This window comes from Sharpea azabuensis DSM 18934, assembly GCF_000702165.1.
In the GTDB taxonomy this organism is placed as follows: domain Bacteria; phylum Bacillota_I; class Bacilli_A; order Erysipelotrichales; family Coprobacillaceae; genus Sharpea; species Sharpea azabuensis.
This window is the reverse complement of sequence record NZ_JNKU01000025.1, coordinates 1-40,481: the sequence shown is the minus strand read 5'-3', so window position 1 is coordinate 40,481 and position 40,481 is coordinate 1. Positions and strand designations below refer to the sequence as shown.

Annotated in this window: 36 protein-coding genes and 1 tRNA gene; 5 read left to right on the top strand and 32 right to left on the bottom strand. The window is 38.3% G+C overall.

Annotated elements, in window-relative coordinates; all coding sequences use genetic code 11:
* Window positions 1-211, top strand: a 211-nt coding sequence (locus T529_RS13485) for a hypothetical protein (protein ID WP_033163620.1), incomplete at its 5' end; no start/stop codon positions are given.
* 169 nt (window positions 212-380) lie between these two features.
* Here T529_RS13485 and T529_RS0106475 read toward each other — a convergent pair.
* The 7 genes from T529_RS0106475 to sufC form a co-directional block, all read right to left on the bottom strand.
* A complete protein-coding gene (locus T529_RS0106475; RefSeq protein WP_033162804.1) occupies window positions 381-1,844 on the bottom strand; it encodes a methyltransferase domain-containing protein in 1,464 nt (487 codons plus the stop codon).
* A 74-nt stretch (window positions 1,845-1,918) separates the two neighbouring features.
* Window positions 1,919-2,458 carry a 5-formyltetrahydrofolate cyclo-ligase gene (locus tag T529_RS0106470; RefSeq protein WP_033162803.1) on the bottom strand — a complete coding sequence of 180 codons (540 nt, stop codon included), beginning with the start codon at window positions 2,456-2,458 and terminating at the stop codon, window positions 1,919-1,921.
* Window positions 2,451-3,863 (bottom strand): Fe-S cluster assembly protein SufB, encoded by a 1,413-nt coding sequence (sufB, locus tag T529_RS0106465; protein WP_033162802.1) that lies wholly within the window; start codon window positions 3,861-3,863, stop codon window positions 2,451-2,453. The genes T529_RS0106470 and sufB overlap by 8 nt, the downstream gene beginning before the upstream one ends.
* Complete coding sequence (gene sufU, locus T529_RS0106460) at window positions 3,856-4,305, bottom strand: Fe-S cluster assembly sulfur transfer protein SufU (protein WP_033162801.1); 450 nt, start codon at window positions 4,303-4,305, stop codon at window positions 3,856-3,858. Before sufU ends, sufB begins: the two co-directional genes overlap by 8 nt.
* Entirely contained in the window at window positions 4,289-5,521 is a 1,233-nt protein-coding gene (locus T529_RS0106455; protein WP_033162800.1) for an aminotransferase class V-fold PLP-dependent enzyme, read from the bottom strand. Before T529_RS0106455 ends, sufU begins: the two co-directional genes overlap by 17 nt.
* 1 nt (window position 5,522) lies before the next feature.
* Window positions 5,523-6,419, bottom strand: coding sequence for a SufB/SufD family protein (locus T529_RS0106450; RefSeq protein ID WP_033162799.1), 897 nt, complete (start codon window positions 6,417-6,419; stop codon window positions 5,523-5,525).
* A 2-nt stretch (window positions 6,420-6,421) separates the two neighbouring features.
* Complete coding sequence (gene sufC / locus T529_RS0106445) at window positions 6,422-7,210, bottom strand: Fe-S cluster assembly ATPase SufC (protein WP_033162798.1); 789 nt, start codon at window positions 7,208-7,210, stop codon at window positions 6,422-6,424.
* A gap of 156 nt (window positions 7,211-7,366) precedes the next feature.
* Here sufC and T529_RS0106440 point away from each other — a divergent pair, with 156 nt between their 5' ends.
* Together T529_RS0106440 and T529_RS0106435 are read left to right on the top strand one after the other, a co-directional pair.
* Complete coding sequence (locus T529_RS0106440; RefSeq protein ID WP_051646888.1) at window positions 7,367-8,335, top strand: peptidylprolyl isomerase; 969 nt, start codon at window positions 7,367-7,369, stop codon at window positions 8,333-8,335.
* 2 nt (window positions 8,336-8,337) lie between these two features.
* Entirely contained in the window at window positions 8,338-9,300 is a 963-nt protein-coding gene (locus T529_RS0106435) for a hypothetical protein (protein WP_051646887.1), read from the top strand.
* Between the two features lie 430 nt (window positions 9,301-9,730).
* Here T529_RS0106435 and T529_RS0106430 read toward each other — a convergent pair whose 3' ends face one another.
* The 10 genes from T529_RS0106430 to proB all read right to left on the bottom strand — a co-directional run bounded on the left by T529_RS0106430 (window position 9,731) and on the right by proB (window position 21,161).
* Entirely contained in the window at window positions 9,731-11,017 is a 1,287-nt protein-coding gene (locus tag T529_RS0106430) for an amidohydrolase family protein (protein WP_033162796.1), read from the bottom strand.
* Window positions 11,018-11,028: 11 nt separating this feature from the next.
* Window positions 11,029-12,456 carry an ROK family protein gene (locus T529_RS12560; RefSeq protein ID WP_051646886.1) on the bottom strand — a complete coding sequence of 476 codons (1,428 nt, stop codon included), beginning with the start codon at window positions 12,454-12,456 and terminating at the stop codon, window positions 11,029-11,031.
* A 4-nt stretch (window positions 12,457-12,460) separates the two neighbouring features.
* A complete protein-coding gene (locus T529_RS0106420; protein ID WP_033162795.1) occupies window positions 12,461-12,958 on the bottom strand; it encodes an HD domain-containing protein in 498 nt (165 codons plus the stop codon).
* Window positions 12,959-12,960: 2 nt separating this feature from the next.
* Window positions 12,961-13,524, bottom strand: a complete 564-nt coding sequence (locus T529_RS0106415; RefSeq protein ID WP_162172993.1) for an SOS response-associated peptidase — start codon at window positions 13,522-13,524, stop codon at window positions 12,961-12,963.
* Between the two features lie 14 nt (window positions 13,525-13,538).
* Window positions 13,539-14,024 carry a GNAT family N-acetyltransferase gene (locus T529_RS0106410; RefSeq protein WP_033162793.1) on the bottom strand — a complete coding sequence of 162 codons (486 nt, stop codon included), beginning with the start codon at window positions 14,022-14,024 and terminating at the stop codon, window positions 13,539-13,541.
* Window positions 14,025-14,071: 47 nt separating this feature from the next.
* Window positions 14,072-15,904, bottom strand: a complete 1,833-nt coding sequence (locus T529_RS0106405) for an ABC transporter ATP-binding protein (RefSeq protein WP_033162792.1) — start codon at window positions 15,902-15,904, stop codon at window positions 14,072-14,074.
* On the bottom strand, window positions 15,897-18,263 hold the full coding sequence (locus tag T529_RS0106400; protein ID WP_033162791.1) for an ABC transporter ATP-binding protein: 2,367 nt from the start codon (window positions 18,261-18,263) through the stop codon (window positions 15,897-15,899). Before T529_RS0106400 ends, T529_RS0106405 begins: the two co-directional genes overlap by 8 nt.
* Window positions 18,251-18,709, bottom strand: a complete 459-nt coding sequence (locus T529_RS0106395; RefSeq protein ID WP_033162790.1) for a MarR family winged helix-turn-helix transcriptional regulator — start codon at window positions 18,707-18,709, stop codon at window positions 18,251-18,253. Before T529_RS0106395 ends, T529_RS0106400 begins: the two co-directional genes overlap by 13 nt.
* A 91-nt stretch (window positions 18,710-18,800) precedes the next feature.
* On the bottom strand, window positions 18,801-20,039 hold the full coding sequence (locus T529_RS0106390; protein WP_033162789.1) for a glutamate-5-semialdehyde dehydrogenase: 1,239 nt from the start codon (window positions 20,037-20,039) through the stop codon (window positions 18,801-18,803).
* Window positions 20,040-21,161 carry a glutamate 5-kinase gene (gene proB / locus T529_RS0106385; RefSeq protein WP_033162788.1) on the bottom strand — a complete coding sequence of 374 codons (1,122 nt, stop codon included), beginning with the start codon at window positions 21,159-21,161 and terminating at the stop codon, window positions 20,040-20,042.
* A 220-nt stretch (window positions 21,162-21,381) separates the two neighbouring features.
* On the opposite strand from proB, the gene lon reads away from it, so the two are divergent.
* Entirely contained in the window at window positions 21,382-23,676 is a 2,295-nt protein-coding gene (gene lon, locus T529_RS0106380) for an endopeptidase La (RefSeq protein ID WP_033162787.1), read from the top strand.
* A 51-nt stretch (window positions 23,677-23,727) separates the two neighbouring features.
* Here the strand turns inward: lon and thrS are convergent, their stop codons facing one another.
* The 15 genes from thrS to T529_RS0106305 form a co-directional block, all read right to left on the bottom strand.
* Complete coding sequence (thrS, locus tag T529_RS0106375) at window positions 23,728-25,488, bottom strand: threonine--tRNA ligase (RefSeq protein WP_033162786.1); 1,761 nt, start codon at window positions 25,486-25,488, stop codon at window positions 23,728-23,730.
* A gap of 314 nt (window positions 25,489-25,802) precedes the next feature.
* Window positions 25,803-27,233, bottom strand: a complete 1,431-nt coding sequence (gene pyk, locus T529_RS0106370; RefSeq protein WP_033162785.1) for a pyruvate kinase — start codon at window positions 27,231-27,233, stop codon at window positions 25,803-25,805.
* A gap of 83 nt (window positions 27,234-27,316) precedes the next feature.
* Window positions 27,317-28,276, bottom strand: coding sequence for a 6-phosphofructokinase (pfkA, locus tag T529_RS0106365; protein WP_033162784.1), 960 nt, complete (start codon window positions 28,274-28,276; stop codon window positions 27,317-27,319).
* A gap of 199 nt (window positions 28,277-28,475) precedes the next feature.
* The gene (locus tag T529_RS0106360) at window positions 28,476-30,191 is read right to left on the bottom strand and encodes a Na/Pi cotransporter family protein (protein WP_033162783.1); all 1,716 of its coding nucleotides are present in this window, start codon (window positions 30,189-30,191) and stop codon (window positions 28,476-28,478) included.
* A 186-nt stretch (window positions 30,192-30,377) separates the two neighbouring features.
* On the bottom strand, window positions 30,378-31,160 hold the full coding sequence (locus T529_RS0106355; protein ID WP_033162782.1) for an alpha/beta hydrolase: 783 nt from the start codon (window positions 31,158-31,160) through the stop codon (window positions 30,378-30,380).
* 20 nt (window positions 31,161-31,180) lie between these two features.
* Window positions 31,181-32,278 (bottom strand): FAD:protein FMN transferase, encoded by a 1,098-nt coding sequence (locus T529_RS0106350; RefSeq protein ID WP_238560790.1) that lies wholly within the window; start codon window positions 32,276-32,278, stop codon window positions 31,181-31,183.
* A gap of 20 nt (window positions 32,279-32,298) precedes the next feature.
* Window positions 32,299-33,009, bottom strand: a complete 711-nt coding sequence (locus T529_RS0106345; RefSeq protein WP_033162780.1) for a lysophospholipid acyltransferase family protein — start codon at window positions 33,007-33,009, stop codon at window positions 32,299-32,301.
* A gap of 75 nt (window positions 33,010-33,084) precedes the next feature.
* Window positions 33,085-33,552 carry a dihydrofolate reductase gene (locus tag T529_RS0106340; RefSeq protein WP_033162779.1) on the bottom strand — a complete coding sequence of 156 codons (468 nt, stop codon included), beginning with the start codon at window positions 33,550-33,552 and terminating at the stop codon, window positions 33,085-33,087.
* Between the two features lie 8 nt (window positions 33,553-33,560).
* Window positions 33,561-34,409: a thymidylate synthase gene (gene thyA, locus T529_RS0106335; protein WP_033162778.1), complete on the bottom strand. Its 849-nt coding sequence runs from the start codon at window positions 34,407-34,409 to the stop codon at window positions 33,561-33,563.
* Window positions 34,406-34,906, bottom strand: coding sequence for a shikimate kinase (locus T529_RS0106330; RefSeq protein WP_033162777.1), 501 nt, complete (start codon window positions 34,904-34,906; stop codon window positions 34,406-34,408). The genes thyA and T529_RS0106330 overlap by 4 nt, the downstream gene beginning before the upstream one ends.
* Entirely contained in the window at window positions 34,903-36,027 is a 1,125-nt protein-coding gene (locus T529_RS0106325) for a chorismate mutase (RefSeq protein WP_033162776.1), read from the bottom strand. The genes T529_RS0106330 and T529_RS0106325 overlap by 4 nt, the downstream gene beginning before the upstream one ends.
* Entirely contained in the window at window positions 36,024-37,097 is a 1,074-nt protein-coding gene (gene aroC, locus T529_RS0106320) for a chorismate synthase (RefSeq protein ID WP_033162775.1), read from the bottom strand. The genes T529_RS0106325 and aroC overlap by 4 nt, the downstream gene beginning before the upstream one ends.
* Window positions 37,094-38,353 carry a 3-phosphoshikimate 1-carboxyvinyltransferase gene (aroA, locus tag T529_RS0106315; RefSeq protein WP_033162774.1) on the bottom strand — a complete coding sequence of 420 codons (1,260 nt, stop codon included), beginning with the start codon at window positions 38,351-38,353 and terminating at the stop codon, window positions 37,094-37,096. The genes aroC and aroA overlap by 4 nt, the downstream gene beginning before the upstream one ends.
* A 1-nt stretch (window position 38,354) precedes the next feature.
* Window positions 38,355-39,410, bottom strand: coding sequence for a 3-dehydroquinate synthase (gene aroB, locus T529_RS0106310; protein WP_033162773.1), 1,056 nt, complete (start codon window positions 39,408-39,410; stop codon window positions 38,355-38,357).
* An 80-nt stretch (window positions 39,411-39,490) separates the two neighbouring features.
* A complete protein-coding gene (locus T529_RS0106305) occupies window positions 39,491-39,808 on the bottom strand; it encodes a hypothetical protein (protein ID WP_143064965.1) in 318 nt (105 codons plus the stop codon).
* 181 nt (window positions 39,809-39,989) lie between these two features.
* On the opposite strand from T529_RS0106305, the gene T529_RS0106300 reads away from it, so the two are divergent.
* Window positions 39,990-40,076, top strand: a tRNA-Leu gene (locus tag T529_RS0106300).
* Window positions 40,077-40,481: the final 405 nt, after the last annotated feature.

Here is a 40,481-nt window from a genome sequence, read left to right as displayed (position 1 = left end):
ATTTGCGGATGGCAAGAGAAGACACGGGCTGGACTATACGCTATATACAGGATTCGAAAGAGTGTATGATAATCTTATGTTGATATTCACAGGAATGAATCTCAAGAAGTTATGCACATACCTTGGAAGGATGCAGGAGGCGCATTGCGCCCAAAATTCCTGCTTTGAGCATCAAAATGAGGAAACGTTAAAGGCGATGGGGATAGGATAGAAGGATCTAGGCCCAATTTTTTTATTATCTGGAGAAATATATTCAGAAAAAAGAGGATGAATCATAAAATATATCAATCTATAAAAAAAGACCGCCAACGATGTGGTTAATCGTCAACAGTCTGAGATCAGCAATGATCTGTTTTTCTTTTATTCAAAAAAGCCAGGTCCTAAGATCTGACTTGAATAATAAAGAAATAGAACTGATTCTTTCCACGTGGGACGTCATAGTGTTCAATAAGTGAAAGATAGCCTTTATTAACACGTAAATTCTTTTCTACAAGACCTATTTCACTTGTATAGATAAAGGCATAGCCATCTGGCTTAACAAGACGGTGGATACGTTTAAAGAATGTATCATAGAGCTTCTCTAATTCCTGCTTATTACGCATCTGTGCATAGGTTGGCATGTCGGTGATGATTTCATCAAACATTTCCCCATTGACAAAGCGCAATGCATCCTTATTGACATAATGGATATTGAGATTAGCCGCTTTTGTATTACGCTTAGCTGCTTCTAGTCCTTTGGAGTAAATATCCAGGCCTAGGGCAAAGCTTGTTGGACGCATGAGACATCTTTCAATCAAAGTAATCCCACTGCCTACAAAAGGATCTAGCACTTTGGCATGATCAGTCATATAGGGCTTGGCAAGTTCTAGCAAAGTCGCTGCTACATAAGGCTGCATGGAATTAGAAATGACTTCTTTACGATAATCAAAGCGTGGATTCTCCAGTGTTGACAGCTTTAAATAGGCAGAGACATAACCTTCTCTTAATTCCTTGAAAATAATCTCAATCTCATAGTTATTGACGACATTTAAGAGCTTATCTGGATAAAGATCATATAACCCTTTGACAACAGCCTGAATAAGCTTTGGGTCTTTTTCACGTAAATGATCTGATAAACGATAATAGAAAAGCTCATTACTATCAAATAAACGATCCAGCAAGTCAAGTAAATTACTCTGACGGAAACATTCAATTATGACATCTGCATCCTTTGGCATATTGGCACACTTATGAATAGGGATGATCATATCACGATAATTACGTAATGGTAATAAATCGTAGACGGAATTTGTACGGACAAGTACCCCCTGTCCAACTGGCTTATATTTTAAATGCAGGACATATTCAAAGAGTGTGAACTGATAATAGGGCAATGTTGTGAGAATGACATCAACATCCTTATGTAAGAGTCTGATCATCTTTTTCTTATGTGTTGTATATGAAAGAATGATTGGATTGAGGATTTTAAGCTGAGCCTGGATGTGCTTGCTGTCAGTGTGCTCATCGGCCAACAAATCTGCCTGTATCTCCTTGAGGTCATTAATGATGCTCTTAACATTCTGCTTGCTTAAGGCTTTCAGATAGCTATCTTTCACAAAGTCCTTGTCTTCTTCACGATAAGCATTCAACAATAAACTCTTAACAGCTGTTTTTCCATAGCACCCTAGAAGAAGTGCTGCATTCTTTCTGATCTTTGGATCCGCATCATGAAGTAATACTTTCAATTTACTGTAAAGTTCTTCAGAGACAAGCTGCTCATCATCACGCATATCATTCTTTAAAGCAATCAAGTTCTGACGTATATCTTTATTATTAATTATATTGTGAATTAATTCTTCCCTCATACTTTTCCCTCGCAACTTTCTCCTATTATACCATAATTGTATACAACTCACAATCACGAAAAAAACGAGAAGACCTAATAGATCTTCTCGTCAGTAATAATCATATCCAATGGAACATCAAGACTATGCGGCTCTGTATCCTTAACATGCTGGAAGCTAAAGGCAATTCCACATGTTGTGTGGGGATAGTTCTTTAGCGCACGATCATAGAAACCACGGCCATAACCAACACGATTTCTTTGATCATCAAACATCAAGAGTGGGACAACCACAAAATCAATATCATTGATATTTCTTGTAATGTTTGTAATAGGTTCATCAACCCCAAAATACCCCTTAGCCACATCATCAAAAGATTCAATCTTGTAGAAGACAAGATCATCACCAACACATTTTGGTACAAAAATCTCTTTCTTGCCAAAATACTTAGCCATCAAAGCTCTTGTATCCACTTCATGACGGTAGCTCATATAGAGCGCTATTGACTGTGCTTCTTGAAACGCCTTTAATGATTCAAGCTGCTTTTGAATCTGCAGGCAGTAATGCTGATAGCTTTCTTCATCAAGAGCTAGTCTCTTTTGAATCATGGACTTACGTAATTGTTTCTTATCCAATGGCTTTATCACTCATATCAAATTTAATCAGCTGATTCAATTCAACGGCATATTCCATTGGAAGTTCTCTTGAGAATGGTTCAATAAAGCCCATGACAATCATTTCTGTTGCTTGTGCTTTTGTCAGACCTCTACTCATTAAATAGAAGAGCTGATCTTCAGAGACTTTAGAGACTGTTGCTTCATGCTCAATTGTTGAATCGTTATTCAACATTTTGTTTGTAGGAATTGTATCGGATGTTGAAAGAGGATCAAGAATGAGCGTATCACATTCAATCTTGCTCTTTGCTCCTTTAGCTTTAGGTGCATGGGTTACCAAGTCCCTAAAATTGGCTTTACCGCCATTTTTAGAGATGGACTTAGAAATAATCTGACTGCTTGTATTTGGTGCTAAATGAATCATTTTAGCGCCAGAGTCAATAATCTGTGTTTTATCTGCAACAGCAATCGTAATAACGTTGCCCTTAGCTCCTTCACCTGCAAGAATGCAGCAAGGATACTTCATCGTAATACGGCTACCAATATTACCATCGACCCATTCCATAAAACCACCTACATCAACACGAGCACGCTGAGTCACTAGGTTCAAGACATTCTTTGACCAGTTCTGGATTGTTGTATAACGGCAATGGGCATGCTTGCCAACTACAATTTCAACAACCCCGGCATGTAAGCTATCTTTTGAGTAGCTTGGTGCTGTACAGCCTTCTACATAGGTAATATCGGCATAATCATCAACAATAATTAATGTTCTTTCAAACTGTGCCATGGCTGATGAATTAATACGGAAATATGCCTGTAATGGCTTTTCAAGGTGAACACCTTTAGGGACATAGATAAATGATCCACCTGACCATACTGCCCCATTTAGAGCTGAGAACTTGTTGTCATTGTATGGGATAACTGTATCAAAATACTTCTTGAAGATTTCTGGATACTCTCTTAGACCACTATCAATATCTAAGAAAATAACACCCTTCTCTTTAACTTCTTCAAGCATATTATGATAAACAACTTCTGATTCATATTGTGTTGAAACCCCTGAAAGATATTTTCTTTCGGCATCAGGAATACCTAGTCGATCAAATGTATCCTTGATTTCATCAGGTACCTCTTCCCAGTCATTCGTCTGATTATCAGCCGGACGCTTATAATAAGTGAAATCAGAGAAGTCAATATCACTTAAATCAACACCCCATGTAGGTAATGGTCTTGATTCAAATTCTTTTAATGATTTTAAACGATATTCCAGCATCCATTCTGGTTCTTTTTTAATTGCAGAGATTTCTCTTACAATATCTGCATTAAGTCCTTTAGGTGTTGTAAAGACAGCTTTATCAGGTTCAATGAAATCAGCTGAATTATCCACACCAGTAAGAGGAATATCATCAAAGTTCTTATCCATTCTTCTTCCCCTCACTTTCATCAATTAATCGTTCTAGCCCATTCCAGCCAATTGTTGCACATTTAATACGATTGGCTTGCTTATAAGTATTCTTAAAGACATAGGCTTCCTGTATTAAAGAAGGATCATAATCTTTTTCATAAATCATGTCCTTGTAGTTTTCAATAATTTTACGTGCTTCTTCCTTGCTTTTTCCTTTGACAAGTTCTGTCATGATGGAAGTTGAAGCTGTTGAGATAGCACATGCTTCACCATCAAAACGTACATCTTCAATCATATCACCATTGAATTTTGCTTCAATGTCGATATTATCGATACATGTAGATGAATTCATATTGGTTTTCATATAGGCATCATCATCAATAATGCCATGATTTCTTGGATTCTTGTAATGATCCATAATGATTTCTCGCATAACGAGTGGGTTATCTAAAGAATGCATCTAAGAAGTCATCTCCTTTCTTACATACTTCAATAAAGGCATCAATATCTTCTTTTGTCGTATAGACATAGAATGATGCACGAACAGTAGAATTCACACCAAGATAGTTATCAAGAATCTTTGCACAGTGTTCGCCAGCTCTTACGGCAATACCATAGGTATTAAAGAGAGAGGCAGCATCCTGTGAGAAGACGTCCTTGATATTCATAGCGATTGCCCCAGTCGCCTCTTTATTGTAGACATCGACATTGTCGAGCTCTTCAAGACGTTCAATCGCATACTTACGCATAGCTTCCTCATGAGCAACAACATTCTCCATGCCAAGATTCATGAGATATTTTGCAGCTGCGCCTAAGCCTACAGCACCTTCAATATTTGGTGTTCCTGCTTCAAAGCGATAAGGGATTTCCTTGAGGGTCACTTCACCCTCTTTATTGTAGCGGGCATTGCTTCCTCCCCCTGAACGAACAGGATGCATTTCTTCAAGTAAGGCACGTTTGCCATAAAGGACACCAATCCCTGTTGGCCCTAACATCTTATGACCGCTAAAAGCTAAGAAATCAATATCGTCCTTCTGTACATCTGTTACCATATGGGGAACGGATTGTGCCCCATCAGCCACAACAACAATGCCCTTTGTATGGGCATAATGCGCAATCTCACCAATAGGGACTTCAAAGCCAAGAACGTTGGTCATAATGGCTAGGGAAATGATTTTTGTATGTTCTGTTACTGTTGCTTTAACAGCATCCAAAGTGATATGCCCTGTTTCATCAATAGGAATATATTTGATGATAGCGCCTGTCTGTTTGGCAACATCAAACCATGGTAATGTGTTAGAGGCATGTTCAGCATATGAAAGCAGGATCTCGTCACCAGCTTTTAAATGCGTGAGACCATAGCCATAAGCAACCATGTTCAAGCCATCAGTTGAACCTGATGTAAAGATCAGTTCATCCTTTTCTTTCGCATTGATGAACTGACGTAATGTTTCTCTTGCCCCTTCAAAATGCATATCAACATCATGGGAAAGATCATAGTCCCCTCTTTCGGCATTAGCTGAATAGTTGGAGAGATAATCGACAACTGCATCAATGACGCATTGTGGCTTAAGTGTTGTTGCATTGCTGTCAAGATAAACGAGTGGAGCATTATGCATCTTGACATTGTTTTTAAGCATTGGGAAATCTTCTCTTACTTTATAAACATCATACATACTATGCACCAACCTTTCCTAAGACTTTTTCGAAACGTTCTTTAATCATAGGATTATCAACGACATCAATAACTGGCTTTAAATAACCATAAGTGATGAGCTGCATAGCCTGGCGTTTTGTAAGGCCTCTGCTCTGGAGATAGTAAAGATGGTTTTCATCCATACGTCCAACCCCAGCAGCATGGGATGCCTGGACATCATAGTCATCAATATAAAGATATGGATTTGCGCTAGCGCGAGACGCTTCATCAAAGACCATGATTTTGTTTGTCTGATGGCTTTCGCTCTTATGCATGCCCTTCTTAATTGTCCCAATACCATCAATCGTCATGCTGCCAGCATCCTTCGCAACACCATAGTTATCCATAATGCCATATGTGTATGGAGCATGATGTTCGATATTAACAGTATAATGCTTCTTTTCTTCAAGCTTACTTAAAGCTGCCATACGTAGCTTCATATTGGCATTTGTACCTGCTAAGATAAAATTATAATTGGCATCTAATGAGCCATCAGATAGCTCTGCGTAGCCTAAGTGGAAAGATGCATCACGGCCAACAACACCCTGATCATCAAAATGAATTGCTGCCTTATTGACAGAATCATTTTCATTAAAGATATTGATATGCGCATTCTCATCAACCTTGAATGTTCTTGAAAGCTTGACATTATCTGCCAGTGTTCTTGTCTCAACAAGATTAACTGTTGTATTTTTTGCAAAATGATAATGTAATTCACCATCATGATGCAATGAGATCACAACATGTAAGTCATACTTGCCTTCATCAAAGGACAATGTTGTGCCTTCTAAATGAACACCTTCTGGTAAGACAACATCCTTAACTTGATCATCTTCTAAGAACACATGATGAGAATAAATATAACTATTTTCTCCCATCACTACTTGCCTCCAAAGCCAAAGAGCTTTTCAATTAAATCACTGTTATCCTGTTTACCAACAAGCCATTCATAGCCTTCATTATTAATCTTTTCGACTAATTCATAGCCACCTTCAGCCTTAATTTCACCATCAACAAGAACATGAACATGACTAGGCTTAACAAGCTGATAAAGCTTTTCATAATGGGATACCATGACTAAGCCCATTTCATTCTCTTCTTTCATCTTGTTGACGGCATCAGCGACAATTCTTAACGCATCAACATCAAGCCCTGAATCAATTTCATCAAGCAAGGCAAAGCTTGGCTTCAACAATTCCATTTGAAGAATTTCATTACGCTTCTTCTCCCCACCTGAGAAACCTTCATTTAAATAACGATGTGCTAAATCCTCATTCATCTTAAGTTCGCTGATTGCCTGATCAAGATTGTTCATGAAATCAAACAAACGCACAGGTTCATCTCTTCTTGCGTTAATTGCAGCTTTCAGGAAATCACTATTTGTGACCCCAGGAATAGCTTCAGGATACTGCATGCCTAAGAAGATTCCTTTACGGCTTCTTTCATCAACACTCATAGCGAGCAAGTCTTCACCATCAAGTGTAATTGAACCCTGTGTAACCTTGTAACTAGGGTGACCCATGATTGTTGAGAGTAATGTTGATTTACCATTACCATTTGGACCCATTAATGCATGTGTTTCACCTGTTTTAAATTCTAAAGTTATACCTTTTAAAATCTCTTTGTCATCAACACTGACATGGAGATCATTAATTTTTAATACTGACATATTTCTACCACCTCGTTCACTCATTTTATAATAAAGATATGGCTAACTCAAATAATATAATAAGAAATCTTTCATGTGAAAGATTGTGATTTGCCTGCTTAGATTGAAAAAAAGGGAAATGTATGTATAATAAGATTGTTACTTAAGGAGGTTTGTATGAACGTAAAAAGACTAACATGTCTTACAATTACAGGCATGATGCTTTTGTCTGGCTGTAGTGCAGGCAAAACTGTCAATAACAAGAGTGTTGTGGCATCCTTAGATGGTGATAATGTCTATGCCGACAGTATTTATTCAAGCATATCTTCAACATCTTCAGGACGTACACAGCTTTTCAATTACACCCTAGATCAGCTTCTTCATAGCAAGTATCCAGCAACGAAAGCTATGGAAGAAAATGCTGACAACATGGTTGATTCTATTAAAGAAAGCTACAAATCACAATATAGTGAAAGTGAATATGAGAAGCAGCTAGAAAAGGACTTGAAATCTTCTGGATATTCAAGCATTGCTGATTATCGTAAGAAAGTTGTTTACTCTCTTCAGTATGCGGAAATGATGAAGAACTATGTCAAGAAACATTTCAATGCTGTCTTTGATGATTACTACAAGATGGCAACTCCACGTTATATTTCTATTATCAAGGTTTCTATGGCATCTGTAGATGCACCAACAAATACGGAAAGTGACAAGCTGCAGGAAGTAAAAGACTTATTGAAGAGTGGCAAGAACTTTGGTGATATTGCGAAAAGTTATTCTGATGACAACGATACAAAGAATGCTAAAGGCAGCCTAGGTATTGTTGATACAACAAGTTCTTTATCCGATACATATGGCAGTGATGTCGCAAGTACGGCTTTGACTTTAACAGCCGGACAGACAAGTGAAGCCATCAAGGGCACAAATGGTTATTATTTCCTTTACTGTTCTTCAACTGATAAGGAAAAGATCAAGAAGGAATTAAAGAATGTTGATGCAAATTCACCACTCATCACTTATGATAACTATATGGTTTATGAAGCCTTCAAGACATATAAGATCACTTATCAAGACAAAGCTACAAAAGAAGCCATCAAGAAAGTGATTGATGAAAATCTTAAAAACAGAGCTGAGGAAAGGAAATAATTATGGACGAAAATAAAGAATTTAGACAGGTCCATAAGGTTCCTGTTAAAAAGACAAAAAAACCAATTAATAAAAAAGCGATTGTTGGTCTTGTTTTAGCCATTGTATTAGCAGCTGGTTGTATTGGTGGTTACTACTATGTGAAAAATACAAAAGAAACTGATTATGTTTCTAAGGTAACGGATGGATCGAAAGATCTCATTACTGGCGATACGACCGTCAGCAAGCAAGGCTATTATGAGTATTTAATGGATGGTAGTGGCGCAAGTGAAATTGTCAGCCAGGCATTAACGAAGATTGCTGACAAAGAACTTACAACAAAAGCTGATAAGGCAAGTATTAAAACAGAGACGAAAGCACTTGAAGATCAATATAAGAATTATATGGGTTCTGTGAAGGACTATGCGAAATCTGTTGGCTACAGTTCTGAAGAAGCCTTCAGAAAAGCCACACTTACACCTAACGCAAAACAGAATGCCCTTGTGAAGAAGTATCTCACTTCTAAGTTCACAACAGCCATTGACAAATATAAAGTCAGCTATGTCAAGTATTTCACTTATGAAAAAGAATCTCAGGCATTAAAAGCTATTCAGTCAATCAAGAGTGAAGAGGACTATAAGAAACTTGCGGATGCATCAAGCACAAGTACTGATGTTGGTATTCTTTCTACAAAGTCATCAGCTGACAGCAATCTTGTCAAGAAAGCAAGTACTCTCTATAAGATGAAAAAAGATGGCGTCTATGGCAGTGCTGTAAAGCTTTCAACAGGTGCTTATGCTGTTGTTTATGTTTATAACACTGATCGTGCTGCCCATAAGGATGATATTGTTTCTGCTCTTTATAAGCTTGATAAAGTCAAAACAGATATCAATGCATACTACTTAAACAAGTATCATTTCACTGTTTATGACAACAAGATGAAAAAAGCAATTAAGGAAATCTCAAAATCATATATTAAAGATTAAGACCATGATCTGATATGATCCCCTAAAGGTAGACAGTACAAATACACAATATGTACTGCCCTGCTTTTAGGGGGTTTTATTATAGGAAGAAAAGCAAAATATACATTTGAACAGAAGCTGAAAGCTGTACTGGATTATCAGTCAGAAAAGAAATCAGCAACTGAGATCGCATCAGAATTAGATATGGCGAAAAATGGTGACAACAGAATACGTGAATGGTCGAATCTCTGTAAAGCTAACGGGCAAGAAGCTCTCAAGTCTAAAGAAAGAAATTCATCTTACTCAAAAGAATTCAAAGAATGGTCTATCGCTCACATTTTCTTCTCCTTTTTCTTGTTGTGGTTCTTATTCTATAGTTTTTCCTCATTCTCTTCAACTTTTCTCATTTCTTTAAAAAAGACTAACACGAGCAATGCGCTCATGCTAGTCACTAGAGTTTACAGAAAGGATCAAGCTGACGTTCGACCTCTGCATATTTCTTGATATAATCAGGTTTATAAAGCTTGCCACGCATGATGACATGCGTCACATTACTGAGTGTTGAAAGATCATCAAGTGGATTGATCTTTGTGACAATCATATCGGCATATTTACCAGCTGTTATAGAGCCTGTGATCTTGCCGACATTCAATAATTTCGCATTACCCAATGTTGCACTATAGAGGGCATAGCGTGGAGAAACACCACAGTACTTGACAAAGTAGATAAGCTCACGCCACATATCATAATGTGTCACATAGGGACAAGCGGTATCTGTTCCTAGAGCCACGGGGATATTGTTGGCGAGGGCTTTTTTGGCATTATCAATAATGCCATCAAAGACCAATTTGCCATTATATTGCTGGATTTCATTACAATGAGAAATCTTACGATCGAACAAGGCAAAAGGAAGTGCTGGTGAAATAGTTGTTGTAAGAAAGGCATGACGCTTTTTAAAAAGATCAATGATTTCTTCATCACACATAGCCCCATGTTCAATGGAATCCACACCATTCTCTAAGGCAACACGAACACCTTCACTTGATTCCACATGGGCAGCAACAATCAAGTTATTACGATGAGCCTCATCACAAGCCGCCTTAATGATTTCAGGGGGCATTTTCAAAGCTCCAGCGCCACCCTTTTCAGTCGCATCCATAACCCCACCAGTAATCATCAGCTTAATAAAATCTACATGCTGTTCAACAAGGTTATCAACAGCCTGGCGTGCTTCTTTTTCATTGCCAACAACACGTGCAACAGAGCCGGCCATATGACCACCTTCAACTGTAATCGCCTGATTGCTCGTAAGAATACGCGGTCCAACAAGTTCACCACGATTAATTTTATCTCTTATTTGCGTATCATAGTCCAATAGCCCACCGACAGTTCTGATTGTCGTTACACCACTCATTAATTCCGTTCGAGCATAGTTTTCACACATTTTCATGGACATATGTCGAAAAAGCTTATTGCGTGTTGCCATCTCAGCTGCCTTCGCACTATCTTTCTGTTTTCTTTTAGGTTTGCCACTTCCAGGAAGATGGACATGCATATTGATCAAGCCAGGCATAATGAATGCCCCTTGTAAATCAACTTCCTGATAACCAGCCCGTGATGTGCTTTCATCAGTGATGGATTCTATTTTATCATTGTTGGTGAGAATGACTTTATGGGAGATGACTTCCATATGTTCACTACCATCCAAGATATGACCATTTATAAAAGCATATTTCATGTTATCACTCCTTACATATTTCCTTTACAATCTCTAATACGATTGATACACATAATCATTTCCCCAAAAAGAATGAATTCTTTAAGATTTTCAATCTTTCTTACAGGCGGGATGTACTTCTTTGGAATATATTTTGCCATTTCTTCCACAAGTTCATCAACACTTGGTACATTGGAACAATAATAGGTCAATAATTGTGGTCCAATTGTCGCAATTAAGGCCACAAGATTCTTAGCCACAACTTCCTTAGCGCCTTCTTCATAGCGGGCAAGTATTGCTGGATCATCACTGTAGGTCAAAGGCAAATATTGTGTTTCACCAGCAATATTCATATAGCCCTTAATAACCCGGTCGTGGAAGATTGTACCTGCCCCACCCCGATTATGTCCTCTTGGCAGGAAATAGAAACTGACCGAGTCACAGTCATCCTGAAGCACATTAAGACCTGCTGCTACAGCATTGACATCATTATCAAGAGAAAAGCCAAGTTCTGGATGCTTGCTTTTAAGATAACCAGCCACATCCGTATAATCAAAGCCTTCATTTTCATTAGTCATAAAGCCATAATGAATAATACCTGGTGCCCCAATACCGACATAATGAATATCGGAATGTTCTAATAAGACATAGTCAATAATATCGTTGAGATCACGCAGATTGAGCTGATCATGGATTCTCTCACCATCCAATAGCACTTCAGCATTCTGATAGACACGATAATGGATATGGGTATGACGATAATTCTTTAATATACCAATCGCTAAAATCTTTTTGTCATAATTAAGGGATAATGTTGGTAATGCTTCTTCCTTTTTCTCTGGTTTCGCCTGGGTGAGAGTTTCTTTAATCAGGTCAATGGTAGCACCAACATCATATTTCGCAAAGATTGCTGAAGGCAAAGTCAGCACAGGAATACGATGGAAAATAGAGCGTACACGGGCAAGCTGATAGCCTATCTGTGGGGCAAGTAAAATCATGTCATAATTCATTCCAGCATCTGCTAATTCATTGTAAGCAACGGCTGAGAATTCATAATCAAGATTCAATGTTTGTACACCTTTATTGAGTTCCTGGGCAAAGAAGCTTGTCGTTAGACCTGAGGAACATGATAAGAGGACCTTGACAGTCTTATGATCATCCACATGATGCATGATATCCATAAACTCTTGATAAATACCAACTGCATGTTTAAGAGTCTGTAATTGAAAATGGAGATAGAATTCAATATTCTGGTTCTTCTTATTGGTAATTGAGAATTCTATGATGGAATTATCCTGGTGAAATACAACCTGGCCTTTAGCTCCAGCTGTATCAAAATCAAGGGCAGTATTTTCTCCAACCTTGCCTTCTGTCACACCAATATCGCCATGATCCTGCAATTGAATCCATTTTGCAAATATGGCTACATAGATTTCTCTTAAAAATTCATCCATGAACATGATCTTACCCCTCTAAGCCAAACATTTCATTGATGATTCTTATGCCTGAAGCCGTCTTAAAGAAATGATCGCGGGCATTCTTGATTTTCTCTTTGTCATCCCCATCTTCATAGGCATTGACAAGATAATCCGCTTCAACAAGAATCTGAAAATCAATGTCATCAACCGCACTTATGGTATGATGATGTCCAACAATAAAGCCAACACGCTGACATAATGCATCATCATAGCCAGCTGACTTTAAGAGCTTCATTGCAGGCTTGGGCCCAAATTCTTCCTGTCGTTTAGGCGTATTCTTTAAGCCCTGACTTTCTGCAACAATAATACCAATATCATGCACATAGCCAGCAAGGGTCACACGTTCTACAATCTCATTATCTAAACCTTCTTCAATGGCAATCATGTTGGCGAAGCTTGCGACTTTAAGAAAGTGCTGAATTCTTTTAGGATCACCATGATCAAAGGCAATCATTTTTCTTTTTACAATATTTTCCTTGTTCATATCTACACCTCAAATAATGATAACTGGCCATCCATAGCCTCATTTACTAAAGGTGGCTGTTTTTGTTTTAATAATGCTTTCGCTTTTTCTTCATCAAAAAGATAATCCTTCATAACCCCTGGTGCAAGTAAAAATGGCATGCGGTCATGAATAGCAATCATCGAATCATTGGCTGGCTTAGTGATAATGACATAATGTCCTGCTTGATCATAAAGACCACCCATCAGCATCATGCCATTTTTGGGATAATGAAAGCGAAATTGTTTTTTCTCCTGATTCCATTCATAGAAACTGCGGGCAAAGATGACACAACGTCGCTTATTGAAATCATCCTGAAAGAATGGCTTTGTCGTCACGCTTTCACTTCTCGCATTAAAGACAAGCTTTGAACCAATCGGCTTCCCCCATTGCATGACTTCATAGCCTTTTTGTGAAGCAATGATACCAAAATCACCAGGATGAACATCCCCAGGCTTTATTCTTGCATCATACATATCTTCAAGCAGTTTATCAATAATATTACGATCAATAAAATAACGTCCACACATATTTATACCTAGCTTCAAATTCTAAGTCAGCCTTAGATTTCTAAAAACATATCATTCCACTTTGCCCCACCATGACTACTTAAAGAGTCCTGTAATTTCTTATAGCCAAAGCTTTCATAAAAAGGCAATAAGCGATCTTTGCAGGTGAGAATGATACCCTCTTTTCCTTTCTTTCTTGCAAGATCAATATAGGCATGCATCAACATGCTTGCAATCCCCTGATGCTGGTATGTGGGCAATACATCAATCCCAAAGACAGTCATATAAATACCTTTGGGATCATGCAATGAAGCATCACTGTAGAAGCAATCAGGAAGATAGCGCTGACTTGTTTCATTGCCATTGATAAAACCAACGATTTGATCATCCTTTCTCGCGACAAGAAAATTCTCCCCAAAAACTTCATAACGCTTCACAAATTCTTCATATCCACATGCTTCTGTTTGAGGAAAACAAATGGCTTCGATATTTGCGATATCTTTTAGATCTTCTGCTTTTGCTTGTTCTATCTTTATCATAAACCTATTCTAGCAAAAAACATCCCATTAGAAAATGGGATGTCTCATTAAATTTGGGCGCCTTCAAACTGTGACTTGTAGAGTGAAGCATAGAACCCGCCTTCATCAAGCAGTGACTGATGATTACCAACTTCAACAATATCACCATCACGCATGACAATAATCGTATTGGCATCACGAATTGTTGAAAGACGATGGGCAATAACGAAAGATGTTCTTCCTTCCATTAAAGCATCCATACCCTGTTGAATCATCACTTCTGTACGTGTATCAACGGAAGATGTTGCTTCATCAAGAATAAGAATCTTTGGATCTTTTAAGAAAGCACGGGCAATTGTCAACAGCTGCTTCTGGCCAGCTGAGATATTGGAAGATTCTTCATTAATGACTGTATCAAGTCCTTCTGGCAAAGTATGAACGAAGTGGTCCACACGGGCATTCTTGATGGCTGTTTCGACTTCCTCGTTGGTTGCATCAAGTTTGCCATATTTCAAGTTTTCTTTTACGCTGCCATTGAAAAGCCAAGTGTCCTGCAAGACCATTCCAAACATCGAACGTAAATCACTACGTTTCATATCCTTGATATCTACGCCATCAATAAGAATAGAACCTTTATTTAATTCATAGAAACGCATCAATAACTTAATGATTGTTGTCTTACCAGCCCCAGTAGGACCAACAATGGCAATCTTTTGTCCAGCATGAACATGAAGATTGAAGTCATGAATAATGATCTTATCTGGGTTGTAGCCAAACTTGACATGGTCAAATGTAACAGCACCCTTCATATGATCAATTACATCACGGCTGACAGTAGCCTTTTCATCATCAATTTCTTTTGCTTCTAAGAATTCAAAGACACGTTCACTTGCTGCAGCAGTTGACTGCAACATATTGACAATCTGGGCCATCTGAGTAATTGGCTGATTGAACTGACGGACATACTGAATGAAGGCCTGAATATCACCAATCGTAATAATCTTGCCGCTCGCAAGATAGCCCCCTACAATACATACAGCGACATAGCCAATATTACCAATAAGGCTGGCAACCGGCATCATCAATGAGCCAAAGAACTGTGACTTCCAGGCTGATTCATAAAGCTTATCATTATATTGATCAAAGGTATCAATGGCTTTTTCTTCACCATTAAATGCTTTGACAACTTCATGACCACCATATACCTCTTCAATATGACCATCCACATCACCTAATGCATCCTGTTGCATCTTAAAGAATTTTTGTGAACGTTTCATAATAATGCTTGCTACCGTCAAAGTAATAGGAAGGACAACGACTGCAATGATTGTCATTTGCCAGCTAATCGAAAGCATCATCACAAGGATCCCAATGACTGATACTGTTGAAGTGATCATCTGGCTCATTGACTGATTAAGAGATTGGGCAATCATATCGACATCATTCGTTACTCTTGAGAGAATGTCCCCATTACTGTGGTGATCAAAATAAGAAAGAGGCAAACGGTTCATCTTTTCAGAAATATCTTTTCTAAAGTCATAAGCAACTTTCTGCGAGATACCACTCGTAATCCAGCCCTGAATATAGTTAAATAAGGCACTTACAAGATAGAGAGCTAAGAGGATAAGGAGGATATGGGTAATATAGCTAAAATCAATTCCCCCGACATTTCTGACCTTCGCCACGATCCCTTGGGAAAGCTTATCGGTTGCTTTGGCAAGAATTTTAGGACCGACAATGGAGAAGATTGTTGATCCAACAGCAAAGATCATGACAAAGATGAGTTTGAGATAGTAAGGTTTCAAATAACGAATAAGTTTCGCCATCGTTCCTTTAAAGTCTTTGGCTTTTTCACCATTACCCATAGAAGGACGACCAGGATGATTTCTTCTTTTATTCATTTTCTAATTCCTCCTTTGATAATTGTGAGTAGGCAATCTGCTGATAAACATCACATGTTTTCATCAGTTCATCATGTGTTCCCTTGCCTACCATACGGCCTTCATCAAGAACAATAATCTGATCGGCATGCATGATGGAAGCAATGCGCTGACCTACAAGCAAGACAGTATTATGTTCTTTCTGACACATTTCATTAAGTTCTTTTCTTAGTTTGGCATCGGTCTTAAAGTCAAGTGCGGAGAAGGAATCATCAAAGATGAGAATTTCTGGATTCTTAGCTAGTGCTCTCGCAATGGCAAGACGCTGACGCTGGCCACCAGACACATTTGTCCCTCCGGCCGCAATTTCATGATCTAAACCACCAGGAAGCTTATCGACAAATTCCTTAGACTGTGAGATTTCTAATGCACGCTCAAGATCTTCATCTGAAGCATTGGAAGCACCATATTGTAAAGTGCTGCGTACATCACCACTAAAGAGGTTCGCTTTTTGTGGCACGATACCAAGCTTACTTCTCAGCTCATGAATACTGGCATTACGCACATCAACACCATCAACATAGACATGGCCACTTGTTGTATCATAGAAACGTGGGACAAGATTAATCAGTGTTGACTTACCTGAACCCGTTGAACCAATAAAGGCTGTTGTCTGACCTGGCTTAGCTGTAAAGCTAATGTCACTTAAAACATTTTCTTCTGAACCAGGATAGGCAAAGCTGACATGATCAAATGTGACAACACCACGTTGATCATCAGGGAATGCTTCAGGATGAGCTGGTTCAACAATACTATTTTCTGTTTCTAAAACATCGGCAATACGCTTAGCAGAAATAGAGGCACGAGGAAGCATGATGGCAATCATTGCAATCATCAAGAAGCCCATGATGATCATCATGCCATATTGCAAGAAGGCCATCATCTGACCAATCTGGATATGTCCTAAGTCAATCTGCTTAGCACCGACATAGACAATCGCTAACGTTACGGCATTCATAATAAACATCATGATTGGCATCAGGCTAATCATCACTCTATTGACAAATAAATTGACTTTCGTTAAATCCGTATTAGAGACATCAAAGCGTCTTTCAGCTTCTTTCTCATTACCAAAGGCACGAATGACAAGAACGCCGGATAAGTTTTCACGCATTGCAAGATTAAGTTTATCAATCAATGACTGAATGATCTTGAATTTAGGCAGAACAATACTAAATGTCACACCTAATACCCCAAGAATGACAATGAGGACAAGACCAATAACACCGGTCATTGATTTCGATTGCTGGATGGCTCTGACAAAGGCACCTAGCCCTAATACTGGCGCAAAGCAGACCAGTCTGATAAACATCACAACAACCTGCTGGATCTGGGTAATATCATTTGTCGAACGGGTAATCAGGGAAGCTGTTGAGAACTGATCCATTTCATGTGTTGAGAAGCTTTCCACCTTCTTGAAAAGATCCAAGCGCAGATCTCTCGCAATAGCTGCACCTGTCTTTGAGGCAAAGAAAGCCGCCGCAATAGAAGCAACAGCACCAAGCAAGGCAATCACAAGCATTTTCACACCAGCTTGAAAAACATAGGCATTCTGAATATCATCCGTATTGGCGCCTAAGCGTTTATATTCACTCTTAACCGCATTTCCACCGGCAATATTCATGGTACTATTCCCCATTGTTTTCATTTGTTTGTCGATGCTGTCAAACATCTTATTACGGCTATCTTCAGGCATTGCACCAATGAAATAGAAGACATCGCCTTCCTTCACTTTTTCTTCCATCATTTGAAGCTGTGTTTTCATTGCTGCAAGCTTTGTTTCACTTGCCTGGCGGGTTGTTTCGGGAAGATTGTTTTTATTTGCCTGATAGCTGTTGTAGGCTTGTTCATATTTCTGTCTAAAAGAAGCTACACTTGCTGTTAACTGCCCCATCAGTTTCTTATAGCTTTCTGAATTCTTATCCATATCCTCTATTGATGAAACAATCAACATGCTTTTAAGCATGGCTTTATTAAGCTCATCATGATTAATATCATCTTTTAAGACATAGATATTCTTGGCTTTAGGGAAAGTCTTCTTGATATCTGAATCAAGTTTTTCTTCTTTTGTATAACGATAGCTCCTTTTTATGACTGTTTGTTCTTTCTCATTGGCAAACAAGAGAATATGGTGATAAGTATCCGTTGTAAGCACATCACTGACAGCGTCCTTAAAGCCACCAGCCTGAATACCATTAGAGACAATGTTACTCATGTAATCTGGAAGTGCTAATTCACTGGCTGCCTGGCCAAGGATCATGACAATGGCAATCAGGAATAAAGCCCAGTATTTCTTAAAATACTTTCTTAATCGGAACATGCGTTTTCTCCTTTCATTTTTTCTAAATTCTTATAAACACGTTGAAATAATGACATTAATAATGCAAAGTCCTGATCATCAAAACCTTCAAAGCACTGCTTTGATAACCGATCGACAATACTCTTAGCTTCATCTAAGGCTTTCTTGCCCGATGGCGTGATGAAAAGATCATATTTACGTTTATCATTTTGATCTTGAACACGTTCAATATAATGCATCTTTTCTAGACGCTTCACACGGCCTGAAAGCGTTGCTTCACTGATTTTCAGTTTTTGAGCAATTTCTTTTTGCGTCATATCACTCTGCTCAATAAGATAAAGCAAAGCACACTGTTCATGTGTAATATGCATATCATTCAATTGACGACTTGCCGCATTACGATAGGCAATACCTATGCGTCTAAAATTCGCAAACACATCATTGATTTGCTGGGAATTATCTTCCATGCTCCTTCCTCCTTATTTACTTAGTATGCTAAGTATTATAGTTAGCGTGCTAAGTATTGTCAAGTGAAAAGAAAAGACACACAATGTGTGCCTATTCTCTGATTTGTCCATTACCTTCAATCTTATATTTGAATGAACACATTTCTCTTAAGCCAAGAGGACCTCTGGCATGTAATTTCTGGGTTGAAATACCAAGTTCTGCACCAAAGCCAAACTCTCCCCCATCAGAGAAACGTGTTGAGGCATTATGGTATACACAGGCTGAATCCAATGCATTCATAAAGAGATTAGCTGTTGCCTGATTATTGGTAATAATGGATTCGGAATGTTTTGTAGAATATTTATAGATGTGATCAATAGCTTCATTGACATCATCCACAATCTTGATATTGACAATATAATCATCATATTCCGTTGCATAATTACGTTCTGTTGCTTCTTCTGCCTTGATGACTTCACATGTTCTTTCATCGCCATAGATTTTCACCTTACTGAAGGCTTCTCTAAGTGGTGGTAAGAATTCTTCATAGACATTCTTATGAATGAGGATAGTTTCTATCGCATTACATACGGATGGACGCTGCAATTTGGCATTTTTCGCAATTTCAAGAGCCATCGATAAATCAGCATCCTTGTCGACATAAAGATGACAAATACCAGCCCCTGTCTCGATAACAGGTACTGTCGCATTTTTAACGACAAACTGAATAAGCCCTGCTCCCCCTCTAGGGACAACAACATCAAGATAATCATTGGCATGAATCAGTTCATTGACGATTTCATGATCATTATTTTCAATAAGCGAAAGAACACCTTCAGGAATAATGCCAGCAATCGCTTCAAGCATAATATCCATTAAAGCCTTATTGGTCATAATTGCTTCTTTGCCACCCTTAAGAACGCAACAGTTACCACTTTTTAAACATAATGCTGCAATATCAACAGTAACATTAGGTCTTGCTTCATAGATAATGCCATAAACACCCATTGGGACACGGACCTGAACGATTTTTAAGCCATTGGGACGATCAATCTCACGAATCACTTCACCAACTGGATCATCGAGGCTAATAAGACTCTTCACACTCGCACTCAATGCTGCAATACGCTTTTCATCAAGTGTTAGTCGGTCATACATGGCATCAGTAATGCCATTTTCTTTAGCATTTTTTAAATCAATCGCATTGGCAGTTAGGATGTCCTGCTGATGTTCTAATAAAGCATCACTGATAGCTTCTAAAGCATCATTCTTATCCGTTGTATCCAATGTCATCATTTCACGAGCAGCCATTTTAGCAGCTTTTAATTGTTTTTCTAATTGTGCATTCATTTATTTTTCCTCCAAGACAACCATATTATTGGCATGAATAATTGTATCATAATCTTTATAATGTAGGATTTTCTCAATCTGGTCAGTATTGACGCCCTTGATCAGTCTGACTTCATCACTGGCATAATTTGTAATACCTTTGGCAAGAAGTTCACCTTCTTGACTTACAACATCAACAACGGCACCGGAAAGAAAATCCCCTTCTACATCAACAATACCTTTAGGTAAAAGTGACGTATGGCGCATTAAGGCTCTTTGACAGCCTGCATCAACAACAATCTTTCCTTTAGGCTTTGAACGATAGGCAATCCAGTGTTCACGTGCTTTCATCTTACGACCGCTTCGACCATTAAACCATGTTCCTTCATCTTTTAAGGCATTGACAATCGCATCTGGCTTTGAACCATTGACAATACACATATGACTGCCAAAATCATTGACCATTTTTGCAGCCTTGAGCTTTGTCGCCATCCCACCCGTTCCGAGTGTCGAATGACTATCACCGGCATAGCTCATAATTTTTGGTGTCAGATAATCGATATAGGAGAGAAGTTTAGCACTCGGATCATCATGTGGATTAGCTGTATAAAGCCCATCAATATCAGAAACCAAGATCAGTAATTCTGCTTCAACAACAGGTACAAGTAAAGCTGCTAAAGTATCATTATCACCAACCTTAATCTCATCAACAGATAAAGCATCATTTTCATTAATAATTGGTACAACATCATAATCTAATAACGCATTCATCGTGAGATTGAGATGCATCAAACGTTTACGATCATCAAAATCCCCATGATTCAACAATATCTGTGAACAACGCATCTGAAAGATACTAAAAAGTTCTTCATAGATTTCCATTAAGCGTGCCTGACCAATGGCAGCAAGTGCCTGTTTTTGAGGAAGAAGAGTCGGCTTCTCATCAAGATGCAAAGCCCCCATGCCAGCTGCAATCGCTCCTGATGATACTAGCAGGACGGTATATCCTGCTCTTTTAAGCTTAGCGATCTGAGCTATAACTTTAAGGATCTTTTCCTTATTGATTTGACCATCATCATCACATAGTGTTGTGCTTCCAACCTTGATGATGATTTTTTTAATATCTTGAATTGATCTTTTCATTCTCTTTTTCCTCTCTTTTTTGCCATTATACCTATTATTGCTTTAAGATACAACGCAAACAGCTTCCTAAAAAATCAATCAACTCTTTGTGTACATCAATTGACTAATAGATCATATAGAATTACAATAGTATTGAACTAAGAGAAGTACCGCAAGGTGCTATTTCTTTTAATTTGATATTAGCACTCTTTTGATAAGTTTGCTAAGAAGGAGGAAAACTATGGAAAATGCACTTGTAATTCCCGTATATGATACGATTGTCATACCTAATGCGACATTGTATTTTAATGCGGATTATTATAAACAAATGACAGGTAAGGATCCTATTATTGGTGATAATGTGATCTTTATTATTCAGAAAGAAGATACGCCCTATGATGAACTGACAAATGATTCATTTGAACCAATCGGTGTATCGGGCAGCGTTTCAGAAGTCAATTTAAATGGCTATATTGCCATTAGAACAACTGATCGTGCCAATATCAAAGATGTCTCCATCACCAACAATGAAATCAGCATCTCTTATACAGATCGTCCTGATGAGGAAGACTTAAGTGCTGATGAAGAAAAGAGTACGCTTGAAGAGACAAAGACAGCCCTGCTTGGTGCTTTGAAGTATATGAGTATGGGCAATATGTATCGTACATGGGTTGTCCGTTTACGTTCACTTGAAGAAGTGATTGCAACAGGTGCCTCTTGGATGACAATTACGCCAGAAGATAAATATAGCTTTATTGCCACCGACAGCAAGAAGGAACGTCTCGAGCTTTATAAAAAAGTGATCATGGAAAACATTGAAATCTACCGTGTCACAAGCGAAGCCGAAACAGCCCAGGAAGAAGATAACCAGAAAGCTTATCGTGAACAGGCTTTGAAAAAACAAATTGAATTTTTACAAAAAGAATTAGATGCCATGCATCCAGAAAACGTCTCTGAAATTCGTAAATTTGAAATTAAGATTAATAAAGCTTCGATGAATGAAGAAGCTGAAAAAGAAGCCCGTAAGACATTGAATCGTATGAAGCAGGAAGGTGAGAACTCGCCTGAATATGGACAGCTTTATAACTATCTTGACTTCATGACACAGGTGCCTTGGAAAAAGTCACGTTTCAAGAAGATTGATTTGAATAAAGCACAGGAAATTCTTGATGAAGATCATTATGGCTTAGCTAAAGTCAAAGAAAGAATACTCCAGCAAATTGCCGTTATGAACCTCAATAAGAAACAATCTGGCTCAATTCTCTTATTCGTTGGTGCACCTGGTACCGGTAAGACATCAATTGGTCAATCGATTGCCAGAGCATTGGGCAGAAAGTATGAACGTGTAGCTTTAGGGGGCAGTAAGGACGAAGCGGATATCCGTGGTCATCGTCGTACCTATATTGGTGCGATGCCTGGTCGTATCATGGATGCCATTGCCAAAGCAGGAACGAGCAATCCTGTGATGGTCTTAGATGAAGTAGATAAGCTTGGTATAAGCTATAATGGTGATCCAGCAAGTGCACTTCTTGAAGTACTTGATCCTGAACAAAATAGCACATTTACTGATCATTATATGAATGTTTCCTATGACTTAAGCGATGTCTTCTTCATCTGTACAGCCAATTCGACAGATACCATTCCTGCCCCATTATTAAACCGTATGGAAGTTATTCAGTTTAATGGCTATTCACCATTAGAGAAGCAACAGATTGCAAAAAGACACTTACTGCCAAAGGCAATGAAGACGATGGGTATTAAGCCTGAGGAATTAGAACTTGATGATGATGTACTAGCAACAATCGTCAATGACTATACTCTTGAAGCTGGTGTGCGTGGCTTGAAGAAGCGCATGGATGCCATCTGTCGTAAAGCAGCTGTTGAACTTGTCAAAGGTGAAGAGAAAATCACTGTCACAAAAGATATGCTAAGAAAATATCTTGATATGCATCTGATCACCCATGAACGTGTTTCTGAAATGAAACAGCCAGGTGTTGTCACAGGTCTAGCATGGACACAGGTTGGTGGTGAAATACTCTTTATTGAAACAATGCAAACAAAGGGATCTGGCAAGCTCATCTTAACGGGACAGCTTGAAGATGTCATGAAAGAATCGGCAGAAATCGCCTTAACACTTGTTAAGCATTATTTCCCTGAGAAAGCAGACTTCTTTGAGAATAATGATATTCATATCCATGTTCCTGAAGGAGCAATCAAGAAAGATGGTCCATCAGCTGGTATTACCTTTACAACAGCCCTTGCCTCACTTGTCACAGGCAAGCCTGTTTCATCACAATATGCAATGACTGGTGAAGTCTCTCTACGTGGTAATGTAATGCCGATTGGTGGTCTTCCTGAGAAGCTCATGGCAGCAGACCGTGCTGGAGTAAAGACAGTCTTTATTCCAAAAGAGAATGTTGATGATCTTGAAGATGTTGCCAAGGAAGTCAAAGAACATCTTGAAATCATTCCTGTTCATCATATTGAAGAAGTTTTAAAGACGGTTGGTATTTTAGAAGATTCTAGTGAAAGCTAGAATCTTTTTTTGCATGAAAAAACCTAGTGGATTTCACTAGGTCTTAAAACTTTATTTCTGTAATGCTTTCTTTTCGACTTCATCATTTAATAAAGCAACAAATTCATCAAATGGTACAGTTGTCTGTTCCTGATGACCATACTGTCTATAAGTAACAGTGCCTTCATCACGTTCATTGTTACCAAGGACTAATTCATAAGGAATCTTATGCATCTGTGCTTCACGGATACGATAGCCAAGCTTTTCATCACGGTTATCTAACTGAACTCTGAAATGTGCCTTTCTGAGTTTCTTGACAACTTCCTGTGCATATTCTTCATGATATTCATTCTTAACAGGTAATACAACAACCTGCTTAGGTGCTAACCATAATGGAAGTACGCCCTTTGTTTCTTCAAGCAGGAAGGCAATGAAACGATCCAAAGAGCCAAGGATAGCTCTATGAATAACGACTGGTCTTACCTTTTCACCATTTTCATCAACATATGTTAATTCAAAACGTTCTGGTAACTGGTAATCAAGCTGGATTGTTGAAAGTGTTACGTCATGGCCTAATGCACTCTTCACCTGGACATCTAACTTAGGACCATAGAAAGCAGCTTCACCTTTTGCTTCATAATACTTGACGCCCATATCATTTAAGACTGCACGTAATTCATTTTCTGACTTTTCCCAAAGTTCATCATTACCGAAATACTTTTCTGTATCTTCAGGATCTCTTAATGATAATCTGAATTCATAATCAGTAAAGCCAAAGTCTTTATAGACATCAAGGATGAGCTTTGAAACTTCTTTAAATTCCTGAGCAATCTGATCAGGTCTTAAGAAGATATGTGAGTCATTCTGAGTAAAGGCTCTTGCACGTTCAATACCTGTTAATGCTCCACTTGCTTCAAAACGGAAGTCATTAGCAATTTCAGCCATTCTGATTGGTAAATCACGATACGAATGTAATTGTGACTTATAGATCATCATATGTTCTGGACAGTTCATTGGACGAAGGACATAGGCTTCATCATCCATTTCCATAGCTGGGAACATATCATCTTTATAGTGATCCCAGTGACCAGAAGTCTTATATAAAGCGACATTGGCAACTGATGGTGTCATGACATGTTCATAACCTAAGTCTAATTCCTTATCCATGATATAGTCAGAAAGAATACGTCTTACTGTAAAGCCATTTGGTAACCACATAGGTAAACCTCTACCAACTAAGTCCGCAAACATAAAGATACCAAGTTCCTTACCAAGCTTACGATGATCTCTTTCTTTGGCTTCTTCAAGCAATGCAAGATGTTCATCAAGTTCTTCTTTTGTAGGGAAGCATACACCATAAATACGCTGTAAGACTTTGTTGTTTTTATCGCCCTTCCAGTAAGCACCAGAATGTTTTAAAAGCTTAAAGTTCTTACATTTCTTAACTGTATCAACATGAGGGCCTCGACATAAATCTGTGAAGTCTCCCTGAGAATATGTTGATATAACAGTGCCTTCTGGCATATTGCTGATGAGATCTACTTTGTATTCATCATCTGCAAATTCTTTTAATGCTTCTTCTCTGCTCACTTCATGGCGAACGATACGTTTGCCATCTTTACAGATTTTTTTCATTTCTTTTTCAATCTTAGGTAAATCATCATCAGTAATCGTCTGATCACCTAAGTCAATATCATAATAGAATCCTTCTTCTACAACAGGACCTACCCAGAACTTAGCCTGTGGATAGAGATGCTTAACAGCCTGTGCCATGACATGAGCACATGAATGATTCAAAGTATTTAATTCAACATCATTTAAAAAATCTCTCATTTTCCTTCTCCTTCAATAAAAAAAGAAGCTATCGTCAAGGACGAAAGCTTCGTGGTACCACCTTTATTACTTCTCTTCACTTATAACGTCTGTGAACCGGCTTTTCTTTCGAAATCAGCTATTAGGGAGTACCACCTATACTATGCAGAAGTTTTCACCAACCACTTCTTCTCTAAGCCAATGATATAAGTGACATATCCTAAATGATTGCCTTTAGATTACGGGTTCATTGTCCTACAAACAGCATGCTTTGTCAATGCCTGAAGTAAAAAAAGAGACTGCATTGCAGCCTCTTACTAAGTAGATTTGCGAAATTATTTTACTGTTACTAATTCAAGATAGTTAGTCTGACCAGTAACACCTGGTGTACCACCAGTTACTAATACTTTTTCACCAGCAGAAACGCCAACTTCTTTAGCAACAACCTGTGCTAAGTTAACTAAGCCTTCCTTAGACTTCATTTCCTTAACTAATACTGGTTTAACACCCCAGTTAAGAGCTAAGCCTCTTACAGTCTTTAAGTAAGGAGTAGCAGCGATTACTGGACATTCAGGTCTGTATCTAGATACACGCTTAGCAGTTCCACCTGTTTCAGTGAAGGCGATGATAGCAGCAACTTTGAAGTTGTTTGCAATCTGAGCAACTGACATACAGATAGCTTCTGAAGTGTTGTCATCTGAAGTACGGATAGCCTGTCTTAATAAATGACCGTAATCTAACTGTTCTTCAGTCTTTCTAGCAATCTTGCTCATGTATAATACAGCTTCTTCAGGATATTTACCCTGTGCAGATTCACCTGATAACATGATTGCATCAGTACCATCATAAATGGCATTAGCTACGTCAGAAACTTCTGCTCTTGTTGGTCTTGGGTTTTCCTGCATAGATTCAAGCATCTGAGTTGCAGTAATAACGATCTTACCAGCAGCATTACATTTCTTGATTAATGACTTCTGAATACCTGGAACATCTTCAGCAGGAACTTCAACACCTAAGTCACCACGAGCTACCATGATACCATCAGCAACTTCGATGATACCATCCATATTTTCAACACCTTCAACGTTTTCAATCTTAGCTAAGACTTTAACATCAGGTTTACCATTTTCAACTAATAACTTCTTGATATCTAAGATATCCTGAGGTCTTCTTACGAATGAAGCAGCGATGAAATCGATATCCTGTTCACAACCAAATGTGATATCAGACTTATCTTTTTCAGATAAGAATTCGAATTCAAGGATTGCACCTGGTACGTTAATACCACGTTTATTCTTGACTTTACCATCGTTAGCAGCAACAGTGTAGATATCACCATTTTCATCAACATGGTCTACAAGTAAAGCTACCTGACCATCATTAACTAAGATGAAACCACCTGGCTTAACATCCTGATATAAGTTCTTGTAAGATACAGTGAAACGATCAGAAGTACCTTCGATATCTTCTCTAGTGATAACTGAAACCTGACCTTTTTTGAATTCTGTAGTACCACCTACGAAATTACCAGTTCTGATTTCAGGACCCTTTGTGTCAAGCATGATAGCAACATTAGTACCAAGTTCTTCGTTGACTTCTCTTAACTTCTGCATTTTAGCAGCATGTTCTTCATGGTCACCATGAGAGAAGTTACAACGCATAACATTCATGCCAGCCTTAATTAACTTCTTCAACATTTCTTTGTTGTCAGAAGCTGGACCGATTGTACAAACGATTTTAGTTTTTTTCATTTTTTCTTTTTGCATCTACTTAATCCCCCTGTGTCTTAACCGACACCGCTATTATCATACACAATTTTCAGTAACTTTCAAGATAGAATACCTAAAAATTAACGAAGCTTTAACACATCTTCATATAACTCCTCAGGAACATCACGTTTAGAGTCAAATAATGTCAACATTGGTACTTCTGTGATGACACCGCCCTGTTCACAGATGGCAAGACCACCTTTGCCCTGTTCAAGCAATTCAACAGCACGCACACCCATACGGCTTGCAAGAACACGGTCATTAGCACTTGGACGTCCACCACGCTGTAAGTGGCCTAAAACGTTAGCTCTAGTTTCAAAGCCAGTAGCAGCTTCAATACGCTTAGCTAATTCATTAACATCAGTAACATGTTCTGTAATAACGACAATGGCATGCTTCTTATCACCAGCTTTGGACTGACGTAATCTTTCAATAACCTTTTCTTCATCAAAGCCAGTTTCACTTGTAATAACGATTTCAGCACCACATGCAAGACCTGCATTAACAGCTAAGTCACCACAAGTACGACCCATAACTTCAAGAATAGTACATCTCTGATGGGAGCCAGATGTATCTCTTAAACGATCCAATGCTTCGACAATTGTATTTAAAGCAGTATCAAAACCAATTGTATGATCAGTAAGTGGAATATCGTTATCGATTGTGCCTGGAATACCAATACAGTTAACGCCTAGTTTTGTAAGTTCAAGCGCACCATGATAGCTACCATCTCCACCAATTACAACTAGAGCTTCCATACCTACAGCTTTCATCTGTTCAATTGCTTCTAATCTTATCTGTGGATTCTTGAATTCAGGGAATCTTGCAGACTTTAAGATTGTACCACCAATATTGATGATATTACGTGTTGAATGTCTGTTGAATTTATAGAACTGACCTTCATGTAATCCCTTATATCCAAGCATGACGCCATAGACGTCAATTCCCTTGTTGAGGCAAGTACGCGCAACAGCACGAACAGCAGCGTTCATACCAGGTGCGTCACCGCCAGATGTCAAAACACCAATACTTTTTACCATTTTATTCACCTCGTACATAAAATCTCTAAAGACATATTAACACAATTGTTTTTCATTGAGAATTATTTCTAATTTGATTTCCAAACTTTTAATAAAATTAACGGCATGAAAACAACATGTGTAAATATTATCAATAGTATGTTCTAGTTATACTGCATTTTGTATACAAAAAGCAACAAATTTCTTTGTTGCTTGAAAATTAAGCTGGTTCGCTTAACACATCCTGACTTTCTCCCAAGGCATGGAAAGAATTCAAATTCACCTTACCTGAAACAGCCTCAAGAATATTCATTAAGTTTGCTGCAATACGATCAATATTGGAAATGATTTCAGTAAAAGAAAGAGTCAATTCATCATTACACTCACCCTTAGCAACACGCTTTAAATGGTCCTTTAAAAGGCCAGAATTCTTACGTGTCAACTGTTCCTTTTTTTCCATCAGGCGATGCATACCCTCAGTATCACCAGTAATAACAACCTGTAACACATCATAATAAAGATTATAGACGTCTTCGAGCATAACCTTAAGATCACTCTTAGCCGTTGACGAATAATGCAAGCCATTTTCCAAATCTTCATCGGCAATTTCCTCTAATGAGTGAATAAGGTGACGTATACGATCAATTTCATTCAAGATATACATTATTCCTGCTGAACGAGCAGCTTGCTCCTCAATAAGAGAACCATTGGAATAAAGATTGGCAAGATAGTCAAGAATTTGTTTATAGATATTCTTGCTGATATTTGCTTTCTCATCAATTTCTTTACGCAAGGCTTCATTCTTACCTTTGAAGACACCTGGCAATTCGACAAGCATTTCACCTACAATATTAGCGACATTCATGCTTTCTTCAGCTACTAGCTGCAAGGCAGCTGCGGGCTGATTAAGAACTTTGTTGTCGAGATAAAGTGGTTCATTAGGATTGATTGCTTTTTCCGTCTTAGCATCAGGGATGATCTTCATGACAATCTTAACCATTAACCAGACCAATGGCGTCCAGATTATTGTCATTGTCAGGTTGAAACCTGTATGGGCATTCGCAATTTGTCTTGAGATGACCTGCAGTTCAGGGCCGTGCGTTGAAATAGCCTTAATCAGAGCTGCATACTGTGGAACGAACCAAATAAATAAGAGCGTTCCAGAAAGATTGAAAATAGAATGGGCAATGGCTGTACGCTTGGCATCCTTACTGCCACCAATCGAAGCTAATAATGCCGTAATTGTTGTACCGATATTGTCACCCAAAAGAACAGGAATGGCACCTGTTAAGCCAAGTAAGCTATGGCCATTTGGACCTGCCTGCATCGCAAAATTCTGCAAGACGGCAATTGTTGCGGAAGAAGACTGGACGACAAGTGTCATACCTAAGCCGACTAGAACACCCAAGACTGGAATATCAGCAACCTTCTCTAAAGCATGGATAAAGATAGGCGATGAGGCTAATGGCTTCATGACTGTTGACATTGTCTCAATACCCAAGAAAAGAATACCAAATGATAAGATGACCATCCCAACACTCTTAGTCTTTTCCTTCTTGGCAATAAAATTCACTAAGAAGCCAATAAAGATAATCGGATAAATATAGTCACCAATATCAAAGGCAATCAGCTGTGCTGTCATAGTTGTCCCAATATTAGCCCCAAAAATAACAGAGATGGCTTGTGGCAATGACATCAAGCCGGCACTGACAAAGCCAATAGCCATAACCGTTGTCGCCGATGATGACTGCAGGACAGCTGTCACAAGAGCACCGGCAAGAACACCTTTGATTGGATTACTTGTCAGCATGGATAATATTTTCTTCATTTTCTCTCCAGCAGCCTTTTGTAATGATTCACTCATCTGGTTCATTCCAAACAAGAAAATCGCAAGCCCACCTGTTAAGCCGAAGATGATTTTTAATGTTTCGCTCATATCGATAACTCCTTCAAACAAAATCTTTTTGTTCAATTAAAGAGTAATATGATTCACCTGTCTCTTATATCTCGCTTTGTTAAGAGAAAGTTATACTTAGGTAAATATTGTTAAGTTTATGTTAATTTTAGAAAAATAGTTTTTTAACCACTTAACAATCTTTACATAAATGAAAAAAGAGTTTAATTAAAAACTCTTTTGGTTGCACCAGAGATAATCGAAGTACAGCTTGTTTTGTTTCTCCCAGTCAGCTTCACAATGTCGGCCATCTTTCTGGATATAGATAGCTGTATTCACGCCTTTTGTCTCTAGTAATTTCGTTACTTTCTTTGCACTTCTTGCCATCACTGTCGCATAGATATTCTTTACAGGAAGGCTGCTTGCTTCCTTTTCACCTATTGATAGATAGACACGGGTATTGGCATCAATCGCATGACTTTCAATGTCAGCACATAGATTTTTGATGCCAGGGCCGATAGCTGAGGAAAGGCAGCCAGCCTTAGAGAAGACATCATTGTGTGCAATAACACCATAAAGTGCCATTAAACCTCCCATTGAGCTGCCACATATACCTGTTGCTTCACGATGCACATAGGTAGGAAAACGAGCATCAATCATTGGCTTAAGCGTGTTCACCATCCAGTCAAGTGTTTCCTTCCCTCTCCCATGCAAATCTCCCCAGAACTTGCCTTGATAATGATAAGGACAATATTCCACTAATCTTTCATTACCAACATGACTGCATTCTAATCCCATAACAATGAATTCTTTACTGTAATGATCTAAGAATACCTTTAAGCCCCAGCTCTTACCATATGTGGCATCACTGTCATAGAAAAGATTATGTCCATCAAAATAATACATTACTGGATATCTCTTTCCACTTGTCTGATAATCATCAGGTAAGTAAATATGTAGCCCCCGTTCACTTTGTGCTGGTGTAAAATAGATTTTTTCTTTTAGAATCATTTTGCTTTTCCCTCATTATCTCAATTATACATTCTTTCTTTCTCAAAGACATAGAAATCCTTATTTTTAATACCCTCACTTGTCACAATATGACCATCACTTAAGAGCCAGATAGCCTCAACATCATCTAATTCAGCAATAAATTTCTTACCATCTTCATAGTTCATCAAAAAGAGTGCACTGCTTAAGTAATCGGCCAAGCCTGAATCTTTTGTAATAACGGTTACCGAACGCATATAGCGAGCCGGATAACCTGTACGTGGATCAATAAGATGACAATATCGATTGCCTTGTGCATCCATGAAATAGCGTTCATAATCACCACTTGTGACAACAGCCTTATTATCAGCAACAAGAACAGCTTCATAGTCACTCTTTGTTGAAGCATAGTTACCATCCTTTGGACTCGCTATGCCAATACAATAGTGAGATTTGCACGCTTTATAATCTGCCTGATCACTCGCAATAAGTCGCTTACCAACCCCAACAACATTTCCGCCACCATTCAACAGGAAGGATTTGACACCTCTTTTAACTAATCCCTGTTTGATTTTCTCCATCGTATATCCTTTGGCAACCGCGCCTAAATCAAGTGACATTACCCGATCTTCTAAATAGACACTATGACCGTTTTCGTCAAGAATAACGTGATTGATATTTGTATGTGCTCGCGCCTCTTCTAAGTTCTCTAGATGAGGTGGTTCACCAATATTTTTGTGCTTGACTGCCTTCTCTCTTGCATCATGCCAAAGAGTGAGGACACTGCCATAGGCGATATTAACCTGTGATGACAAGCTTTGATAGCGTTCCTTGGAAACTTTTAGCAGCTCAAACAAATCCCAATCAACAACAACTGCTTTCTTGCCTGCATTCTGATTAATAGTCATGACATTTGTAATAGATGGATAAGTATGGTAGTTATCAAAAAGCTTGTCATAGTAATCTAGTCTTTTTTCAATATATTGACATTGTTTATCAAAGTCATCTTTTGAAGATGCATATGTAATATAGGTTGTGATTGTATCAAGATAATCAGGAAAGCTCTTAGTATAATATTGAATTCTATTTGTACATCCACTTAAGATCAGTGCCACAATAAGTAAGAATATTCTTTTCATAATCAAAAAAAGAACAGCCCTTAGGCATGTTCTTCAATACATCTTTCTATAAGTTTCTTAACATGCATAGCGAGTTCTTCAGAATTCATGTCCTTATATTCTTCATAGCTGATAGGTTTTAAGAAATGAATCTGGCAATGTACTTTTTTCAAAGTATTGCGATCAAGCACTTCATAACAGTTGATATTGGCTACTGGTACAACCGGAACCTTGGCATCCATTGCACTTTTAAAGGAACCACCCTTGAATTCAAGCAATTGATTTCCATTCTTGCTTCTTGTTCCTTCCGGGAAGATAACCCAAGGCATTCCTTCAGCAAGCTCTTTTTTCACCTGACGAATGACCTGAATGCTCTGACGTAAATTCTGACGATCAATAGCTAGATAATCCATGCTGTCTAAGGCATCTGCGACAATCTTTATTTTTCTCAGTTCTTTCTTGTAGACAATCTTAAACGGACGATCGATAGCATAAAAGAGAGCAACAATATCAAACATTCCCTGATGGTTTGGTGTGATGAGAAAGCCTCCTTCTTCGGGAAGATTTTCAATACCATAAACCTTCAAATCCACATTGGCTCTTTTAACAGCCTTACGTAATATCTTACGCATCGTATCAATACGTTCAGCAACGCTTATTTGATCTTTATTCTTCAATTGTTTGTGAATACGATGAAATATGCTCGGAATTTCAAAGAAAAAACGTATCACAATAAAAACTAATCTAATCATATCTATCCTCAATTCCTTCTTATTAACTATAATCAAAATACATCTTGAATACAAGAAAAAACGATAAGCAAAAGCCTATCGTTCATAGATTTCTAGTGTAAAAGTATCAAATGGCTTCTTTTCAGAAAGCTTTAAACCACTTTGTTTAATATCAGGAAAATAGGTATCTCCTTCATGTTTACCTGGTATGCGACTCAAAAGCATGCGGTTTGCGACTCCTAAAGCCTGCTTATAAATACTTGCCCCTCCACAGATCATCAGATCTTCATCACTATTTTTGAATTCATCAAGTACTTCGTCAAGCGAATGGCGCACTTCAACACGATCGTCATCCATCTCTCCTCTTGTAATGACGATTGTATGGCGCTGTGGCAATGGTCTGCCAATTGCTTCATATGTCTTACGTCCCATGACAAGCGTATGATGAAGGGTTGTTTGTTTGAAATGCTGGAAGTCTTCTTTATTGTGCCAAGCCATGCCATTAGCTGAATTGCTTGTGCCAATAAGATTACTTTCATCAACAGCTACAATAATAGTAATCATCTGCTCACCTACACTGCAATGGGGATATTCTTGATCTGTGGGCCATGTTGATAGTTTTCCACAATGAGATCATCGGTAGTAAAGGCATAGAAATCTTTAACATCTGGATTGAGGGAAACATGTGGGGCAGGATATTCTTCTCTTGTCAAGAGTTCCTTAATCATTGGAACATGACGATCATAGATATGCGCATCATTAATATAGTGCACCATAACTCCTGGTATCATATCAACACATTGTGCCACCATCATCAATAGAATGGCATACTGGCAAACATTCCAGTTATTTGCAGCTAGAATATCCTGGGAACGCTGAATAACGGACATATTGAGCACATTAGCACCATTCTTATCTTTTGTGACATTATACATCACAAGGAAACAACAAGGTTCTAAATGTCCCCCATCAAGATATTGAGGAATATACATATTCGTCATGATACGTCTTGAATAAGGGTTGCGCTTGAGTTCTTTCAAGACAAAGTCCATCTGGTCAATCATTTCCCCTTTGCGCATATCTTCCTGGCCAATAACATAGCCATAACAGGTTCCTATGCTGCCATTTTCATCAGCCCATTCATCCCATATATGGGAATGCAGGTCTTTAATATTATTGCTTTTCTTTTGATAGATCCAAAGGATTTCATCCATGGCACTCTTGAGTGCTGTGCGTCTTAAGGTCAAAGCCGGGAATTCTTTGCGTAAGTCATAGCGATTGACAACCCCAAACTGTTTAATCGTATAAGCCTTTTCACCCGTATCTTCCCAGATAGGTCTAACAATCTCATCCTTTGTGTCAGTGCCGTTTTCTAAAACATCCTGGCACATTTTCTTGAATACCTGATCGGCATAACTCATGCATCTTCCTCCTTTATCACAGCAATGATTTTCCGGCAAATTTCTTCAAGTCCTCCATCATTAATCAAATGATAATCACAGCTTTGCATATAAAGTGCACGACGCTCATGATCTAAGTTATAGAGTTTTTGAGCCCCATCCTTTAGAAGCGGTCTTGATGATGTATCCACATCATCAACAATTAGTTCAAGAGGACGATCAATATAGAAAATAATGCCATTTTTCTTTAAATAAGCAATATTCTCCGCACGCTTGATGACACCTCCACCCGTTGAAATGACAGTATTTGTCTGCATACTCATATCTTTACAGCATGCACTCTCATGATTGCGGAAATAGTCTTCAGAGATTTTAAACATATCTGCTATGCTCATATTATACTTCTTTTCAAGATAGTCATCCATGTCAATAAAAGGCCTATTAAGATCAGCACTAAGCTTCTTACCAATCGTTGTCTTGCCAGCCCCCATAATGCCAATTAACACGATATTTTTCATGCAATCTTCCTTTCATAATTACCAATCAGTCTAAATGTATAAGTACATGCTCTTAATTCATCAATCGTCCTTACAACATTGGGATCATGCAGGTTGCCATCAAAATCCAGATAGAAATAATATTCCCATGGTGATGACTGAATTGGGCGTGATTCTATACGTACCATATTGATTTGATGATCCTTGATAATCTGCAAGACTTCATAAAGGGCCCCAACTTCATGTCTTAAAGTAAAGACTGTTGAAATACGTGAAGCTTGCTTGCTTGACTCTAGATTATGACCAATGACAATAAAACGGGTATGATTGCTTTTATCATTATGGATATCGGATGCAAGAACATCTAAGCCATATAACTCAGCCGCCTTCTTGCTAGCAATCGCCCCAATATGTTTATTGTTAAGATGGCTGACATAGCTAGCAGCCATTGCAGTATTGGGGTAAGGTTCCTTGGCAATATGATGCTTTGCTAGAAACTGGGAAGTCTGAAGCAAGCCCTGCGAATGGGAATAAACTGTCTGAATATCATCAATGGTACTGCCAGGAACGCCAAGCAAATTCTGTGAGACGGATAGTGACAGTTCGCCGACAATATAAAAACCATAATCATTGATAAAGTCATAATTATCATTGATTGCACCAGTTGTTGAATTTTCTAGAGGAAGGATGCCGTAATCAATTTCATTTGCTTTAAGGGCCTTAAAGACATCTTCAAAATGAGGATAATTGACTTTAAAAGCCACCCGATCACCAAAATAGTTTTCCATTGCCTCATAAGAGAATGAGCCTGGTACCCCCTGATATCCAACAATCAGATTATCTTCTTTTGCCGGCTTGAGATCAATAATTTCTCCAGGCAGGAATGTTGTCTGATAGCGTTTAGAAAGGTTCATATTCTGTAAAACAAAGTTGCGTACATAGGGCGCAAGATTCTTGTCATGCACACGTTTGAGATTCTTCTCAATAACTTCTGTCTCACGATCACTCTGGAATATTTCCATATTATGCGCCATCTTGTATTTCACAACGTTTTTTGAGATATGCATACGTTCTTCAAAAAGGGCAATTAACTTCTGGTCGATCGCATCAATTTCATCACGACATGTCTTTAAATCTTTCATACATTCACCTCATCCATAATAGCGATGGCAGCCATCGCTTCAACAACTGAAGGTGCACGCATGGCAATACAAGGATCATGCCGGCCAACGATGGCAAGCTTTGTATTTTCATGTGTTGCAACATTAATTGTATCCTGCTCTAAGGCAATGGATGACGTTGGCTTAATGCCAAGTGTAAAGAGAATAGGCATACCATTTGTAATGCCACCAATGATGCCACCATTATGATTTGTCTTTGTCTTAACAATCTCACCATCATAATAATAAGCATCATTTGCCTCAGAACCATAATATTGTGTAATATCATCAAGATCACCAAATGACACTGACTTCACCGCAGGAATTGAGAAAAACAATGTTGACATTCTTGATTCTAAGGAATCAAAGAATGGTGACCCAATACCAGCAGGAACACCTTTAATCATACATTCAATCTTACCACCAACACTATTGCGATTCTTTCTTGCCTCAAGAATGAGTTCACGCATCTTCTCAAACTTCTCATCAGAAAGCACCGAAAACTCTTTATTGGCAAGCTCTTCTAATTGTTCATCCGTGATATCCACGCTGAAATGATCATCCTTGATATCCTTGATAGAAAGTACATGGGAGTAAATATGAATCCCTTTGGCAGCTAAAATTTGTTTACAGATAGCCCCGGCAAAGACAATCGGTGCAGTCAATCGTCCAGAGAAATGACCGCCTCCACGTACATCATTGAAGCCATGATATTTGATATAGGCAGGATAGTCAGAATGACCTGGTCGCATCTTAATTTTTAATTCTGAATAGTCTTTTGAATGCTGGGATGTATTATAGATCATGCCAAGTAGTGGTGCACCTGTTGTTATCCCATCTACAAGACCACTCATGATTTCCACTTCATCAGGTTCTCTGCGTGATGTTGCCATTAATGTTTGTCCTGGAGCACGTCTAGCCATTTCTCTTTTTACAGCATCCATGTCAATCTTAATACCAGAAGGCAAATTGCCAATATTAATACCTAATGCTTTTCCATGAGATTCTCCAAAGATGGAGAGTTCAATATTTCTTCCCCAGTTTGCGCTCATTCCACTTCTCCTCCTAGTTTAACATAATCATTAAAGAATTCTGGATAACTCTTGCTGACGCATTCACGATTATCGATACTGACTGGTTCTTTTGTAACAGTTGCAGCAATAGCTTCCATCATTGCCATGCGATGATCATTGTAGCTTGAAAGTCTTACCCCCGTTAAATCCTTTCTGCCGACAATCGTAATTGCATCTTCATGTTCTGTAACATCTACATTCATCGCCTTCAGCTCTTCACAAATCGCATGCAAACGATCGCATTCCTTAATGCGTAAACGACCAGCATTAGTGATATGGCTTGTTCCCTCTGCTAAAGCCATAGCGAGTGAAAGCACAGGGATGACATCAGGACAATTGGATGCATCAACATCCGTTGCTACAAGCTTGTCAGCTGTCATTTTATAACCTTCTTCTGTTTGAATAAGCTTGGCACCCATGCGTTCAAGAATCTCCACAATGGCCTTATCCCCCTGATGGGTATTCATATTCAGGTTAGTGATCGTAATATCATTACCTAATACATCAGCCACAAGATAGAAAGCTGCTTGTGAGAAGTCGCCTTCAACACTGCTCTTTTGCGCCTGATAAACCTGATTTCCAGGCACATGATAGCCTTCTTCAGTTTGCTCAATCTGAATGCCATATTCTTTAAGAACATCCAATGTTAAGTCAATATAGCCAGAGGATTCAAGTGGACTTGTCAAAACAATATCGCTATCCCCTTCTAAACGTGGCAGGGCAAATAATAAGCCGGTAATAAACTGACTGCTGACATTTCCTGGCACTTCAAAACGTCCAGGTTTTAGATAACCCATGAGATAAAGATCAAGAGCATTTTCACGATAGAGATAGACAATCTTTTGCGAATCAAAGATCTTATAATAGACATCAAGAGGTCGACTGCCTAGTTTACCCTGACCTGTAAAATGAACATAGTTATCATGAATTAAGGAAATTGGAATTAAGAAGCGTAATGTAGATCCAGACTCATGACAGTCAATGCTTGCATTACTTAAACCATTAGTAAGTGCTCCAGTAATATAGAGCTTACCATCTTCTTCCTTAATCAAGGCACCAAGAGCTTTCATGCCTTCAATTGTTGCAGTAATATCATCACTCATGGAAACATTGGAAATAATGGATTGTCCAGGTGCGAGCGAAGCAGCAATGATTTCGCGATGGGCTAATGATTTACTTGTTGGTACTGCAATTGTACCTTTGAGTTTTTTGGGTTGTATTGTGATTGATGTCATACTACATCTCCTCTACTTCTAGAATCATTTTTGCATCATGTCTTAAGATCGCACTTTCCCCAATCTTATTAAGAACAACAAAGGCAAAAGTGTTATCAATATTTTTCTTATCATGGCTAATGGCTTCAAGCAAATCTTTGCTTTTAAGACCACAATGCGTAGGTAAGCCATAGTGCTCAAGAGCTTCAATGATGCGCTTTGTTGTACCAGGAGCACTGATTCCTCTTTGTTCACTAATTCTTGTAATATCCACCATGCCTACGCCAACTGCTTCACCATGACTATAGTGCTCATAGTGATAATATTGTTCTATCGCATGACCAATCGTATGACCAAAGTTAAGTGCTAAGCGATCACCAAAGTCAAAAAGATCCTTTTCCACAACATCTCTTTTAATATCCACACATTGATAAATAATATCATCAATATCCTGATATAATGCTTCAAAACTTTGATAGCTTTCTAATTTCTCAAAGAGACGAGCACTTTTAATACAGCCATACTTAATCACTTCACCCATACCATCACGAATAAAATGATCATTGAGACTCTTTAATGTCAACGGATCAATAAGCACTAATAAAGGATGCTTAAAAGCCCCTACTAAATTCTTACCTTCAGGTAGATCAACCGCTACTTTACCCCCAACAGAAGAATCAACCTGAGCTAGCAAGCTTGTAGGAATCTGAACAAACTTGACACCTCTTAAATATGTTGCTGCGACAAAACCAGCCAAATCACCAACAACCCCACCACCAAGGGCAATTATCATGTCACTGCGTGTTAAATGCGCTTCAAGCAATTGTGAATAAAGCGATGGTAATATATCAAAACGTTTACTCAATTCACCATGAGGAATGACAATCTGTGTGACTTCATAATCTTTTAAGCTTTCACTCAGTTCTTTGCCATAGAGTGGAAAGACATTATCATCACTTATAATAGCTATTTTCTTGCCATGATAAACTTCAGCAATATAGCGATGTGCTTGTTTTAAAATACCTTGTTCAATATAAATATGATAACTATCTTTACCTAAATTCACTTTTAAATCCATGAACACCCCTACCTTTCATTGCGTACATTATAGCAAAATCTCCATTTATTCCAAATAAAAAAAACTCTTCTTGCAAAGAGTTAGAAAGCATAGTAATCCAAGAGAAATCTTCGACCATCATTAATGAAGTCATGAAAGAAATCATAGCTAATCTCTATTTCCCTTGAAAGACAACTATAATTCAAGACAATTTCTCCTTGATAATAGAATACTAGATCATGATCAATCATAATAAAATTACGATAGCTTAATACCTCGGCAATCAATGCCGGTGTCACTTCATAGTATTCACTTTCATCAAAATTTGAATAACATACATAATCGCATCGTCTTAATTCATTGACGATGCTTTGAAAAAGCTTTGTATTTAAGCATTCAATAATAAAAAGATCCCGCATATACATTTTCCCTCCAACACTATTTTATCGATTTAAAATGTGTTTTTCCATATACTATAGTTATGTATAGACAACATACTATATATTCCCGTCATTCTTTAGGATTTTTGTAGCGGCAAGAAAAATAAATTGATTATTGCTTTTGCTGGTTGACTAATGTATAATGAATGAGCAACGCGAGGCCCTGGTGGCGAAATTGGTAGACGCAGCAGACTCAAAATCTGCCGGCTTCAAACCCGTGCCGGTTCGAGTCCGGCCCAGGGCACCATCGATGAAATGACGAAGACATTGGTCTTCGTTTTTTTTTTACATTTATAAAGAAAACAAAAAAACGGTGTTATTGATGATATGATCCCCTAAAGGTAGACAGTACAAATACACAAAATGTACTGCCCTGCTTTTAGGGGGTTTTATTATAGGAAGAAAAGCAAAATATACATTTGAACAGAAACTTCAGGCTGTACTGGATTATCAGTCAGGAAAGAAATCAGCAGTTGATATTGCCTTTGAATTAGGTATGGGGAAAAATGGTGACAACAGAATACGTGAATGGTCGAATCTCTATAAAGCTAACGGGCAAGAAGCTCTCAAGCCTAAAGAAAGAAATTCATCTTACTCAAAAGAATTCAAAGAAATGGTCGTTCAGGATTATGTACAGAACGGACTGTCACCG

What these genes read in the sequence shown, in the direction of transcription:
- T529_RS0106475 (WP_033162804.1), bottom strand. Translation starts at nt 1,844, where the DNA reads ATGAGGGAAGAATTAATTCACAATATAATTAATAATAAAGATATACGT.
- sufB (WP_033162802.1), bottom strand. Translation starts at nt 3,863, where the DNA reads ATGGATAAGAACTTTGATGATATTCCTCTTACTGGTGTGGATAATTCA.
- sufU (WP_033162801.1), bottom strand. Translation starts at nt 4,305, where the DNA reads ATGCATTCTTTAGATAACCCACTCGTTATGCGAGAAATCATTATGGAT.
- T529_RS0106455 (WP_033162800.1), bottom strand. Translation starts at nt 5,521, where the DNA reads ATGTATGATGTTTATAAAGTAAGAGAAGATTTCCCAATGCTTAAAAAC.
- T529_RS0106450 (WP_033162799.1), bottom strand. Translation starts at nt 6,419, where the DNA reads ATGGGAGAAAATAGTTATATTTATTCTCATCATGTGTTCTTAGAAGAT.
- sufC (WP_033162798.1), bottom strand. Translation starts at nt 7,210, where the DNA reads ATGTCAGTATTAAAAATTAATGATCTCCATGTCAGTGTTGATGACAAA.
- T529_RS0106440 (WP_051646888.1), top strand. Translation starts at nt 7,367, where the DNA reads ATGAACGTAAAAAGACTAACATGTCTTACAATTACAGGCATGATGCTT.
- T529_RS0106435 (WP_051646887.1), top strand. Translation starts at nt 8,338, where the DNA reads ATGGACGAAAATAAAGAATTTAGACAGGTCCATAAGGTTCCTGTTAAA.
- T529_RS0106430 (WP_033162796.1), bottom strand. Translation starts at nt 11,017, where the DNA reads ATGAAATATGCTTTTATAAATGGTCATATCTTGGATGGTAGTGAACAT.
- T529_RS12560 (WP_051646886.1), bottom strand. Translation starts at nt 12,456, where the DNA reads ATGTTCATGGATGAATTTTTAAGAGAAATCTATGTAGCCATATTTGCA.
- T529_RS0106420 (WP_033162795.1), bottom strand. Translation starts at nt 12,958, where the DNA reads ATGAACAAGGAAAATATTGTAAAAAGAAAAATGATTGCCTTTGATCAT.
- T529_RS0106410 (WP_033162793.1), bottom strand. Translation starts at nt 14,024, where the DNA reads ATGATAAAGATAGAACAAGCAAAAGCAGAAGATCTAAAAGATATCGCA.
- T529_RS0106405 (WP_033162792.1), bottom strand. Translation starts at nt 15,904, where the DNA reads ATGAATAAAAGAAGAAATCATCCTGGTCGTCCTTCTATGGGTAATGGT.
- T529_RS0106400 (WP_033162791.1), bottom strand. Translation starts at nt 18,263, where the DNA reads ATGTTCCGATTAAGAAAGTATTTTAAGAAATACTGGGCTTTATTCCTG.
- T529_RS0106395 (WP_033162790.1), bottom strand. Translation starts at nt 18,709, where the DNA reads ATGGAAGATAATTCCCAGCAAATCAATGATGTGTTTGCGAATTTTAGA.
- T529_RS0106390 (WP_033162789.1), bottom strand. Translation starts at nt 20,039, where the DNA reads ATGAATGCACAATTAGAAAAACAATTAAAAGCTGCTAAAATGGCTGCT.
- proB (WP_033162788.1), bottom strand. Translation starts at nt 21,161, where the DNA reads ATGAAAAGATCAATTCAAGATATTAAAAAAATCATCATCAAGGTTGGA.
- lon (WP_033162787.1), top strand. Translation starts at nt 21,382, where the DNA reads ATGGAAAATGCACTTGTAATTCCCGTATATGATACGATTGTCATACCT.
- thrS (WP_033162786.1), bottom strand. Translation starts at nt 25,488, where the DNA reads ATGAGAGATTTTTTAAATGATGTTGAATTAAATACTTTGAATCATTCA.
- pyk (WP_033162785.1), bottom strand. Translation starts at nt 27,233, where the DNA reads ATGCAAAAAGAAAAAATGAAAAAAACTAAAATCGTTTGTACAATCGGT.
- pfkA (WP_033162784.1), bottom strand. Translation starts at nt 28,276, where the DNA reads ATGGTAAAAAGTATTGGTGTTTTGACATCTGGCGGTGACGCACCTGGT.
- T529_RS0106360 (WP_033162783.1), bottom strand. Translation starts at nt 30,191, where the DNA reads ATGAGCGAAACATTAAAAATCATCTTCGGCTTAACAGGTGGGCTTGCG.
- T529_RS0106355 (WP_033162782.1), bottom strand. Translation starts at nt 31,160, where the DNA reads ATGATTCTAAAAGAAAAAATCTATTTTACACCAGCACAAAGTGAACGG.
- T529_RS0106350 (WP_238560790.1), bottom strand. Translation starts at nt 32,278, where the DNA reads ATGAAAAGAATATTCTTACTTATTGTGGCACTGATCTTAAGTGGATGT.
- T529_RS0106345 (WP_033162780.1), bottom strand. Translation starts at nt 33,009, where the DNA reads ATGATTAGATTAGTTTTTATTGTGATACGTTTTTTCTTTGAAATTCCG.
- T529_RS0106340 (WP_033162779.1), bottom strand. Translation starts at nt 33,552, where the DNA reads ATGATTACTATTATTGTAGCTGTTGATGAAAGTAATCTTATTGGCACA.
- thyA (WP_033162778.1), bottom strand. Translation starts at nt 34,409, where the DNA reads ATGAGTTATGCCGATCAGGTATTCAAGAAAATGTGCCAGGATGTTTTA.
- T529_RS0106330 (WP_033162777.1), bottom strand. Translation starts at nt 34,906, where the DNA reads ATGAAAAATATCGTGTTAATTGGCATTATGGGGGCTGGCAAGACAACG.
- T529_RS0106325 (WP_033162776.1), bottom strand. Translation starts at nt 36,027, where the DNA reads ATGAAAGATTTAAAGACATGTCGTGATGAAATTGATGCGATCGACCAG.
- aroC (WP_033162775.1), bottom strand. Translation starts at nt 37,097, where the DNA reads ATGAGCGCAAACTGGGGAAGAAATATTGAACTCTCCATCTTTGGAGAA.
- aroA (WP_033162774.1), bottom strand. Translation starts at nt 38,353, where the DNA reads ATGACATCAATCACAATACAACCCAAAAAACTCAAAGGTACAATTGCA.
- aroB (WP_033162773.1), bottom strand. Translation starts at nt 39,410, where the DNA reads ATGGATTTAAAAGTGAATTTAGGTAAAGATAGTTATCATATTTATATT.
- T529_RS0106305 (WP_143064965.1), bottom strand. Translation starts at nt 39,808, where the DNA reads ATGCGGGATCTTTTTATTATTGAATGCTTAAATACAAAGCTTTTTCAA.